This is a genomic window from Halobacterium yunchengense, from assembly GCF_037031165.1.
GTDB classification, from domain to species: domain Archaea; phylum Halobacteriota; class Halobacteria; order Halobacteriales; family Halobacteriaceae; genus Halobacterium; species Halobacterium yunchengense.
On the sequence record NZ_JAYEZL010000001.1, the window covers coordinates 223187 to 278390 of the forward strand.

Sequence of the window (55204 nt, forward strand, 5' to 3'; positions counted from 1 at the left end):
GTCGCCTTCGACTGCCACTGGACGTTCTCGGGCGGGTCGGCGAAGCGCCTCGCGAGCGCAATCGAGGACTACGACGTCTGGTGGCTGGAGGACCCCGTGCCGCCGGAGAACCTCGAGGTCCAGGAGGAGGTCACGAAGTCCACGACCACGCCCATCGCGGTCGGGGAGAACCGCTACCGCGTCACCGAGGAGCGCCGCTTGATCGAGAACCAGGCCGTCGACATCGTCGCGCCGGACCTCCCGAAGGTCGGCGGGATGCGGGAGACCCGGAAGGTCGCGGACGTCGCGAACCAGTACTACGTGCCGGTCGCGATGCACAACGTCTCCAGCCCGGTGGCGACGATGGCGAGCGCCCACGTCGGCGCCGCCATCCCGAACAGCCTCGCCGTCGAGTACCACTCCTACGAGCTCGGCTGGTGGTCGGATCTCGTCGAGGAGGACGTCATCGAGGACGGCTACATCCGGATCCCGGAGGAGCCCGGCCTCGGCGTGACCCTGGACATGGACGCCGTCGAGGCGCACATGGTCGACGGCGAAACCCTCTTCGACCCGGCGTAGCCGGGCCGTGCACGCGGCGCGCGGCGACGCGGCGTCCGACGAAGCCAGCGGGCCCGTTTGGCGAGGGAGTGCCAGCGCAGCGCAGCTCATTCTCGCGAGGGAGTGCCAGCGCAGCGACGCGGCGACGGCCCCCACAGCCGCCTCCAGTTTTATGGTGGCAGTCGTGGTACTGTTCGGTGTATGTCACCAGACGTCAGTCCGGACTACGAGCTGAGCGACGACGACGCGAACGTCCACCACGCGTGGGACAACTCACTCGAGCCCGTGCTGACGGTCGAACCGGGCGACGTCGTGCGCTTCGAGTGCCGGGACGCCGTCGACGGCCAGGTGGACATGGACTCCACGGCCGAGGACTTCGGGAACGTCAGCTTCGACCCCGTCCACCCGCTGACCGGGCCCGTGTACGTCGAGGGCGCCGAACCGGGCGACGTCCTCGAGGTCGAGTTGCTGGGCTTCGAGCACAAGGGCTGGGGGTACACCGGGTTCATGCCGGGCGAGATGGGGCTGGGGCTGCTGCCCGAGGACTTCGAGGACCCGGGCTACCACGCGTGGAACGTCGCGGACGGCGTCGCGGAGTTCGTGGACGGCATCGAGGTGCCGGTCGACCCGTTCCCGGGGACGATCGGCGTCGCGCCCGCCGAGGACGGCGAGCACGACACCCTGCCGCCGCGGGACGTCGGCGGGAACATGGACGTCAAGCACCTCACGGCGGGCGCGACCGTCTACCTGCCCGTGGAGTGCGAGGGAGCGCTGTTCTCCACGGGCGACTGCCACCTCGCGCAGGGCGACGGCGAGGTCTGCGTCACGGGCATCGAGGCGCCGATGTTCGTCACCGCGCGCTTCGACGTCCGCGAGGACAAGGCCATCGAGCAACCCGAGTTCGAGTCCGACCACCCCTACACGCCGACGGGCGCGGACGAACCGATGTACGGCACCACGGGCATCGCGCCCGACCTCATGGACGCCACGAAGGAGGCCGTCCGGCACATGATCGACCACCTCCACGACGAGCGCGGCCTGACGCGCGGCGAGGCGTACATCCTCTGTTCGACCGCCGTCGACCTCAAAGTCAGCGAGGTCGTCGACGCGCCGAACTGGACCGTGACCGCCTACCTGCCGGAGAGCGTCTTCCCGTAGTCGGCGAGACGGCGGCCACAACCCGGGGTCACTCGCCGGCCCGGTCGCGGACGACCAGCACCGGCGACACGGCGCCCTCCGCGACGCGCTCGCTGGCGTCCCCGAACAGGAGGGTGAAAAGCGACTCGCCGCCCTCGCCCATCACCACGACGTCGAACTCGCTGGACCGGCCGACGATGTCGACGACCGGCGTGTCGGTGACGCTCGTCTCGGAGCGCACGCGGTCGCGGGGGAGACCGCGGCCCGCGAGTCGGTCGCGCACGCCCGCGACCGCGGCGTCGGCGTCGAAGCCGCTGCCGGACTTCTCGATGCCCCAGACGGTCACCGCGGTGCCGTCGTCGGCGAGCAGCGTGGCGACGAGGTCCGCGATGCGGTCGGCGTCCGCGGCGCCGCGCAGCGGCACCACCACGTTCTCGACGACGCCGACCGGGTTCGGGAGGAGAATCGCCGTCGCGCCCACCTCGTCGGCGACGCGCTCGACGGTCTGTTCGCGGTCGTGCGTGAACGCCACGCGGGTCTCGACGTCCCGGCCGGCCGCGCGGAACGCCGCCGCGACGTCCCCGACGGCGGCCCGCGCACGCTCCTCGAACTGCATGCTCGCCTGCTCGGTCGGCGTCTGCTCGGGCACGACGTGGTAGCCCAGGACCACCACCTCGGCGGGCGCGAGGAACGCCGCCAGCGACTCGGAGACGGACTCGCCCTCCAGCACTGCCACCGGGACGAGCACGCGCGGCGGCTCGCGGACGGCCGTCGAGTCCCCGGCGCCGCGGTCGTCGGTCATCTACAGCACCCCCTTGAGCCGGACGTCGTCGGCGTAGTACTTGTACCACCCGGCGGCCGCGAGCATCACGGCGACGCCGACGTACCGCGAGAGCGGCTGCATGAACGCGACGAGCGCGAAGCTCGCGACCGCGCCGACGCCGGCGACCAGCCGGTGGGCCGGCACGCGGAAGTCGGGGTCGTACCACTCGGGTTCGTCGCGCCGCATCGCGAGGAGTGCGACGCACGTCAGGCCGTACATCACGAGGTGGAGGAACGACGCCACCTCCGCGAGCACCTCGACTTCGCCGAGCGCGACCAGGACGAGGACGGGACCGCCGGCCATCGCGAGCGCGACGTGTGGCGTCCCGTACGCGAGGTTCAGGCGGCTGGCGTACCGCGGCAGCAACGCGTCCTTGCTGACCGCGAACACCGCGCGGGACGTCGAGAGGATGGAGGCGTTCGCGCTGGAGACGGTGGCGAGCAACCCCGCGACCAGGACCGCGAGCGCGCCCGCGTCGCCGAAGAGCGCCCGCGCGACCTCGACGATGGCGGTCTCCCCGAACCGCGAGAGCGCCTCGCTGCCGAACGCGCTCGTCGCGACGAAGATGGTGCCCACGTACAGCACGGCGACGACGAGCACCGACCCGACCATCGCCAGCGGGAGGTTCCGACCGGGGTCTTCGATGTCGCCGGCGACGGTGGCGACCTGCGCGAACCCGAGGTACGAGGTGAACACGAGCGCGGCGGTGGTGAGCACCGGCGTCGGGCCGAACGGCATGAACTCCTCGGGCGCCGTCGACCGGCCGAACGCGCCCACCGCGTCCAGGCTGCCGTACCCGAGGAAGAACACGAGGATGGCGAGCAACAGCCCGACGACGTAGTTCTGGAGTGTCGCCGCGTTCTCCGTGCCGGCGAGGTTGAGCACGGTGAGGAACGCGCCGAACACGAGCGCCAGCGGCACCACCACTGGGACGCCGCCGACCGGGACGCCGACCTCCGCGAGGAGCGCGGCGGCGTAGTTCCCGAACCCGACGAGGTAGAACGCGGTCGCGAACACGAGCCCCAGCCAGATGCCGAGGCCGACGACGGCGCCCGGGAGCGCGCCGAGGGCTCGCGAGACGAAGTAGTAGCCGCCGCCGGACTTCGGCATCGCGGTCGCGAGCTCGGAGGCGGGCAGCGCCACCAGCAGCGCGACCACCGCGCCGATGGCGAACGAGCCGGCCGCCGCGGGGCCGGCGCGACCCGCCGCGAGTCCCGGGAACACGAAGATGCCGGCGCCGATCATCGTGCCGACGCCGATGGCGACGCCGCCGCCGAGACCGATGGACCGTTCGAGCTCGGTGCCCTCCTCGGTGACGGTGGTCTCGCCGGCGGCGTCGGTCGGCGACGCGACATGCACCGGCGACTCGCCGGCGACGTTCGCGGCGTCGGCGTCCGGGTCGCGCGCCGCTCCCATACCGGAACGGCGGCTGTCAGACAGAATAACCTACCGGCGAGGGAGCCGGCGGCGGGAGCTGTCCGGCGGGAGCGACGCGGCGTCAGTCCGCGAGCCGTGCGTCCGTGATCTCGAGGTGGCCGCGGTCGCCGGCCCAGACCGGCTCGTAGTCGAGTTCGATGGCGCGGTCCATGTGGGGGCCGTCCGTCACGAGGGTCTCGAACTCGCCGCCCTCGCCGAGGACGTGGACGCCGTACTCGTCGTTGAGCGCCTCGAGGTCCGCGAGCGCGTCGCGGTCGAGCGTGCGGCCGAGCCAGGACTCGTCGAGGCCGTAGGCCGCCACCTGCACGAGCGTGATCTCGAAGCCGGCCTCGAGCATCGCCTCGGCGAGGCTCCGGGGGTCGCGTTGCCAGAGCGGCGCGTACACCTCACAGCCCAGGCGGTCGGCCATCGCCTCGATGCGCGAGGTCTGGTACTCGCTCTCGACGGCGCCCGCGGTGACCCCCGCGAGGCCGCCGTCGAGGTCGTCGGCGAGGGCCGCGAGCGCCGCCTCCAGCGGCGCCAGTTCGGCGTCCCCCTGCGGGCCGGACGCGGAGTCCGCCGACGCCTCGAAGTCGCCGGGTTCGACGTCCACGAGCGGGATGCCGACGCTCTCCGCGGCGAGCGCGGCGAGGTCGGTCGCCGGCACGTGGTACATGTAGGAGTCGCCCGTCGGGTGGACCGTCACGAGCCGCGAGACGTCCAGTCCGTCCTCGAGCGCGCGGTAGAGCGCCCACGAGGAGTCCTTCCCGCCGGAGAACAGGCTCACCCACTGGCCGTCGGTCATACCGGGGGTAGCGCCGCGGCGTTGAAACGTCTCTCCATCTCAGGGCTCCACGAGGTCCTCGTCGACGTCCTCGAGGTCGATGCCGCTGAAGTGCGTCGCCACGCGGATGCCGACGACGCTGACGAGCACGCCGAGCACCACGAACACCGCGAGGCGCTGTTCGGGCGTGAGTGCGAACCCCCTGATGGAGACGGCGCCCACGGACGTCGCCGGGACCGTGACGGCGTCGAGGAGCGCGGCGCGCTCCAGGAAGTACGCCGAGAACCCCCGGACGACGAGGCCGACCGCGAGCACGCCGAACGGGAGGTTCAGGTACGACGTCCGCACCGCCTCGCTGCGGATGAACTCGTCGAACAGCCGGCCGGCGCTGGCCGCGAGCGCGCCCAGCGTCACCCACGGCACGCTGTAGTACGTGAACGCCATCGCCGTGAGCAGCGGCGCCGCCTCGGGCGGCTGCTCGGAGACGGCGAGCGCGCCGGCGAACACGCCGACGAGCGCGAGGCCGGCGGCGACGACGTACGTCACGATGGAGACCCGTCCCGAGTAGAGGGCGTCCCGGGCCTGCGAGGGGAGCTCCGCGAGGTAGTCGTCGACGCTCAGGCCCTTGTAGAGGAGGAACAGGCCGAGCACCGCGGTGATGGAGGCGGCGGCCACCGCGAGACTCCCCGTCACGGTCATCAGCGCCGGGAACACCAGCAGGATGATGCCGAGGGGCACGAGGACGGTCTGGCGGAGCTCCTCGTCGGCGAGGAACTGCTTCAGGAGGTAGTACGTCGACTCCAGGTCGCGGGCCTGCCGGACGACCACGCGGTCGACGGCGTCCACCTGGATGCGGCTCTCCACGATGGGGACGACGCGTTCGTCCTCCGCGCTGTCGATGACCACGACCGCCGAGTCCGGTTCGTACCGCTCGATGAGGTCGTCCAGCTGTCCGGCGAGCGACCGGTCGGCGGTCACGCTGTCGCCGCTCCCGGAGACGGCGGCGACGACCGCGTCGTCGTCCTCGTCGCGGAGGTCTCGGGTGACGCGGAGCGCCTCCAGCAGGCAGTTCACCGCGGAGTCCTCCGGGTCCGCGACCCCCATCTCCGTGACCAGCGACTGCACCGCCTCCCAGCCCGCGACCGGCGTCTGGAGGCCGGTCTTGCGGGGGACGTCGCCCGTCCGGTCGACGCAGACGACCAGCGTACGCATCTCTCGTCTCGACGGTCACGCCGCCGGGATAAAAACCCCGCGCCGGGGTCACCGGAACTGGACGGCCGTCCCGTCGCCGTCCCCGAACGCGGACGCGACGCCCGCGCCGAGCGCGTACGCCGCCCCGAGCGCCGTGCGGCGCAACCGCACCCGGAGCCCGACCGGCGGCTCGAACGCCCGCACCTCGACGTCGTGGCCGAGCTCGTCCGCGAGGTACGCCTCGACGTCCTCGCGCGTCCCGACCTCGTCGACGAGGCCGCGCTCGACCGCGTCCGCGCCCACGAACACGCGGGCCTCGGTGTCGCGGACCGCGTCCTCGGAGAGGTCGCGGCCGTCGGCGACCGTCGCGACGAACGAGTCGTAGAGGTCGTCGACGATGCCCTGGAGGTAGCGGCGCTCGTCCTCGTCGAGGTCCCGCAGCGGCGTGCCAGCGTCCTTGTACTCGCCGGCGACGAGGCGCTCGTAGTCGACGCCGAGTTTCGCCGCGAGGTCCGCGGCGTTCAGCCGCGACCCCCTGACGCCGACGGAGCCGACGAGGCTGTTCTCGCGGGCGACCACGCGGTCGCAGGCGCTGGCGATCCAGTAGCCGCCGCTCGCGCAGACGTCCGTCGCGTACGCCACCGTCGGCCCGTCGAAGTCGGCGGCCGCGCGCCGGATGTCGTCGCTGGGCACCACCTCGCCGCCGGGCGTGTTCAGCCGCACCACGAGCGCCGCCACGTTCGCGTCGGCGTCCGCGCGCTCGATCTGGTCGACGACCGCGCCGGCGGGCACCTGCTGGGGGTTCGCGGGGATCGACCGGCCGCCGTCGCGCGCGATCGGTCCGGTCACGCGGACCGCCGCGGTGTCGTACGCGCCGAACGCGGACGACGCGACGCTCGAAGCGACCTTGACCGCGAGCGCGGCCGCGGCGACTGTCAGCAGGACGCCGAGGACCGTCCGGTCGTCGGGCACGCGCACGAACAGCAGCCAGCCGACCGCCGTCCCGGCGACGGCGCCGACCGCCACGACGAGTCGTCGGCCGACCCGTTTGCCAGTCGAGTCCATACCACACGCGACGGCCGCCGGCCCGATAACTCGGGGGGTCGACGCCGCCCGCCGGCGCACACTGCAGTGGCGGCCCCGTCGCTACGCGGCCGGAAAATACGGGAGAACCCGCCGTACGGACCGACTCAGAGGTGGCCGGACTTCTGGAGCTTCCGGAGGTCCTCGGTGTCGAGGGTCTCGCCCTCCTTGAAGCGCTCGTAGATCTCCTCGGCTTCCTCGCGCGCCTCCTCCTGCTCTTTGGCGCGCTTGTCCTGTTGCTGTTCTTCCTCCTGCTTGTCGAGTTCGCGCAGGCGCTTCTGGACGCGCACGAACGCCTCGTGGTGGGCGTCGGCGGCCTCCTGGGCCTCCACGAACTTCTCGTGCATCTCGTCGGCCTCGTCGCGGATGTCGTCGGCCTCGCGGTAGGCCTCGATCATCTGGTTGTGGTGCTCCTGGGCCTTGTCCGCGAGCTCCGTCACCTTCTCGTGGTGCTCGGAGGCCTCCGCGCGGACGGACTCGGCTTCCTCGACGAGCTCCTCGAGGTTCCCGGACGCCTCGAGTTTCTCCTTTCGGTCCTGGTACTCCTCGCGTTTCTGTTCGATCTTCTCGATGAGCTCGCGCTCGTCGTCCGTGGAGAGGACCTCGGTCTGCTGTTTGAACTCGAGTTGCTCGATCTCCTCTTTGAGCTCCTCGAGGTCCTTGCCCTCGTCGAGTTCGAGGTCCTGCTTGCGCTGTTCGACCTCGTCGAACAGCTCGTTGGCCTCGGCGTTCAGCTCGTTGCGGACCTCCTTGTGCTCCTGGACGCGCTCGTTGAGCTCGTCGCGCTTCTCGCGGTGCTCCTGGGCCTCGTCGACCTTCTCGCGGGTCTTCGCGTTGAGCTCGTCGCGCTTGGAGGCCCGCGAGCTCGCGAGCTGGTTCAGCTCGTTGCGCCGGTCCCGGAACTGGCCGGCGTTCTTGATGAGCTGGCCCTTCGATCGGTCCTGGAGTTCGTCGTCAGTAATGAGTTCGTCTGCGCTCGATACGTCGATAGTTTGTTCTTCCTCAGCCATTGTTCAAACCTCGATGCCATTCCGCTGGAGCGCCCTCGACAGCCGTCGCTCGGAGTCGTCGACTTCCCGGTCGGAAGGAGAACGTCCTGTCATTCTCTCGGGCTGTGCGAGAACGCTCGCAGCGTTCTGGTGACAGGTAGTAGTCGGCCACGCCACTTAAATTTTCCGACGGCGAGAACCGTGCAAACAGTTGCCACGCCCCCGCAGACGGCGTGGTAAGCGCTCGCACGGGTTCCGCCGTCGTACATAAAGCCGGCGCGGGAGCGAGCCACCCAAGTGCGGCGACTCGCTACGCCAGCGCATGGAAGAAGTCGTCCGCGCGCACGGCCACGAGCACGTCGCCGCCGAACACGAGTCGACGCTGGAACTCACCACCGACGACTACCTCACGCCGGCCGGCGACTGCATCCTCGGCGTCGAGGCCGACCGCGCGCCCGCCGACTTCGCCGAGGACTTCGTCGCCGCCTGCCGCAGCGACGCCGCGACCATCACCCTCCACCTCGAAGCCGACGGGCACGAGGACACCGTCACCGCCTCCGGCCACCCCGACCTCGCGTTCGCGAACGACCGCAGCATGGTCGGCCGCACGAGCGACTACGTCGACGACCGCACGGTGTTCGTGAACGCGGACAAGGCCGCCGCGGACCTCGACCGCGACCTCGTCGCCGCGCTCGCCGACGGCGCCGCGCTCACCGCGACGCTGCGGGTGGACTGACCGCGTCGGCCGTCCGCTCCGGGAGCCGCGCCAGCATCGACGCCGCGAGCTCGGGCGCCATCCCGGTGCCGCGGAAGCTCATCGCCGGGTTCACGTCGACCGCGTACGGCTCGCCGCCGCTGTACACGACGTCGACGCCGAGCGCCTGCGCGCCCACCAACCGCACCAGGCGCCGCGTGGCGGCAGCGAGCCCGGGGTCGGGGCGCACCGTCTCGAGGCGCTCCTTCTCGCCGCGGAGCTTCGACGTCGCGCGCACCACGGACACGCGGACCCGGTCGCCCGTGTCGACGGCGTAGTACTTCCGGTCGACGCCGTCCGTCGGCAGCAGCGGCTGGTAGACGTCGCCGGTCCCGTTCAGCTCCGGGTCCGGCTCGAAGTGCCAGTCGACGGCCGTCTTCGCGACGTAGTCGCCGGCCGGCGGCGCGGCCGACGACGCGGGGACGCGGAAGCCGGCCGCCGCGAGCGCGCGGTAGCCGACGAACCGCGCGGCGAGCAGCAACGCCAGCGGGCCGTTCCACGTCGCCACGCCGCGGTCGCGGGCCCGGCGGAGCGCGCGGAGCGAGGCGGGGTCGGCCTTCTTGTTCGCGAGGAGGTCGAGACAGCCGACGGCGCGCTCGGACACCTCGACGCCGGGTTCGAAGAACTCGACGGCCGCCCCGCGGCAGCGCAGGCGCCCCGCGACGTCCGCGAAGACGTCGTGGTCGCGGTTACAGACGATGCCGACGGCCGGACCGGACGCGCGGTCGGTCATTGTGTCCGCCGTCGTACGACCGCCACCGCCATAACCGGCTACGACCGTTCACCGGATATTTCGACCGTAGTCAGGTTATGCGGTCGCTACTCCGGAACGACCGCCGCCCGTCGCCGGCGCACGACCCCCAGCGGGACGTCGACGCGCCGACCGAGTTCGGGCGGGACGGTGCGTGCCACAGCGCCGTTCGTCCGGTTCCGGTTCGGCTTTGGGCCGGGCGCGCGTACCGGCGGGCATGGACGACGAGCCAGCGGAGAACATCTCCGGGGGCGACGGCGACGCCGGCCGGTTCGCCGAGTTCGAACCCGGCGACGGGACGTCACGCGCGGAAGCCGTCGTCGACCGGCTCGGCGACCTGTACTGGCAGAAGACCTACGGCGTTCGGAAGACGACTTCGTCGTCTTCCGCAGCCCGTCAGAACGCGGAGCGTTCTGAGGACGGCCGGGACGCCTTCGAGTGTCTCGTCCGGACGGTGCTCAGCCAGAACACCAGCGACGTCGCCAGCCAGCCCGCCCACGACGCACTGATGGAGCGGTACGGCGGCAGCGAGGCGCGCAGCGCCGCGGACAGTTCGAGCGGGGAGCGACGCGACCCGCGAGACGGCGACGGTCTCGCGGCGGCGCTCGCGGACGCCCACCGGGACGAGCTCGCGGAGACCATCTCGTCGGCGGGACTGTACAACCAGAAGTCCGAGACCCTGGTCCGGCTCGCGGACCGCGTCTGCGAGGAGTACGGCGGCGAGGCCGGCTTCGACGAGTTCGTGCGCACCGGCGACCCCGGCGAGGTCCGGGCCGCCCTCCTGGACATGAAGGGCGTCGGCCCGAAGACCGCCGACTGCGTGCTGCTGTTCGCGGGCGGCCGCGACGGCGTCTTCCCCGTCGACACGCACGTCCACCGCATCGCGCGCCGGCTCGGTCTCGCGCCGCCGGACGCCGACCACGAGGCCGTGAGGGCGGCGCTGGAGGCCGCGGTCCCGCCGGAGAAGTGCGGGTTCGGGCACACGGCGATGATCCAGTTCGGCCGGGAGTACTGCGGCGCGCGCGAGCCCGCGTGCCTCGACGGCCCCGAGGCGTGTCCGCTGTACGAACGCTGCGACCGCGTCGGCGTCGACGAGCTCGCCGAGACCGTCGTCGACCCCGCAGAGGCCGCCGGCGAGTGAGGCCACTGTCCGGCGGTCGGCGACAGAGCGCTTCGACAACCGGCCTCCGACAGCGCGGTCGGGGCGCCGGTCAGAGGCTCCGCCAGCAGGCGTCCGCGAACGTCGCCAGCGGGACGTCGGCGTCCGAGTCGACGCTGACGAACAGGCCGGTGTGCTCGGCGTCGGCGAAGTGGAACGCCGTCAGCTGGTCGAACCGGTGCATCGTACAGTGGAGGCGGCCCGCGTCGAAGAGGCCCTCGAGGTGCTCGCGGCTGATGCCCTCGAGGACGAGGTCGCGGTGGATGGCGTCGGCGCGCGTTCCGAGACGCGCCCCGACGTCGTCCCTGACGTAGCGCAGGTCGTAGCCGTCGCGGTCGTACTCGGCGACGACGCGCAGCGCGTCACCGGCGTGCTCGTGCAGCGCGTCGACGAGTTCGTCGCCCCCCGTCATGTGTACACGTAGCGGCCGAGGGGTGTTGAAGCCTAGGGCGGCCTCGCGGGCCGAGAGCGGGGCCAACGGTCAGCCGCAGCCGTCACCCAGTCGGCCGCAGCCGTCACCCAGTCAGCCGCTGCCGTCGCCCAGTCAGCCGCTGCCGTCGCCGATGCTCTCGTTGTCCTCGTAGGAGAAGTCGTCGTCGGCGGCCGGGCCGGCCGAGAGGAACGGGAGGTGCAGCTCCCACTCCGCGACCACGGAGAACCGCGAGAACGGGTTCGAGAGGAACTCGCCGAGGTTCCCGACGCCGTCGAAGTGCAACTGGACGTCCACGACGACCACGCGCGTGTCCATCGCCCTGCCGACCGCGCTGAATCCGAAGTCGCCCGGCGAACCGAGGTTCGTGAACAGGTCGAGGTGCACCCAGAACGTAATCGACGGGTCGCCGGAGCCGACGTCGAAGCGGTGGCCGCCCTCGCCGGCGACCGGCGCCCCTGCGGGCTGTGCGGTGGCCGCGCCGACCAGGGACGTCAACACCAGCGCGACGGCGACGGCGACCCGAGCGACGTGCGTCCGGCTCACGCGTCCACGTTGCCGGACGGCGATAAAAGAGCTATCGGGTCGGTGTCCGGACCGGGGTACACGTGCGGTCGGTCACCCGAGGAGTGCGGTGCGAGCCGGCGCCGGTCAGATGAACCGGAACGTCTCGAGGTTCTTCGGCGCGAACGTCCGCATGTTGAACTCGTGGTAGAGCGCGCTGGAGAGGTCCTGGACGGAGGACTCGTCGCCGTGCACGCACAGCACCTTCTCCGGGCGCGGGTTCATCGTGCGGACGAAGTCCTCGAGGCCCTGGCGGTCGGCGTGCCCGGAGAACCCGTCGACGGTCTCCGTGTCGAGTTCGAGCTGGAGGCGTTCCGTGCGACCGCCGCCCTGGCTGTCCGGCATCGGGATCTCGTCCCAGCCGGACTGGATGCGGCGGCCCAGGGTCCCCTGGGCCTGGTAGCCGACGAAGCACATCGTCGAGTCCGGGTCCGGGCCGATGTGCTTGATCCAGGACATGATCGGGCCGCCCTCGACCATCCCCGAGGTCGAGAGGACGATGCACTGCTCGCCGTCGGCGACCTCCTTGCGTTCCTCCTCGCCGCCGTCGATGTGGTTGAACTGGGGCGCGAGGAAGGGGTTCTCGTCCTCGTGGAAGATGCGGTCGCGGAGGTCGTCCCGGAGGTACTCGGGGTACGTGGTGTGGATGGCGGTCGCCTCCCAGATCATGCCGTCGAGGTGGATGGGCATCTCGGGGATGTCGCCCTCCCGCATCGCCTCCTCGAGGACGAGCATCATCTCCTGGCTGCGGCCGACCGCGAACGCCGGGATGAGGACCTTCCCGCCGCGCTCGTAGGTCTCGTTGATGACCTCCTTGAGCTTGCGCTCGGAGTCCTCCTGGTCGGTCTGGTAGTCGTTGCGGCCGCCGTACGTGGACTCGAGGACGAGGGTCTCGACGCGCGGGAAGTCGTTGACGGCGCCGTTGAACAGCCGCGTGTCCTTGTAGTGGATGTCCCCGGAGAACGCGACGTTGTAGAGGCCGTCGCCGATGTGGAAGTGCGAGACCGCCGAGCCGAGGATGTGGCCGGCGTTGTGGAACGTGAGCTTGACGTCCGGCGCGATGTCCGTCACGTCGCCGTACTCGAGGGGGATGCAGTGCTTGATCGCCTCACGGACCATCTCGGAGTCGTACGGCGGCGTCCGCCCCTCCTTCGCGGCGACGTCGAGGTAGTCCAGGGTCAACAGCCCCATGAGGTCCCGGGTCGGTTCGGTCGTGTAGATGGGGCCGTCGTAGCCGTACTTGAACAGGAGAGGGATGAACGCGGAGTGGTCGAGGTGGGCGTGCGTGAGCACGACCGCGTCGATGGAGTTCGCGCCGGCGCCCAGCGCCTCCTGGACCTGGAGGTAGGGGACTTCGTCGTCGCTGCCGGGCTTGTCGCCGCAGTCCACGAGGATGCGCGTCTCGGGCGTCGAGAGGATGAACGAGGCGCGGCCGACCTCGCGGCAGCAGCCGAGGGTGGTGATGCGGACGTACTCGTCGTCGCTCATCTCCTGGCGGTGGATCTGTCGGCCGACCTTCTCGAGGATGTCCCGGCGGTCCTCGCGCTCGGATTTGAGGAAGTTCCGGACGTTCGACACCGTCGAGGACTCGATGGGGGGCGTGCGGACGACCTCGGGCGTCCAGCCCGCCGCCTCCGTGATCTCGCGGAGGGTCGAGCCGTGCCGGCCGATGACCATCCCGGGCTTCTCGGCCTCGATGACGACCTCGCCGGTGTCCTCGTGGAAGTCGAGGTCGGTGACGCCGGCGTCCTCGGGGATGACGTCCATGATCTTCTCGCGGGCGACGTCCGGCCGCGACAGCACCTCGGGGTCGGGGCGGACGGTGATGCGCTTGCGGAGCTTGCTCGCGAGCCGCCGCACGAGGTCGCCGTCCTGCGCGAACTGCTTCGGGTCGCGCGTGTACACGACGAGTTCCGGCCCCTCGTACTTGACGTCGGTCACCGAGATGTCCGGCGGGGTTTCGTTCGTAATCTGCGCCTGTAACTCCTCGAGTTGCTGGTCTACAGTGCTCATGGTCGGAGAGTGGAGGCTCCTGTGTCTGCGTCTCCGCGCGCACTGGCAGCACTCACTGGCCGGCGCGTGCCGGGCGGCGAGCGCTCCTGAAAACGTGGCGAGTAGTCACGCGGTGTCGTCATACCAGTAGGGAGACGGTCGTGTCGGCTCGGTTGCCGAACTGCGGGGATTAGTACAGGAGAACCCGCTTGGGCGGATTTATGCGGTTCTGGTTATAAAAGCCTTCGCAAAGTTGGTAGTCGTCGGCGCCCACCACCCCGTATGCACGTGACGCCGGCCGCCGTCGAGCGCGAGCGCGACTGGGTTCGCGCGCGCGGCGACGTGGTCGTCCCGCTCATCAACGAGGTCCGCGACTCGCTCGGCGCGGCGTTCGACGCCGACGTCGACGCCGTCTCCCGCGAGCAGTACGACGCCGCCGTCGACGAGGTGTTCGCGGACGGCGACCGCGCGGTGAACGTCGCGGCGCTCGTCGGCCTGCTGCGCGACCTGGACGTCAGCGGCGACTACCCGGGGTTCGTCGTCGACGAACTCCTCGGGCGCGAGCTCGCCGCGATGCTCGCCGGCGAGCAGCCGCTGCGCCTGCTCGCGGAGGCGACGTTCCACTACGCGGACGTGACGGCGACGGACGCGGACGGCGGCGCGGGCGCGGACGACCTGGACGCGGCGCTTGCTGCGGGCGTCCAGACGCGACTCCCGGGCTGGACGTGGACGGAGACCGAGAGCCCGTTCTCCGTGGAGTAGTCGCGCGCGACCGTCGGCCGCGGTCCGGGCGGCGCGTCCCGGCGCGGCTGGGCGCCGCGTCGTGCCGGAAACTGCACGTCCCGACAGCCGTCGCGCGGCGCGGCATCGCTGCTGCTGGGCGGCAGTCGTGGCACACTCCGGGCGGCAGTCGTGGCACACTCCGGGCGGCAGTCGTGGCACACTCCGGGCGGCAGTCGTGGCACACTCCGGGCGGCAGTCGTGGCACACTCCGGGCGGCAGCCGGTCGAAAAATCGGGGCGGGGCGGTCAGTCGGCGGTCTCTTCGCCGAACTCTATGTCCTCGTCGTCGGGGAGTTCAGGGGCGTCCGCGGGTTCGCGTGTGGCCTCGAGGGTGCGTTCGACCTCGCGCTCGCGGAGTTGTTCGCGCTTCTTCTGGCCTTGGCGTTCGCGGCCACGCTTCGTGTCACCCATACTGTGGGGGTTGCTCCCACGCCACTTAGTTCCCTCGCCGGTAACGTTATTTGTCAACACTTACCACGCACGTGGCCGGGCGCGAAGCCCGTCACAGCGCGTTCTCCACGAACTGGGAGACGACGAGGTCCTCGGCGCTCCGCAGCCGGTACTGTACCGTCGACCGCGGCACGCCGAGGTCGTCGCTGAGGTCGTCGACGGTGACCTCCCGCGGCCGCGAGTAGTACCCGCGCTCGACGGCCGTGACCAGCGCCTCCCGCTGCTCGGCGGTGAGCTCCGCGGTCACCCGCGACTCCGCGTTCCAGTTGCCCGCGCTGGAGAGCCGCGACAGCGACAGCGTCAGGCCGTCGCGGAGCTGGGCCTCGATGGTGTCGTAGAGCTCGCCGACGGGCTGCTCGTCCGGGTAGAGGACCCGCCACTGGTACTCGTCGTCGCGGCGCCGCGACTCGAAGACGACGCCGTCGCCGACGTGCTCGTGGACGTAGTGGGGGATGGAGTGGCAGTCGTGGACCTCCTCGCGGTACGTGTAGATGGTCCGGGCGGTCGGGGACTCGTCGAGGACGTGGTACTCGCGGTAGGTCTCGCAGTCCGGCAGGTCCAGACACTCGTTGCACCGCGACTCGTCGAGGAAGACGGCCTCGAAGTCCGCGAGGGCGGCCTCGGAGCCGGCGGCGTGGTCGATGCGCCACATGCGCTCCCGGGTGGTAAAGCAGACGGACGTCCACGCGGTGAGGCTGTCGTGTTCGATGAAGCAGTCCATGAGGGCGTCGCTGCCGGGCTCGAACGCGACAGTGAACTCGAACTCGCGCACGCGCCCCGGTAGGCGGTCGGCGAGTATCTAGCTTCTGCTAACTGCACCGGCTTACCGGTACCCGAACTGACGGCCCGGACGAGCGGCTCGCGGTCGGCTGTGGTCCCGTCGTTCGTCGTCTGCCAGGTGCCGGGAGGGCGCGGCGGGGGTGCGGTGTGCGTCCGCACACCTTCACGGGTTTTAAGAGCGAGTCAGGCCTCGCTTGGAGTAATGAGCGACGAACAGGAGCTCGGCATCACCGAGTCCAAGGAGCACAGCCCCGGCGAGTGGTACGCCGAGGTCGTCCAGAAGGCCGAACTCGCCGACTACGCGCCGATGGGCGGGTTCATCGTCACCAGGCCCCGGGGGTACGCCCTCTGGGAGGCCATCCAGGACAACCTCGACGCGTGGTTCAAGCAGACGGGCGTCGACAACGCGTACTTCCCGCTGTTCATCCCCGAGTCGTACCTCGAGCGCGAGAAGGACATCGTCGAGGGGTTCGACCCCGAGGTCGCGTGGGTCACCCACGGCGGCCACGAGGAACTCGAGGAGCGGCTGGCGGTCCGCCCCACGTCGGAGTCCATCATCGCGCCGTACATGGCCCAGTGGGTGCGCTCGCACCGCGACCTGCCGCTGCGCGTCAACCAGTGGAACTCCGTGGTCCGGTGGGAGGCGACGGAGACGAAGCCGTTCTTCCGCACGAAGGAGTTCCTCTGGCAGGAGGGCCACACGGCGCACGCGACCGACGAGGGCGCGTGGGCGGAGACGACGATGCGCCTCGACCAGTACCAGCGCCTCTACGAGGACGTCCTCGGGATGCCGGTGCTGCGCGGCCGGAAGCCCGACCACGACAAGTTCCCTGGCGCCGACACCACGACCACCGTCGAGGCGCTGATGCCGGACGGGAAGTCCGTGCAGGGCGGCACCAGCCACCACCTCGGACAGTCGTTCGCGGACGCCTTCGACATCACGTACGCCGACGAGGACGAGGACGAGCGCACCGCGTACACGACGTCGTGGGGGCTGTCGTGGCGCGCCATCGGCGCGCTCGTCATGAGCCACAGCGACGACCAGGGGCTCGTGCTGCCGCCGACCGTCGCGCCGAAGCAGGTCGTCGTCGTGCCCATCTGGCAGGAGGACACGCGAGACGACGTGCTCCAGTACTGCACCGAGCTCGCGGCGGAGCTGGAGGCCCAGGGCGTTCGCGTCCACCTCGACGACCGCGACGAGCGCAACCCCGGGTTCAAGTTCAACGAGTGGGAGCTGAAGGGCGTGCCGGTGCGCTTCGAGGTCGGCCCGAACGAGGTCGCGGACGGCGAGGTCACCGTCGTCCACCGGCCGGACGGCGAGGACGCCGTCGAGGACCGCAGCGACATCACGGCGGCGGTCCACGACCACCTCGACGCGGTCTACGAGAAGCTCTACGACGCGGCCGCCGAGCGGCTCGAGGAGAACGTCCGCGAGGCGTCCTCTCGCGAGGAGATCCTCGGGACCATCGGCCAGCACGGCGGCTACGTGAAGGCGCCGTGGTGCGGCGACGAGGCCTGCGAGGCCGAGGTCAAAGAGCAGGTGCACGCGGAGATCGTGCTGGTGCCGCTTGCGGAGGACTCGGCGGCGCGTGCGGCCTCCGAGTTCGAGGACGCCGACCACGTCCCCGAACCCGACCACGACGGCGAGGAGTGCGCCATCTGCGGGGACGACGCCGAGCAGACCGCGTTCTTCGCGAAGTCGTACTGACTCGCGGAGCGTTCTCCGCGGCGACCCGGACGTTCATCATCGTTTCCGACGATTCCGTCCGCTCGGAGCCGCCGAGACGGCCGAGAACGGCGCCTGAGTGATTGAATCTCCTTAGTTGTGACTAGATTCCCCTTAGTGATTCAGGAGTAGCGTTTTACCTCGGTGTGGTATCGCCTGGCACATGAGCCAGTCCGACTGCGACGACCACGGCCTCCTCGCGGACCCGACCGAGGAGCGGTCGAACTGCGGGGTCGGCGTCGTCGTCGACCTCGACGGCGGACGGTCCCACCGCGTCCTCGCGGACGCGCTCGAACTCCTGGAGAACCTCGAACACCGCGGCACGACGGGCGCCGAGGAGGACACCGGCGACGGCGCCGGCGCGCTCGTCCAGACGCCCCGCGGCTTCCTCGCGGACCTCTTCGACGACCTGCCCGAGCGGTACGCCGTCGGATCGTTCTTCCTGCCGCAAGACGCCGCGGAGCGCCAGCGAGTGGTCGAGACCGTCGAGGACGCGCTCGCCGACTGGGGCCTCGACGTGCACGCGTGGCGCGACGTCCCCACGGACAACAGCGACCTCGGCGAGACCGCACTCGATTCAGAACCGCACGTCGCGCAGGCGGTCGTCCACCCCGACGGCTGCGAGGACTTCCCGAAGGCGCTGTACGTCGGCCGGCAGGCCGCCGAGGCCGCCGTCGACCACGAGCGCTTCTACGTCTGCTCGCTCGACGAGGACACCGTCGTCTACAAGGGCCTGCTGAAGGGCGAGCAGGTCGCGGACTACTACCCCGAGCTCACCGACGAGCGCGTCGAGACCGGGTTCGCGCTCGTCCACGCGCGGTTCTCCACGAACACGCTCGGCGCGTGGCACCTCGCACACCCCTACCGGAACGTGATCCACAACGGCGAGTTCAACACCATCCAGGGGAACGTCAACTGGATGCGCGCCCGCGAGGCCGACCTCGAGGCCGAGGGCTTCACCGACGAGGAACTCGAGACCGTGCTGCCGGTCATCGACGACCCCGAGCAGTCCGACACCGCCAGCGTCGACAACGCGCTCGAACTCCTCGTGCAGACGGGCCGGTCGCTCCCCCACGCGCTCCGCATGCTCGTGCCGGAGGCCTGGCAGGGCGACGACGACATGCCGGACGCCCGCCAGGAGTTCTACGACTTCCACGCGAGCCTCGTCGAGCCCTGGGACGGGCCCGCGCTGGTCGTCGGGACGGACGGCGACCGCGTCTGCGGCGTGCTCGACCGCAACGGCCTGCGGCCGTGCCGCTACGAGCGCCGCACGGACGGCACGCTCGTGATGGCGTCCGAGCAGGGCGCCCTCGAGGGCGACGTCAGCGAGGTCGCCGAGCGCGGCCGCCTCCAGCCCGGCCAGCTGTTCCTCGCCGAACCGGGCGTGGGCGTCGTCGACGACGCCGACGTCTTCGCGGACCTCACGGACGACCGGTACGGCGAGTGGGTCGCCGACGAACAGCTCCGCCCGGAGACCCGCGAGGACGTCCTGCCGAGCGACCCGACCGACGACCTCCGCGCAGCGCAGGCGATGTTCGGCTACACGGAGGACGAGCTGAACGAGCTGGTCGCGCCGATGGTCCAGGGCGGCAAGGACCCGGTCGGGTCGATGGGCGACGACGCGCCGCTGCCCGGCGTCTCGGCGTTCGACCACCCGCTGGCGTCGTACTTCCGGCAGCTGTTCGCGCAGGTCACCAACCCGCCCATCGACTACCTCCGCGAGGACCTCGTGACCAGCCTGGAGACGCGGCTCGGCCGCCAGCGGAACCTCCTCGGCGAGTCCCGCGAGCACGCTCGCCAGGTCGTCCTCGACAGCCCCGTGCTCGCGGACAGCGACCTCGACGCGGTGCGCGAGGCCGGCCCGCCGACCGAGACCGTCGACCTCTCGTTCGACCCGGACGGCGACCTCGAAGCGGCCGTCGAGCGCGTACAGCGGGCGGCCGTCGACGCCGTCGAGGACGGCGCGGAGGTCCTCGTGCTCTCCCAGCGCGCGGCCGGCGAGGACGCGCTGCCGGTGCCGAGCCTGCTGGCGACCGGCGCAGTCCACCACCACCTCGTGCGCGAGGGCCTCCGGGCGCGCGTCGGCCTCGTCGTCGAGGCCGGCGACGTCCGCACCGTCCACCAGCTCGCCGCGACCGTCGGGTACGGCGCGGGCGCGGTGAACCCCTACCTCGCCGTCGAGTCCGCGCGCGACATCGTCGCCGGGCCGGACGGCGCAGACCCGGAGGAGGCCGTGGAGACGTACCTGCACGCCCTCGAGGACGGCCTGCTGAAGGTGATGTCGAAGATGGGCATCTCCACGGTGGCGTCCTACCAGGGCGCCCAGATCTTCGAGGCCGTGGGGCTGGACTCGTCGGTCGTCGACCGGTTCTTCGCCGGGACGCCGAACCGCACCGAGGGCGTCGGTCTGCCCGAACTGGAGGCGGACGTGCGCGCGCGCCACGACGCCGGGTTCGGCGGCGGCGAGGCGACCGTCGAGCGCGTCGGCGAGTTCGAGAACCGGACGTCCGGGCGGTTCCACCAGTGGAACCCGACGACCGTCCACAGCCTCCAGGAGGCGGTGGACAACGGCGACTACGGGGCCTTCGAGGAGTACGCCGGCCACGTCGACGACCAGACCGAACAGCTCCAGACGCTGCGCGGCCTCCTCGAGATCGACGCCGGGGACCGCGAGTCCGTCCCCCTCGAGGACGTCGAGCCCGCCGCCGACGTCGTCGAGCGGTTCTCGACGGCGGCGATGAGCCTCGGCAGCCTGAGTCCGGAGGCCCACGAGACGAACGCGGCGGCCGCGAACGGGCTCGGCGCGAAGGCGAACACGGGCGAGGGCGGCGAGCCGCCCGAGCGCTTCGGCACCGCGACGGAGTGTGCCATCAAGCAGGTCGCGTCGGGGCGGTTCGGCGTGACGTCCACGTACCTCTCCGCCGCGGACGACCTCCAGATCAAGATGGCCCAGGGCTCGAAGCCCGGGGAGGGCGGTCACCTCCCGGGGAAGAAGGTCAACGAGATGATCGCGGACGTCCGGTGTTCGACGCCGGGCGTCGGCCTCATCAGCCCGCCGCCCCAGCACGACATCTACAGCATCGAGGACCTCAAGCAGCTCGTCCACGACCTGCGCGCGGCGAACCCCGACGCCCGCGTGCACGTGAAACTCGTCTCGGAGGCGGGCATCGGCACGGTCGCGGCGGGCTGCGCGAAGGCGGGCGCGGACTGCGTGCACATCTCCGGGCACTCCGGCGGCACGGGCGCGAGCCCGAAGACGTCCATCAAGCACGCCGGCCTGCCGTGGGAGCTCGGGCTCGCGGAGGCGAACCAGCTGCTCTGCGAGACGGGGCTCCGGGACCGCGTGACCCTGCGCGTGGACGGCGGGCTGAAGACCGGCCGGGACGTCGCCGTCGGCGCGCTCCTGGGCGCCGAGGAGTTCGCGTTCGGCACCGCGTCGCTGGTCTCCGCGGGCTGCGTGATGGCGCGCATCTGCCAGACGAACAACTGCCCCACCGGCGTCGCCACCCAGGACCCGGAGCTCCGCGAGCGTTTCCGCGGGACGCCCGACCAGGTCGCGAACTACCTCACGTTCGTCGCCGAGGGGCTGCGCGAGGTCGCCGCGGAGCTCGGCTACGAGACCGTCGACGAGCTCGTCGGCCGCGTCGAACACCTCGCGGCGGCGGACACCGACCACCCAAGGGGCCGCCACCTCGACCTCTCGCGCGTGCTCGCCGAGCCCGGCGGCGACGTCCGCCGGCGCGTCCGCGGCCAGGACGACGCCGACGTGGCCCTCGACGAGTCCGTGCTCGCGGACGCCGCGCCGGCCGTCGAGGACGGCGAGCGGGTGTCGCTGTCCCGCGAGGTGACGACCCGGGACCGGTCCGTCGGCGCGCGCGTCTCCCACGCCGTCTCCAGCGAGCACGGCGTCGAGGGGCTGCCCGAGGACACCCTCCACGTCGACCTCGACGGGAGCGCCGGCCAGTCGTTCGGCGCGTTCCTCGCGCCCGGCGTGACCCTCTCTCTCACCGGCGCCGCCAACGACTACGTCGGGAAGGGCCTCTCGGGCGGCACCCTGGCGGTGCGGACGCCGCCGGAGGCGGGCTTCGACCCGACCGAGAACACGGTCGTCGGGAACGTCGCGCTGTACGGCGCGACCGACGGCGAGTGCTACGTGAACGGCGTCGCCGGCGAGCGCTTCGCCGTCCGGAACTCGGGCGCGCACGCAGTCGTGGAGGGCGTCGGCGACCACGGCTGCGAGTACATGACCGGCGGCATCGTCGTCGTGCTCGGGGACGTCGGCCGGAACTTCGCCGCGGGGATGAGCGGCGGCGTGGCGTACGTCCACGACCCCGACGGCGACTTCGAGGAGGACTGCAACACGGGGATGGTCGACGTCTCACAGGACCTCTCGGAGCGCGACGAAGCAGCCATTCGTCGCCTCGTGGAGAACCACGCGGCCCGCACCGGCAGCGACCGCGCGGCCGCGATGCTCGAGGACTGGGACGCCGCGGTCTCGGCGTTCGCGGTCGTGATGCCGGACGCGTACCGCGCCGCCATCGACGAGCGCCCGGAGGCGGACGCGCGCCGGTCGCTCCCCGAACGCGTCCGGCGCGCGGAGTCCGCGGCCGGCAGCGCGGACTGACCGCGAGAGCCCGGGCCACTCAAACGACCGTTTGAGTCCTCGCCACACCCTTCCCGTCGGCCGTCCTCGGTGCGCGTATGCGACGTCGACGCTACCTCGCCTCGGTCGCCGGTCTCGCCGCCGCCGGCGGCTGTCTCGGCCCGCTGTCCGCCGCGATGCCGGGCGACGGCGACGGCGGGCCGGCCCTCCCCGCGGACTGTCCGTCGTTCGCGGCGGACGCGGCGACGGTCTGCGTCGGCGACGACGCCGCGGCGACGTTCGCGCGCAGCGACGCGACCGTCGACGCCGGCGGCTCGTTCACGGCGACGCTGACGAACCGGGACGCCGACGCGGTCGGCCTGAACCCGTACGCGTGGACCGTCTACCGGCGGGACGGCGACGGCTGGACGCAGGTCGCGCCGGACGCGTTCGTCGAGCCCTGGCAGACGCTCGCCGGCGGCGAGTCCCGGACCTGGCACGTCCGCGTCGGGGACGCGAACGCGACGAGCGCCAGCGACGACGACGTCCACGTCGGGCCGCTGGACCTCGACCGCGGCGAGCACGCGTTCGTCGTGCTCGCGGCCGTCGACGGCGACCGCACGGAGTTCGTCGCGCCGTTCGCCGTCACGTGAGGCCGGCGGCGCCGCGGGCGTCGAACACGCACGCCTTTTGTCGCGGCCGCGCAACGCTCGGGTATGGATTCCGCGCTCGTCGTCGGCGGCACGCGGTTCGTCGGCCGCCACCTCGTCGAGGAACTGCTCGCGAACGACTACCGCGTGACCACGTTCAACCGCGGGAAACACGACGACCCGTTCGCCGGGGACGACCGCGTCCACCACGTGCAGGGCGACCGCACGGACCGGAAGGCCCTCCTCACCGCGAAGCGAGAGGTCGAGCCGGACGCGGTCTTCGACTGCGTGGCCTACCAGCCGCGGGACGTGGAGGCGGCGACGAACGTCTTCGGCGGCGTCGACGCCTACGTGTACGTCTCCAGCGGCGCCGCGTACGGCGCCGAGGACGTGCCCAAGCGCGAGGACGAGACCGAACTGGAGTCCTGTACGGCCGAGCAGGCGACCGACGACTCGCCGGCGACGTACGGCGCGCGGAAGGCCGCGGGCGACCGCATCGTCTTCGAGGCCGCCGAGCGCGGCGTGAACGCGATGAGCGTGCGTCCGCCGGTCGTCTACGGCCCCCACGACTACACGGAGCGCCTCGCGTACTGGGTCCACCGGGTCGCCGAGTACGACCAGGTCGTCGTCCCGGGCGACGGCACGAACCTCTGGCAGCGCGCCTACGTCGAGGACGTCGCGCGGGGCCTCCGCCTCGTCGCCGAGGAGGGGACGCCCGGGGAGGCGTACAACGTCGGCGACCGGAACGCGGTGACCCTGGACCGCATGCTCGACCTCGTCGCGGACGCGCTGGACACCTCGGTCGACCGCGCGTACACGAGTCCGCGAGAGCTCTCTATCGCAGACCTCGAGCCAGCGGACTTCCCGCTGTACCGCGAGTACCCCCACCTGCTGGACACCGCGAAGGTCGCCGACCTCGGCTACGAGTCGACGCCGCTCGAGGAGGCGATGCAGAAGACCGTCGACGCGCACCGCGAGCACGGCCGCACGGGCGAGGACGAAGGGCCGAGCCGCGAGGACGAGCAGCGCCTGCTGGACGTGCTCGGTACGGTCTGAGACGCAGTCTCTAGGCTCCCGAACTGTTTTCACGGGCGTCCCCGAAGACCCGGTAGAGCTGACCGATGACCCGGCTTCTCCGCGACTGACGGCGCCAATCGCCCCCGCGCCGTCGCAGACTCCGCGTACCGCGTTCGACCAGCAGCAGCCACACCACCGATGGAGATACGAGAAGCCACACCGGACGACGCACAGACCGTGAACGAGGAACTGCTCGAGCCCGGGTTCCGGGAGACCGCGGCCGTCGACCCCGAGTTCTCGGAACTCGACGAGGCGGGCGTCGCGGACGCCGGCATCGACCGCTGGCTGGACGACGCGGACCGCGTCATCTTCGTCGCCGAGCGGGACAGCGAACTCGCGGGTCACATCGCCGGCATCCGCAACGACAGCCCACCCATCTACGCGAGGGGACCGTACACGCACGTCGACGGCCTCTACGTGAAACCCGACTATCGCCGCGAGGGGGTCGCCTCCGCGCTGTTCGAGCGCATCGAGGCGTGGGCGCGCGAGCGGGACTGCGAGTACCTCGGCGTCTCCGCGCACGTCGACAACGAGGCCGCCGTCGCGATGTACGACGACGCCTTCGAGCGGAAGTACCTGAGCTACCGGCGGCCCGTCGGGGACGAGTAGACTTTTACTCGCGCCCCGGCGACGTACCCCCATGTTCGAGAAGTCGACGTGGATCCGCCTCCCGCGGAACGTCGTGGTCGGCCACGACGTGCTCGGCCAGGCGCGGGAGGTGGTCGTTGACACCCACCTCACGGGGCCGCCGCTCGTGGTGACGAGTCCGACGCCGAAGGACGTCGCCGCCGACCGCATCGTCGCGCAGTTCGCGGACGCCGGCGAGGACGCCCAGCTCGTGGTCGTCGAGGAGGCGACGTTCGACGCCGTCGAGGACGTCCTCGAGGCCGCGCGCGAGCTCGACGCCGGCTACCTCGTCGGCGTCGGCGGCGGCAAACCCATCGACATCGCGAAGATGGCCAGCGACCACCTGAACGTCGGGTTCGTGAGCGTGCCGACGGCCGCGAGCCACGACGGCATCGTCTCCGGTCGCGGCTCCGTGCCGGAGGGCGACAGCCGTCACTCCGTCGCCGCGGCGCCGCCGGTCGCGGTGGTCGCGGACACGGGCGTCATCGCGGACGCGCCCTGGGAGCTGACGACCGCCGGCTGCGCGGACATCATCTCGAACTACACCGCGGTGAAGGACTGGCGGCTCGCGAAGCGCCTGCAGAACGTCTCCTACAGCGAGTACGCGGGCGCGCTCAGCCAGATGACCGCGGAGATGCTCGTGGACAACGCCGGCTCCATCAAGCCCGAACTCGAGGAGTCCGCGTGGGTGGTCGTGAAGGCGCTGGTCTCCTCGGGCGTCGCGATGTCCATCGCGGGGTCGTCGCGGCCCGCCTCGGGCAGCGAGCACCTCATCAGCCACCAGCTCGACCGCATCGCGCCCGGGAAGGCCCTGCACGGCCACCAGGTCGGCGTCGGCTCCATCCTCGCGGAGTACCTCCACTCCGGCGAGCAGGGCGAGTGGCGCGCCGTCCGGGACGCGCTCGCGGCGCTGGACGCGCCGACGACCGCCGAGGAGCTCGGCGTCACCGACGAGGAACTGCTCGAGGCGATGACCTCGGCCCACGAGATCCGGGACCGGTACACCATCCTCGGCTCCGGCATCAGCGAGGACGCCGCCCGCGAGGCGGCGACGACGACCGGCGTCGTCTAGTTCTCGGCGTCCGGGGCGCCGGCCGTCGACGCGACGACGCGGCGGTCCAGCGTCCACAGCGCGAGGCCGCCGACGGACGCCTGCACGAGCAGCATGCCGCCGCGGTTGAGGACGAGCGCGGAGCCGAGGCCGACGAGCGGGTGCGGCGTGAGCGCGACGAGCAGCCCGCCGAGCGCGGCGTCGACGGGCCCGAGGCCCGCCGGCACCGGGACGGCGCGCGCGAACCCGGAGACGGTGACGGCGACCATGGCGACGGCCGGAGACACGACGACGCCGACCGCGAGCAGGCTGGCGTACAGGGCGACGACCCAGCACGCCCAGGTGGCGTGGGCGGCGAGCAGGACGCTCGCGAACCGCCCGCGGTCGGCGGCGAGGGCGCCCAGCGCCGCGAAGAACTCGTCGATGCCGTCCCGCGCGTCCGCCGCCGACACCGGTCCGTCGTAGTTCGGGGCGACGCGCGCGAGCACCGGGTGCGCGGCCTCCGTGACGCGGGAGACGGCGGCAGCGACCGGGCCGCGGTACGCGCTCAGCGCCGCCACGGCGGCGACCGCCGCGCCGAGCGCGACGACGAACAGGGCGACGGACTCGACGACGCCGGCCGGGTCGCGGCCGGCGACGCTCACGCCCGCGAGCCCGAGCGCGCCGACGACCGCGGAGGCCGCCATCACGACGAACTCCCAGGTGGTGACGCCGGCGAGCGCCTCGCTGACGCCGACGTCCCCGTGCCGGCTGACGGTGTAGGCGACGAAGCCGCCGCCGCCGACGTTGCCAGCGGGCACGAGGTTGCGGACGACGGCGGCGCCGAGGAACGCGCGGCGTGCCAGCGACGCGCGCTCGCTGTGGGCGTCGAATCCGAGCGCGAGCCGGGTGCCCTCGGCGCCGGCGAACAGCGCGAGCGCCGCGCCGACCGGCGCGAGCGCGAACAGCCGGAGGTCCGCGTCCCGGAGGTTCCGGAGGACGCCGTCCCAGTCGACGCCGTAGCGGAGGGCGGCGACGACCAGGGCGGCGGCGAGGACGCGGAACGCGACGCGGCGGCGGTCGACCTGCACGGGCCTACGTCTCCGCGCGCGACGAAAAGTGCCGGGGGTCCCGCAGGCGCTCGACGCGCCGGCCGACGGCGGGGTGGAGGGACACCGCGGCGACGACCAGCGAGCGGTCGGTCGGGACGAGGCCGCGGTCGGCGAGCGTCGCGAGCGCGCGCTCCATCGCCGCGGCGCCCACGTGCCGGGCGGCGTACGCGTCCGCGTCGAACTCCGTCCACCGGACGAGCGGGCCGGCCGCGAGCAGCAGCGCGCCCGAGAGGACGGCGGCGAGCAGGACGCCGTCGAGCACGCCGGTCGCCGCGAGGAACAGCGGCGCGAGCGCGAGGCCGGACGCGAGCAGGCGGCCGGCGACGTGGCGGCGGTGGTGGTGGCCGGCCTCGTGGGCGACGACGGCGGCCACGGCGTCGTCGTCGAGCGTGCGGAACAGCGCGTCCGTGACGAAGACGTAGCGGTACCCGGGGAGGAGGCCGGTGGCGACGGCGTTCGCGACGGGGTGGCGGTCGGTCTCGACGACGCGCACGCGGAGGCCGTCGGCGCACGCGGGCACGGCGGCGGCCTCGCCGGGGGCGGGGTCGCGGACTGGCCCGAAGTGGGCAGCGAGCGGCGGGAGGACCGCGACGACGAGCGCGGCGGCCGCGGCGACGGCGGCGAGCCCGGGGAGGCCGGGCGGCGCGGCGAGCCACGCGGCGACGACGACGAACGCGGGCGCGAGGACGACCGCCGCGAGCAGGAGGAACCGCCGCGTGGTCGCGGCGTACCGGGTGTCGGCGCCGGTGACGGCCGCCCACGCGGGCCGCGTCCCGAGGTGGACGGCGAGCGCGGGCAGGACGCCGCCGACGAGGACGGTGCCGCCGAGCGCGACGAGCACGCCGACGGCGTCGGGCCCCGGCGCGGCCGCGGCGACGGCGTCGTCGAGCCGCGAGTCCGTGGCCGCGAAGACGCCGGCGACGGAGACGACCGCCTGGAGGGCGCGGTTGGCGCGTCGCACGCGCGCCGCGGCGGTGACGCGGTCGGCGGCGCGGCGCGCGCCGACGCCGACCGCCCTGCTCGCCGCGTACGCGAGCGCGGGTAGCGAGAGGAGGACGACTGCGTGTATCACGGTGCGCGGAGGTTCGCGCGGCGGCACCAAAGCCCCGGTGGTCGCCGCGAGCGTCCGCCACCCGCGGGCGTACCTGCGGCCCGCGAGTGCGTCCGCGCGGACGGGCGGTCAGACGTGCTCGTCGAGGAAGTCGACGACCGCGCGGTAGGCCTCGATCTGGTTCTCGAGCTTGCTGAAGCCGTGGCCCTCGTCCTCGAAGACGAGCGTCTCGACGGGCACGTGCTCGCTGGCCACGTCCGCGATCTGTTCGGCCTCCGAGAGGGGGACTCGCGGGTCGTTCGCGCCGTGGAGCACCATGAGGGGCGCGCGGATCTCGTCGGCGTGGTTGATGGGGCTGATGGACTCGAGGAACTCGCGGTCCGCGGCGAGGCTGCCGTACTCGGCCTCGCGGTGGGCGCGCCGCCAGTCGCCCGTGTTCTCGAGGAACGTCACGAAGTTCGCGATGCCGACGACGTCGACGCCGGCCGCCCACAGGTCGGGGTACTCGGTGAGCGACGCCAGCACCATGAAGCCGCCGTAGGACCCGCCGTAGGCGACGACGCGGTCCGTATCGACGTCGTCCCGGGCGGCCAGCCAGTCGACGCCCGCCTTCCCGTCCCGCACGGCGTCCATGCGCTTGTGGACGTCGTCGAGTTCCATGTACGCGGTGCCGTAGCCCGAGGAGCCGCGGACGTTCGGCTCGAAGACCGCGTAGCCGTTGTTCGCGAAGTACTGGCGGAGCGCCGCGAAGTACGGGCGGCGCTGGGCGGCGGGGCCGCCGTGGAAGTCGACGACGACGGGGTGGGGGCCGTCGCCCTCGGGGAGGGTGAGGAAGGCGGGGACCTCGAGGCCGTCGAAGCTCTCGTAGCGGACGAGGTCGGGGTCGCGGAACGTCGACGGCGGGATGCCGGCCGTCGAGGCGTCCGTCCAGCGCTCGCTCGCGCCGGAGTCGACGTCGACCACGTAGACGTTCTTGTTCACGGTGGGCGCGGAGACGGCGACGGCGACGCGGTCGGCGTCCGCGTCGAAGCTCAGCCCGAAGACGACGCCGTCCGGCAGGTCGGGCGTGGGGTAGGGGTCGAGGCGGGCCGGGTCGCCGCCGGCGTCGGCGACCGAGAGTTCGCTGTAGCCGTCGACGTTCCGCACGTACGCCACGGCGGCGGCGTCGTGGTCGGCGACGACGCCGGAGACCGGCCAGTCGCCGCCGTCGACGACCTGCTCGAGGTCGCCGGTGTCGGCGTCGAGCACCGCGAGGTACGCGACGTCCGCGCCGCGGTCCGTGCAGACGTAGACGCCGTCGCCGTCGGGCGTCCACGCCACCGACGAGAACCGGACCGCGTCGTCGAACGGCGTGAGGTGCGCGACGTCGCCGGTGTCGACGTCGACCGCGTAGAGGTCGTGGTCGGAGCTGGAGTGGCTGTCGTGGAGCAGGAGGCGGTCGTCGCCGGGGCTCCAGCCCGCCACCGACACGCGCTCGAAGTCCTCGCCCGTCGCGACCAGCTCGGCGTCCGCGCCGTCGGCGTCCCGGTCCTGGACGTAGACGTCGAAGACGCCCTCGCTGCGGCGGTTCGCCGCGTACGCGACGCGGTCGCCGTCGTGGCTCCAGCCGCCGAACTGGTGTTTCGCGTCCGGGAACGCCGTCAGCGCGACGTCCTCGCTGCCGTCCGCGGCGAGCCGGCGGAGCTGCCAGAACTCGTCGCCGCCGGCGTCGGTCCCGTAGACGAGCTCGTCCCGCGTCGGCGAGAACGACGCGAACGCCACGCGCTCGTCGCGGAACGTGAGCTGGCGGGGCCACGACCGGGGTTCGTCGAGGCGCCAGACCTGGCTGGTGCCCGTGGCGTCCAGCAGGAACGCGAGTTCGCCGGACGGGCCGAACGACGGCGCGCCCGCGTTCCGGACGTTCAGGTACCGCTCGATGTCGTAGGCCATGCCGGCCCTCCGCCCGCACCGCGGTTAGCCCTTCGGGTGGCGGCACGCGCGTTCCGGGACCGCACGCGTTCGGCAGTCTGGCTCGCGTTCGGCAGTCTGGCGCGAACGGAACCGTTTTTATCCGCGTGTTCCGTGGCGGCGTGTATGCGCGTGGCGTTCGTCTCGGAGACGACCGCCCACCACGTCGACGCCGACGACGTCGACCGCCTCCACTCGCTGGCCGACGCCCTCGTGGAGCGCGGACACGACGTCCACGTCCTGTGTGCGCAGTGGTGGGAGGGGCAGCCGGACTCGTTCGAGCACGACGACGTGACCTACCACGCCGTCGCGGACGAGCGCGGCCAGCGGTGGTTCGCCGCGAGGGCCGCCCTCCTGCTCCGGCGGCTCGCGCCCGACGTCGTCCACGCCACCAGCCGGACGCCCGGCCACGTCTACGGCGCGCGCTGGGGCGGCGTGCTCGCCGGCGCGCCCGTCGTCTGCGAGTGGTACGACCAGCACGACGCCGCGGACGGCCTCAGGGGGCGGGCGTACCGGTACGCGGCGCGGAAGCCGAGCGTCGTCGTCGCGCCCTCCCGCACGGTGAAGACGAGCGTCCGCGAGTGCGGCGCGAACGGCGGCGACGTCCGCGTCATCCCGACCGGCATCGACTTCGAGGCGATCAGGCGCGCCGTCCCGGGCGACGGCGGCGACATCGTCTTCAGCCGCCGCCTCGACGCGGACGCGAACCTCGAGTCGCTGTTCCTCGCGCTCGCGGAGTTCCGCGAGTACGACTGGAACTGCACCGTCGTCGGCGACGGCCCCGAGCGCGAGAGCTACGAGCGGCAGGCCCGGGACCTCCGCATCGCCGACCGCGTCGACTTCGCCGGCGAGATGAGCGTCGACGAGCGCGCCGCGGTGTTCAAGAACGCCCACGTCTACGTCCACACGGCCGAGCGGACGTCGTTCGCGCTCGACCTGCTGCGCGCGCTCGCCTGCGGCTGCGTCGGCATCGTGGAGTACCACGCCCAGTCGAGCGCACACGAGCTCGTCGAGCAGTACGACCGCGGCTTCCGCGCGACCAACGACGAGGAGATCACGGAGTGCCTGGCCGCGGCCGGCGGCCTCGAGCGGAAGGCCGTCGACGAGACGTTCGCCGACTACGACCGCGAGCGCTTCCTCGACCAGTACCTCGACGTCTACCGGGACGCCCAGGAGCACGCCGGCCTGCTCTGAGCGGGCGGCCCGGCGACACTCAGCCGGACGCCGCGAGGCAATCGGCCACCGCTCACACCGACGCCGTCAGCCCGCCGTCGACGCGCAGGTTCTGGCCGGTGACGTAGCTCGCCTCGTCGGAGAGCAGGTACGCGACGGCGTCCGCGATCTCGTCGGCGCGGGCCGCGCGGCCCATCGGGATGCGCTCGCGGGTCTCGTCGTCGACGTCCCAGGTGTCCACGAACCCTGGCTGGACGGAGTTCATGCGCACGCCCTCGCCGGCGTACTGGTCGGCGAACAGCTTCGTGAAGCTGCCGAGACCGGCGCGCAGCACCGACGACACGGGGAACGCCGCGGAGGGCTCGAACGCGGAGAACGTCGAGACGTTCACGAACGCGCCGCCGTCGTCCTGCTCGACCATCACGGGCGTCGCGAGGCGCGCCATCCGGATCACGTTCAACAGCACGAGGTCCATCCCCTCGTACCAGTCCTCGTCGCTGACGTCGAGGAGGTCGCCCGACGCCGGGTGGCCGGTGTTGTTCACGACGGCGTCGACGCGGCCGTAGCGCTCGACGGTCGTCTCCACGAGCGCCGCGAGGTCCTCCGGGTCGGTCACGGAGCCCTCGAAGCCGTCGCCGCCGACGTCCTCGGCGACGGCGACGGCGCTCCCCGACGGCGACAGCAGGACCGGCACGTAGCCGTCCGCCTCGAGTCGCCGCGCGCACGCCTCGCCGATGCCGCTGCCCGCCGCCGTCACGATGGCCACTCGCTGGTCGGTCACGTGTGACTGCCAGCACTTGCGCGAGCGTAAGTGTACCGCAGGCGGAGCCGACCGCTACGCGTCGCGGTCGGTCCCGTCGTCGGTGGCCTCGGCGACGCGGACGGCGGCGGCGTTCTCCGCGACGTCGTGGACGCGCACGACGTCCGCGCCGCGCTCCACCGCGAGCGTGGTGCCGGCGACGGTGGCGTAGCCGCCGTCGTCCGGGTAGCGGTCGACCGCGCCGAACATCGACTTGTGGCTGTGGCCGACGAGCACCGGACAGCCGAGCGCGTGGAGTTCGTCGACGCGGTCCAGCAGTTCGAAGTTCTCCGCGGCGGTCTTCCCGAACCCGAGTCCGGGGTCGACGACGATCTTCTCCCGCGGGAGACCGGCTTTCTCCGCGAGCAGCACGCGCTCGGTGAGTTCGTCGAGCACGTCCTCGACGACGTCGTCGTAGTGGACGTCCTCGTCGGGGTCGACCGGAGCGTTGACGGAGTGCATCACGACCAGCGGGACGTCGTGTTCGGCGGCGACGAACCGCATCTCGGGGTCCTCGAGGCCCGTGACGTCGTTGAGGACGTCCGCGCCCGCCTCCAGGGCCGCGCGCGCGACCGCGGCCTTCCGCGTGTCCACCGAGACCATCGCGTCGAGGTCGCTGACGCGCTCGACGACCGGGACGACACGGTCGATCTCGTCCTCGACGGGGACGGGGTCGGCGCCGGGCCGCGTCGACTCGCCGCCGACGTCGACGATGTCGGCCCCGGCCGCCACCATCTCCTCGGCGCGCGCGACGGCGTCCTCGACGGCCTCGTACTCGCCGCCGTCGTGGAAGCTGTCGGGCGTGACGTTCAGGATGCCCATGACCGCGGTGCCGTCCTCCCAGGGGTAGCCGTGGGTCGCCGGCTCGGTCTGGATGCCGAGGGTCTCGCGGAGTTCCTCGGCGAACACGGCGAGCCCGTACGGCTGGCCGTCGAGCTTCTCGCAGAGGCGCTTGAACTGCGCGAGCGTCCCCATCAGCACCGCGTCCAGGTACCCCCGCGTCTGGGAGTTCAGCCCGGACAGCGAGCACTCGCCGCCGAGGCTCAACAGCTCCTCTTTGAGGTACTGCGCCTGGCGCTTCTGGACGCGCGTCTTCACGACGCGGTGGACTCCCTTCCCGCGCATCCGCCAGACGCCGGGCGGCGTGACGTGCGCGCCCTCCAGCACGTCCCGGGCGTCCGCGAGGTCGTCGACGTCCTTCCGGACGTTCGCGCGCGTCCAGCGCTTCCGGGCCTCGGCGACCGCGAACAGCGACCCCGTGACGAGCACGAGGTCGTCGGCGTCGGCCGCGGCGAGCGCGTCCTCGACCGCCGACTCGACGGACCGCGTGACGGTGGCGTCCGCGCCCGCCTCGCCGAAGACGGTGGCGAGGACCTCGGCGTCCTCCGCGCGGTCGCTGTCCGGTTCGCACGCCCACACGCGGTCGGCCGGGAGCGCGGCGGCCATCCCCCGGTGGTCCTTGTCGTGCATCGCGCCGAACACGACGTGGAGGTCGTCGTAGTCGAACTCGGCGAGCGTGGCCGCGAGCGCGTCGCACGCCCCGGGGTTGTGCGCGCCGTCGAGCACCGTGAGGGGGTCGGTGTTCATCACCTCGAAGCGCCCCGGCCAGTACGCCTTCCGCAGGCCCCTGGCGAGCGTCTCCTCGTCGACGGCCGCGACCTGGCGGGCGAGCGCGGCGGCGACCCCGGCGTTCTCCGCCTGGAACGCGCCGAGCAGCGGAATCCGGGCGTCGACCGCCCAGCCGTCGCCCGACAGCGACACCGCCGCCTCCGTGTGGTTCGTGCGGCCCTCGTAGGCGACGCGGACGTCGCGGTCGGCGCCGGTGCCGACGGTCACGACGCCGCCGGCCTGCTCGCGGACGGCCGCGAGCGCGTCGCCCGCCGTCGCCGTCACGAGCGGCGCGTCCGCCGGCGCGACGTGGGCCTTGTCGCGGGCGATCTCCGCGACGGTGTCGCCGAGCACGCCCGTGTGCTCGAGGGTCACCGACGTCACCGCGCTCGCGACGGGGTCGACGACGCTCGTCGCGTCGAACTTCCCGCCGATGCCGACCTCGAGGACGGCGACGTCGACGTCCCGGCGGCCGAACTCCCAGAGCGCCATCGCGGTCACCACCTCGAAGAACGTCGGAGCGTCGCCGTCCGCGGCGCGCTCGTTCACGCGCGGCCGCACCGCCTCGACGAAATCCGTCAGCGCGTCCTTCGAGAGCTTCCGGCCGTCCACGGTGACGCGCTCCCGGACGTCGTCGAGGTGCGGCGACGTGTACAGGCCGACCTCGAGGCCGGCCTCCCGGAGCACCGCCGCGAGCTGGCGCGCCGTCGACCCCTTCCCGTTCGACCCCGCGACCTGCACGTACCGCGGGCCCTCGTGGGGGTCGCCGAGCGCCGCCAGCAGGTCCGCCGTCGAGTCCGTCCCGGGCTTCGGGCGGTAGCGGCGGAGGTCCAGCAGGAAGTTCGCCGCCTCGTCGTAGCGCATACGTGCACCGAGCGGGGGCCGCCGCTTTAGACTGTCGGACCCGACAGCGGCGCCGCCCGGACGCGAGCGGCCGGTCGCCGCCGCGCGGGGAGTGCGCGGGACGGCACCGGGATACGTCAAATCCGCGTTTGTCCGTTGCCAACCGATTTGCCCCCGGGCGGTGACCGACGACCATGGAACGACGACAGTTCCTCGCGTCCGCGTCCGCCGCAGTCCCGCTCGCCCTGGCGGGCTGTCTCGGCGGGCAGGACGACGACCCCTCCACGACGACCGAACCGGACGACACGACCGGCGAACCGACGACCCGGCCGACGACCGAGCAGCCGACCGAGGACGGCCCGCTGTCGGTGGGCGAGACCGCGTCCCTGTCGGGCGACCGGGCGCTGGGCGTCGAGGGCGTCGACGCGTCCGCGTTCGTCCTGACGCGCGGCAGCGGCGCGGACGCCGTCCACGCCGTCGAGGGCGAGCGCTACGTCCGCGTGACGTTCGCGCCAGACGGCGTCGACGACTACGAGTCGTTCGTCGCCGAGCACTGCACGCTCACGGTCGACGACGAGACGTTCGACGACCCCGTCTTCCCCATCGGCGGCGGACAGGTGCAGTTCGAGGCGGCGTACTCGGTCCCGGCCGACCTGACGCCGTACACGGCGAGCGTCGACGTCGACACCGGCGACGCCGCCGCCACGTGGGCGTTCGACGCGCGCGACGTGGAGGCCGTCACACAGAGCGTCGACTACGAGGTCGGCGACCTGTCCGCGCCCGACTCGGTGCCCGCCGGCGAGAGCTTCACCGCGGAGCTCCCCGTCGACAACGGCGGCGACGAAATCGAGTTCCACGCGGCCGTGCGGGGCACCGCGAACGCGCCGCTGCGGGTCTCGGAGACGCTGCCCGGCGGCGAGGAGACGACCGTCGAGGTCGACGCGACCGCGCCGGAGCGGTCCGGCGACGACGACCAGACCGGCGTCGAGGTCGGCTTCGAGGTCGCCGTGGACTTCGGCCACGGGGAGCGCTCGGCGACCGTCGACTACGAGTGACAACGGTTCCCAAAAACGGCCGTTTGTGCCTCCCGAACTGATTTGATATGTCGGGGGCAACGAACGGGTGGAGCGCCACCGGCCCTCCAGCGTCCCCACGCGGTGCCGCCCCCACGGAACCCAACCAGTCTGTCGATCCCCGCTGGCGCTCCACGCGACTCCCCCTCCCCGTTCCCCATCCCCCCACCCGCCCGATTCACTGGCAGCGACAGGTCCGACCGCGGACACGCGCGGCGGAAGCACCGACAGTCAGCAGCCGACCGCGGACACGCGCGGCGGAAGCGCCCACAGTCAGCAGCCGACCGCGAACGCCCGCGGCGGAAGCGCCGGCTACCAAAGACCGACCGCGAACACGGCCCGGTATGGCAGAGGAGACCACGAGCGCCGAGTCCGTCTCGCGCGCCGTCGCCGCCGACCGGCCGAACGAGCTCGCCAGCGACCTCCGCGAGGGCGACGTCGACGTCCGCGTCGGCAACAAGGAGATCACGCTGTCGCCGCCGGACAGCGTCAACTACCGGGTCCGCGTCGTCGAGAAGTCCGCGCTGTTCCGCGGCCGCCGCGAGACCGTCCAGGTCACGCTCGACTGGCGACCGGAGTGACAGCCCAGAGCCCGGTCCCTCGCGTGCGCGACGCCGCGACTGCCGGAATGCCGTTGCTAGCACGACGCCGCGACTGCCGGGACGCCGCCGGCGTCAGTCGTGCCGGAACGTCCGGTGGCCGGTGAACACCATCGCCACGCCGTGCTCGTCGGCGGCCGCGACGACGTCGTCGTCGTTGACGGAGCCACCGGGCTGGATGACCGCGTCGACGCCCGCCTCCGCGGCCGCCTCGACGCCGTCCGGGAACGGGAAGAACGCGTCCGACGCCATCACGGCGCCCTCGGCGTCCTTCCCCTCGGCGTCCCGGTCGGCCTTCTTCGCGGCGAGTTCGACGGCGTCCACTCGTGACACCTGGCCGACGCCCAGGCCGACGGTCTCCGTGCCGTCCGCGAACACGATGCCGTTGGACTTCACGTGCTTGAGGACGCGCCACGCGAACAGCATCGTCTCCACCTCGTCGTCGGTGGGCGCGCGCTCCGTGACGACCTCGAGGTCCTCGCGCTCGGGCGCCCACAGGTCGCGCTCCTGGACGAGGCGACCGCCGACCAGCGGCTTCTCGGTCGTCCGCTCGGTCGCCTCGCCGAGCGGGCCGACCGCGAGCACGCGGAGGTTGTCCTCCCCGGTGAGGACGTCGAGGGCGCCGTCGGTGTAGCCGGGCGCGACGACGACCTCCTTGAACGAGTCCGCGACGCGCTCGGCGGTCTCGGCGTCGCACTCGCGGTTCAGCGCCACGATGCCGCCGAAGGCGCTCTTCGCGTCCGTCGACAGCGCGTCGCTGTACGCCTCGGCGAGCGTGTCGGCGGTCGCCGCGCCCGCCGGGTTCGTGTGCTTGATGACCGCGGCCGCTGGCTCGTCGAACTCCTTGACGAGGTTCAGCGCGGCATCGGCGTCGTTGTAGTTGTTGTACGACAGCGCCTTCGCGCCCTCGTTCAGCTGGTCGGCGCCGACGACGCTGGCCTCCGCGCAGGTGTCGTCGCGGTACACCGCGGCGTCCTGGTGGGGGTTCTCGCCGTACCGCAGGGCGTCCGCGCGGTCGGCGCTCGCGAGGTAGCGCGCGGGCAGGTCGCCGCCGTCGTCGGCGTCGACGGTCACGCCGTCCGCCGTCACCTCGAGGTCGCCGGCCGCGAACCACCGGATGGCTCGCGGGTACGCCTCGAACTCCGCGTCGTAGAGCACGCGCTCTTTGAGAGCCTGGCGGTCGTCGTCGGCGTAGACGGGAACCGGCTCCTGGGTGACGACGGGGCCGGCGTCGACGTCGCCCTCGCGGACGCTGCCGTCCTCGGCGACGGCGTTCGTCACGACGTGGACGGTGCAGCCGCTGACGGCGACGCCGGCGTCCAGCACCTGCTCGTGGGCGTCCGCGCCCGGGAACGCCGGCAGGAGGCTGGGGTGGACGTTCAGCGTCAGCGGCGCCGCGTCGAGGAACGCCTCCGAGAGCACGCGCATGTAGCCGTCGAGGCAGACGAGGTCGACGTCGTAGCCGTCGAGGGCGTCGACGACGCGGCGCTCGTGGTCGCGTCGGGTCTCGCCGCCGCGGCGCTCCACGACCTCCGTGGGGACGCCGCGGTCGGCGGCGGCGTCGAGGACGGGCGCGTCCGCGTGGTTCGACAGCACGACGGCGAGTTCGGCGCCGCCGGGCTGTCGGTCGTCGACGTGCAGGAGGTTCCGGCCGCGGTTGCTGGCGAGGCCGGCGATGCGAGTCATGGTTCACCGGGCGGCCGCCGACGGCAAAGTGATTTCGGTCCGACGCCGAGAAGTATGCACGAACGACGATAGAAAATCGCCGCTGTCGGCGCGAGTCGCCGACTTGTATGCACTTCCGTGGATGCTCGCGACCGGCAGGCTTTTGCCGCGAGCGCGGCGACACCGACGCATGACAGACTCCGACGCGCTGTACGCCGTCACGCCGCTGGACGGCCGGTACGCCGGCCGCACCGCGCCGCTGCGCGAGTACGCCAGCGAGGCAGCGCTGATGCGCGCTCGCGTCCGCGTGGAGGTCGAGTACCTGCTCGCGCTCGCGGACCTCGACGCCGTGCCGCTGTCCCTCGCCGCCGACGAGCGCGAGGCCCTGCGCGACGCCCACGAGTCCTTCGACGCCGAGGACGCCGACCTCGTCAAGCGCATCGAGACCGAGGGCGCCCGCGGCTACGACGCCACCAACCACGACGTGAAGGCCGTCGAGTACTTCGTCCGCGAGCACGCGCCCGAGCGCGCCCACCCCTGGATCCACTTCGCGCTCACCAGCGAGGACGTCAACAACCTCGCGCACCGCCTGCTCGTCGGGGCCGCCGTCGAGGACGTCCTGCTGCCCGCGCTCGGCGACGTCCGGGACGCGCTCGTCGAGTTCGCCCACGAGTACGCCGACCTCCCGATGCTCGCGCGCACCCACGGCCAGCCCGCCACGCCGACGACGTTCGGCAAGGAGATGGCCGTCTACGCCGCGCGCCTCGGCCGCGCCACCGCGCGCGTCGACGCCGCGACCGACGACCTCGCGGGCAAGCTCGCCGGCGCCTCCGGCACGTGGGCAGCCCACCACGCCGCCTTCCCCGAGGTCGACTGGCGGGCGTTCTCCCGGGAGTTCGTCGAATCGCTCGACCTCGCGTACGTCGAACCGACCACGCAGGTCAACCCCAGCGACGACCTCGGCGCGCTGTTCGACGCGCTCCGCGGCGCGAACGGCGTGCTCCGCGACCTCGCGGTGGACGCGTGGCTGTACGTCTCCCAGCGGTACCTCGGCCAGCAGGCCGCGAAGTCCGAGACCGGGTCCTCGACGATGCCGCACAAGGTCAACCCCATCGACTTCGAGAACGCCGAGGGCAACCTCGCGAAGGCCGCCAGCGACCTCTCCTTCCTCTCGGAGTACCTCTCGACCAGCCGCCTCCAGCGGGACCTCTCGGACTCCACGGTCAAGCGGAACGTCGGCGCCGCGCTCGCGTACTGCCTGCTCGCGTACTCGAAACTCGACGACGGCCTCGGGAAGGTCGCCCCGAACGAGGCCGTGATGCGCGAGGACCTGCGCGCGAACCCCGAGGTCGTCGGCGAAGCCGTCCAGACCATCCTCCGCCGCGAGGGCCACGGCGACGCCTACGAGCGCGTGAAAGCCCTCACGCGCGGCGAGCGCGTCACCCTCGAGGACTTCCGGGACCTGTTCGCGAGCCTCGACGTCGACGAGGCAGTCCGCGAGGAACTGCTCGCGCTCACGCCCGAGTCCTACACGGGCGTCGGCGGCGACCTCGCGCGCGACGCCTGACCGCCCGCCGCGCGGCGCCACGGGGCGGGCGGACTCCTCAAGACATTTACCGCACCGGCACGCAGACCGGCGTATGTCCCCGCCCGACGAAGCCACCGAGGACGGTTGCCCGAAGTGCGGCCACGACGAGGTCGAGGTCGGCTCCATCTCCACGACCGGCTCCGGCCTCTCGAAGATGTTCGACATCCAGACGAACAACTTCCAGACGGTCACCTGCACGAGCTGCGGCTACACGGAGCTGTACGCCGACGTCGCGGACCGCGGCGCCGACCTCGCCGACGTCTTCTTCGGGTAGCGCCGCCGGCCGACCGTCGGCTCTCTCGAGGGGCATTCCCGGCCGACCGTCGGCTCTCTCGAGGGACATTCCCGGCCGACCGTCGGCGGTCGGGCGAGTAGCACTTTTGGGGGAGCGCGCCGACGCTCCGCCGTGTCCCGCCGTCCGCTCGCGCTCGCGGTCGCCGTCGCCGGCGCGCTCGGCGTCGTCGCCGCGCCGACACCGACTGGGCTCTCAGCGGCCGGCGCGGCCGCGCTCGCGACCGGCTGGTTCGCCGCCGTCTGCTGGGTGACGGGCGCGCTCCCGCTGTCGGTCACCGCGCTGCTCGTCCCCGTCTGGCTCGTCGGCCTCGGCGTCTACCCGCGGCTCGCGCCCGCGCTCTCCGGGTTCGCCGACCCCGTCGTCGCGCTGTTCCTCGCGACGTTCGTGCTCGCCGCCGCGCTCCAGCGCGAGTCCCTCGACGAGCGCCTCGCGCTCCGCGTCGTCGCCGCCGCCGGCACCGACCCGCGGCGGCTCGTCCTCGGCGTCATGGTCGCCGCCGCCGCGCTCTCGATGCTCGTCTCGAACACCGCCACCGCCGCGATGCTGCTGCCGGTCGCCGCCGGCGTCGTGCGCGCGGTCCGCCCGGACGAACCCGAGGACTCGAACCTCCACGTCGCCGCGCTGCTCGGCGTCGCCTACGGCGCGAGCGTCGGCGGCGTCGGCACGCTCGTCGGCACGCCCGCCAACGCCATCGTCGTCGCGCAGCTCGACCGCGGGCTCGGCGTCTCGGTCTCCTTCCTGGAGTGGATGCTCGTCGGCGTGCCCGTGGTCGTCGTCTCCGTGCCCATCGTCTGGCTGGTGCTCGTGGCGCTCTACCCGCCGGACCCAGCGGAGGGGCCGACCGGCGACCCGGACGCGCTCCGCCGCGACCTCGACCCCGTCACGCCGACGGGGCGACGCGTCGCGGCCGTGTTCGCCGGGACCGCCGCGCTCTGGGTGCTCGGCGGCCTCGGCTTCCTCTTCGAGTGGCTGCCCGCCGGCGTCCACGAGCGGCTGTTCGGCTCCGGCGACCTCGACGGCCTGCTGTCGTTCGCGCTCGTCGGCCTGCTCGCGGTCGGCGTGCTCGTCGCCGTCGGCGCCGTCGACGAGGACGACGTCGGCCGCATCGACTGGCCGACACTCCTGCTGTTCGGCGGCGGGCTGTCCCTGGCGGGGGCGTTCACCGACACCGGCGCGACGACGTGGCTCGCGCGCACCGTCCTCGACCCCGTCGCGGGACTGCCGCTGCTCGCCGTCGTCGCCGGCGTCGTCGCGCTCACCGTCCTGCTCTCCGAGCTCGCCTCGAACACCGCGACCGCGGCCATCCTCGTGCCGGTGCTCGTGGAGTTCGGGCGCGCCGACGGCACCGGCGTCACGCTCGCCGTCGCGTGCGGCGTCGCGGCCAGCTTCGGGTTCGCGCTCCCCGTCGCGACGCCGCCGAACGCCATCGCGTACGGCACCGGCGCGGTGACCCGCGACCAGATGCTGCGAGCGGGCGTCGTCCTCGACGTCCTCATGGGCGTCGCCGCGACGCTGCTGGTCGTCGTCCTCGCCGGCCTCCTCTAGGCGACGCCGACACGCCGACGGAGAACCCTACACCAGCGCGCCGACGGCGGCCGTCAGGACCTCGGCGGCGCGCTCGACGTCCGAGCGGCGGACGTACTCGCGCTGGCTGTGCGCGACCGGCCCGTCGCCGTCCGCGAGCACGCCCGGCCCGAACACGACCGTCGGCGCGTCAGCGGCGAAGTACGACGCCTCCGTGGCGGCACCGAACGGCCGCGGACCGCCTGCGCCCGCCTCCACGAGCGCCGCGACGACGGCGCTGTCCGGGGGCGTCTCGAAGGCTTCGAGGAACGGCGTCCTGCGGTCGGCCGGCCGCACCGCGGCGTCGACGCCGTCGTACTCGCGGACGGCGTCGGCGACGTGCGCGGCGAACGCCTCGAAGAACTCCGTCTGCGTCTCCGGCGGGACGGTCCGCCGGTCGAAGGTCACGGTGCACGCGTCGGGCACCCGGTTCGCCGCGCCGCCGCCCTCGACGACCGTGGGCGTCAGCGTCGCCGGCCCGAGTTCGGGGTGGTCCGGCGGCCCGTGCGCGGCGTCGAACGTGCGGACCGCTCCGAGCACGCCCTCCGCGGCCGCGACGGCGTTCGCGCCCGACCCCGGGTCGGCGGCGTGCGCGCCCTCGCCGGTGAGCTCGACGGCGCCCTGGAACCGCCCCCGCGCGCTCGTGCACGCCGCGAGGTCCGTCGGCTCGCCCACGACGTAAGCGTCCGCGTCCAGGTCGAGCGCGTGGGCGCCCAGCGACTCCGTCTCCTCGTCCGGCGTCACCGCCAGCGTCACGCGGCCCTCGGTGGGCTCGACCGCGAGGAACGCCGCGAGCAGCGCCGCGAGCGGCCCCTTCGCGTCGCAGGCGCCCCGGCCCTCGACGACGTCGCCGTCCCGCGAGAAGTCGACGTGGGGCGGTACCGTGTCGAGGTGCGTGTTCAACACGACGTGCGGGCCGCCACCGGCCTCGGTGCCGCGGGACGCGAGGACGTTCCCGGCGTCGTCGACAGTCGGCTCGCGGCCGTTCGCGCGGAGCTCCGCGCAGAGCAGGTCGCGCACCTCGGCGACGTCCTCGTGGGAGGGCGTGCGGACGGCGCGCTCGTGGAAGGCCAGGAGGTCGAAGTCCTCAGGCATCGAGGTGGCGCGTGGGGGCGGCCTCGGCCTCGCCGCCGAGCTCCTGCTCGGTCGGCCCCGAGAGCGTCGCGCGGCCCCCGGAGAGGTCGACGACGAGTTCGCCGCCCGGCGGCCGCACCGCCACCGCGCCGCCGTCGTACAGGCCGAGCCGGTCCGCGACCGCGGCGACCGCGACCGCGCCCGTGCCGCAGGACTGGGTCTCGCCCTCGACGCCGCGCTCGAACGTCCGCTGGCGGAACCCGCCGTCGTCGGCCCGCGACGCGAACGTCGCGTTCGCGCCCTGGGGGAACGCCTCGTGGTGGCGGACGGCGGGCGCGTCGCCGTCCACGTCCACGTCGTCGACGTCGTCGACGAACGCGACGGCGTGGGGGACGCCCGTGTCGACGGCGGTGACCGCGAAGCCGGCGACGGACTCCTCGACCATCGGGGCGTCGCGGCTGACGGGGACGTCCGCCGGGTCGAACGACGGCACGCCCATCTCCACGGTGACGTCGGTGCCGTCGAGGTCGGCGCGCCGCGTGCCGGCCTGCGTGTCCAGCATCACGCTGTCCGCGCCCGTCCGCTCGGCGACCCAGCGCGCCGCACACCGCGCGCCGTTCCCGCACATGTCCGCCGTCGAGCCGTCGGGCTGGCGGAGCGTCATCACCGCGCGCGGCGGCGTGAACGCCGCCTCCAGCGCGAGGAACAGCACGCCGTCGACGCCCAGGCGGGCGCAGAGGCGCTCGGCGAACGCCGCCCGGTCGGGGACGTAGTTCGCCGCGTCGACGATTGCGAAGTCGTTGCCGGTGCCGTGGTATCGGTCGTAGGGAATCATTGGTCTGCGGGGCCGCCGTGCTCGTGTGCCGCCAGGTCCGCCAGCGACTCGCGCTCCCGCGCGAGTTCGTCGCCGCCGTCCGCGAGCGCGACCACCGCCGGCCGCGGCCGCGAGTTGTACTGGGACGCCATCTCGATGCCGTACGCGCCCGCGTTCCCGACCGCGAGCACGTCGCCGCGCTCCGGGCGCGGCAGCCGCCGGTCCGCCGCGAGCACGTCCGTGCTCTCGCAGATCGGGCCGACGACGGTCACGTCGCGCTGCGGGCGGTCGCCGGCGTCCCGCGCGAGCGACCGCACCTCGTGGTGGGCGTCGTACAGCGCCGGCCGGAGCAGCGTCGTCATTCCCGCGTCGACGCCCGCGAGCGTCGGGCCGGCCGTCCGCTTGACCGTGTTCACTGCCGTCAGGAGCACGCCCGCGTCCGCGACGAGGAACCGGCCCGGTTCCACCACCAGGTCGGCGTCCACGCCCGCGAGCGCGTCCCGGGTCGCGTCCGCCAGCGCGCCCAGGTCCAGCGGCGCCTCCGCCGGCCGGTACGGGACGCCGAAGCCGCCGCCGACGTCCACGAACTCCAGGTCGACGGGCGCCTCGCGGGCGACCGCGGCGAGCCGCTCGACGACCTCGCGGTGCGCGGCGACGTCCGCCGCAGTGAGCATCCCGCTGCCCGCGTGGGCGTGAATCCCGACGACGTCGAAGCCGCGCGCGGCCGCGTCCCGGAGCGCGGCGGCCGCGCGGTCGCGTGGAATCCCGAACTTCGCGTCCGCGCCGGTCGCGACGTCCTCGCTGTGGCCGGCGCCCACGCGCGGGTGGACGCGGACGGCCAGCCGGCCGTCGAAGCCGCGGTCGGCGAGCCGGTCGACGGTGTCGGTCGCGCCCGCCACGACCGTCGCCGCCGGCGCCGCGTCGAGCACGTACTCGAGGTCGCGGGCCGGCGGGTTGACGGCGGTGTAGTGGATCGCGGACGGCTCGAAGCCCGCCTCGAGCGCGCGGGACACCTCGCCGGCGGACGCGCACTCCGCGCCGGCGCCCGCCTCGCGGAGCGTCTCGAGGACGCGTTGCCCCGCGTTCGCCTTCACCGCGTAGTGGACGCGGGCGTCCGGGAACGCGTCGGCGAGCCGGTCGTAGTTCTCCCGGACGCGGTCGAGGTCCTGGACGTACAGCGGCGTGCCGTACTCGTCGGCGAGTTCGCGGAGGGAGGGCGCCGACCAGTCGGCGAGCCGCCGCACCGCCGGGACCTCGACCGCCGTCACGACCGCAACACCTCCTCGCGCTGGGTCGCGTCCAGGGTCTCGGCCTCGAGGTCCATCGCGACCACGGCGGGCTTGTACGCGCCGCCCTCGAAGAGGTCGTGGTCGCCGACGGACGACTCGACGTACCGCGCGAACGCGCGGCGCTCCGGCGGCAGTTCGCCGTACAGGACCTCCTCCTCGACGAGGTCGTAGACGGGAATCCGGGGCGTCAGGAGGGTGTTCTCGCCGACGACGGAGTCCTCGCCGACGACGAACCCCGAGGTGACCCGACAGCCCGCGCCCAGGGAGACGCCGTCCTCGACCACCACGGGCGCGTCCTCGACGGGTTCGAGCACGCCGCCGAGCAGTGTGTTCGCGCCGAGCTTCACGTCCTCGCCGACCTGCGCACAGGAGCCGACCGTGTCACAGGAGTCGACGAGCGTGCCGTCGCCGACGTACGCGCCGACGTTCACGAACGCCGGCGACATCACGATGCAGTCCGACCCCAGGTGGGCGCCGCGTCGGAGGACGGTGCCGTCGGGCGTGTTCCGCGTGCCGCGCGCAGCGAGGTCGGTCGTGTCCCGGAGCGGCAGGACGTCGTGGTACGCGACGCCGCCGTACTCGCGGCGCTCCGTCTCCCGGAGCGCGAAGTTCAGGAGGACGCCCCGCTTCACCCACTCGACGGCCGTCCACTCGCCGTCCGTCTTTTCGGCGGCCCTGACGTCGCCCGCCTCCAGGGCGTCCAGGAACGCGTCGAGGGTGTCGGCGTCGTCCGCGGTCGCCGTCTCGACGGACAGCTCCCCGTCCTCGTGTCGCTGCCACAGCGCTCGGACGTCGGCTTCCAGGCTCATAGCTCGGAGGCCACCTCCTCGAACCGGTAGAAGTCCGCTGGCTGGGCGGCGAGCCACGCGGCCGCGTCCAGCGCGCCCGCCGCGAACACGCCGCGGTCGCCGGCGCGGTGGGTCAGCTCCAGGGCCTCGTCGTTGCCCGCGAGCAGTACCTCGTGCTCGCCGGTCACGTCGCCAGCCCGGCGCGCGTGCACGCCGATCTCGCCCTCGCTGCGGGGCTGGTCGCCCTCCCGACCGTGTACGCGGTCCGACTCGCCGCCGCGGGCGCCCTCGATGCGGTCGAGTAACACGTTCGCGGTGCCGCTCGGCGCGTCCCGCTTGCCGTCGTGGTGGGTCTCCGTGACCTCCACGTCGTACTCGGGGAGCGAGCCGACCGCCGCCTCGACGGCGTCGAGGAGCGCCTGGACGCCCCGCGAGAAGTTCGCGCCCAGCAGGACGGCCGCGTCGTCGGCGGCCCCGCGCAGCGCCGCCAGCTGGTCGTCGTCGAACCCGGTGGTGCCGACGACGACCGGCACGCCGGCGGCAGTGGACGCGTTCACGTATCCCACGCTGGCTTCGGGGACGGTAAAGTCCACGACCGCGTCAGGATTTTCGTCGGCCACCAGGGAGTCGAAGTCCGCGGCCGCGTCGAGTCCACTCCCGGCCGCCGGGTCCCGCGTCGTCGCGAACGCCACCTCGACGCCGCGCGCGGCCGCCGCGTCGCGGACCTCGCGGCCCATCCGGCCGGTCGCCCCCGTCACCCCGACTCTCATACGGGCACCTCCCGTTCGTCGAGGGCCGCGAGCGCCTCGCGGAGCCGCTGCCGGGTCGTCTCGCTGGGCTGCGTGAGCGGCGAGCGGTAGTGCGCCTGCCCCTCGCCGCGGAGCTCCTGGGCCGCCTTCACCGGAATCGGGTTCGTCTCCGCGAACAGCGCGCGGTTCAGCTCGCCGAGCTCGTGGTGGCGCTGTCTGGCCGCCTCGTAGTCGCCGTCCAGGGCCGACCACACGAGGTCGCAGACGCGCTCCGGTTCGACGTTCGCGGTGACGCTGATGGCGCCCGTGCCGCCCACCGAGAGGATCGGCAGCGTCAGCCCGTCGTCGCCGGACAGCACGGCGAACTCCTCGCCGCGCGTGCGCTCGACGACCTCGCCGATGCGGCCGAGGTCGCCGCTGGCCGCCTTGTACCCGACGACGTTCTCGTGGCTGGCCAGCGCCGCCGCCGTCTCGACGGCGACGTTCCGGCCGGTCCGCGACGGGACGTTGTACAGGATCTGGGGGGCGTCGACCTCGTCGGCGATCGCGCGGTAGTGGGCCTCCATCCCCTCCGGTTCGGGCTTGTTGTAGTACGGCGAGATGAGCAACAGCGCGTCCGCGCCGGCCTCGACGGAGCGCTCGGAGAGCGCCAGCGCCTCGTGGGTCGAGTTGCTGCCGGAGCCCGCGATGACGGGGACGTCGTCGCCGGCCGCCTCGACGACGGCCTCCACCACCTCGATGTGCTCGTCGTGCGTGAGGGTCGCGCTCTCGCCGGTCGAACCCACCGGCACGAGGCCGTCGACGCCCGCGTCGACGAGGCGGTTCGCGTGTGTCTGCAGTCGGTCGAAGTCGATGCTGCCGTCGGCCGCGAACGGCGTCGTCATCGCCGGGAAGACGCCGTTCACGAGTGTCGTGTAGTCCATGTGGTTCGGGTCGGGTCGCGTGTGGTGAGCGGGCCGTGCGTCGTTCGGCGGCCCGTCACGGGGGTGCTACGCCCGCAGCGAGCCGTACGTGGCGGCTGTGCTGCGTTTGCGTTTGCCCGAGAAGGAGACGGCGCGCTCGGCGGCCGCGAACCGCGTGCCGAGCGCGCCACTCATACGCGACACTGTCGCCGGCCGCTCGTAAAGCGTTGTCGCCGGCCGCAAGGTCTGCCAGCACCCGGGGAGCCGGTCCGCCGCGGCCGCCAGCCGCCGGAGACAGCCCCGTCGCTGCCGCCGCCGCGAGCGCACCGAGAGGTTTTTCCGGCGGTCCGCCGCACGTCAGCCTGATGCTGGTCCTCGGCGACGCGCACGCGGCCACGCCCGACCGCCGCCGGTCCCTGTTCGCGGCGTACCGCGCCGCCGACGCCGAGACCGCACTCCAGGCCGGCGACCTCATGTTCTACGACCTCCCGATTCCGACGTACTTCATCGCCGGCAACAACGAGGACTTCGACGTCGTCGAGGCGCTCCGCCACGGCCGCGTCGCCAGCAGCGACGTCGCGAACGCCGTCCTCCTCCACAGCACCGTCGAGACCGTCGAGGGGCTGCGCGTCGCCGGGCTCTCCGGGAACTACGCGCCCACGCAGTTCGAGAAGTCCCGCGACCGGCTGTACGACGACCGGCGGCGGCACTTCGTCCGCGAGGACGTCGAGCGCGCGAAACGACTGGCCGACGTCGACGTCTTCCTCGCGCACGAGGCCCCCCACGGCCTCCCCGTCACCGAGGAGTACGACGTCGGCTGCACGCACGTCGACGACGTCCTCGACGCCCTCGAACCCGACCTCTGCCTCGTCGGCCACCACCACGAACACGCCGAGAGCGAGTACGGGCCGACGCGCGTCGTCTCCCTCGCGCCCGCCTGGGAGTCCTACTACGAACTCGACCCGGAGACGCTCGCGCTGTCCCGCCACGACACGCCGACGGCGTGACCCGGGCGGCGGTACGTCCGACGCCGTATCGCCAGCGGCCCCTGATCGACCTGACACCGTATCGCCAGCGGCCCCGGCCCCCGGTCGACCCGACGCCGTCGGGCGGCGCGACCGCCGTCGCTGCGTCGTCGCGTACTTCTTTACCGCGGCACCGCCAACGGCCAGTATGGCTCCGATCCACGCGGGACAGCGCGTCGCCGTCCTCGCCGACGCGCAGAACCTCTACCACTCCGCGCAGAGCGTCTACTCGCGGAACATCGACTACTCGTCGCTGCTCGAGAAGGCGGTCCAGGACCGCGAACTCACGCGGGCCATCGCCTACGTCATCCGCGCCGAGGCCGAGGCCGAGGAGAGCTTCTTCGACGCCCTCCGGGACATCGGCTTCGAGACGAAGATCAAGGACATCAAGACGTTCGGCGACGGCTCCAAGAAGGCCGACTGGGACGTCGGGATGAGCCTCGACGCGGTGACGCTCGCCGACCACGTCGACACCGTGGTGCTCTGCACTGGCGACGGCGACTTCTCCCGGCTCTGCAACCACCTCCGCCACGAGGGCGTGCGCGTCGAAGTGATGGCGTTCGGGGCGTCTGCCGCCGACGACCTCGTCGACGTCGCCGACGCGTTCGTCGACCTCAGCGAGCGAGAAGAGACGTTCCTGCTCTAGACCATCCGGCCGTCGCTGCCCGTGCTCCCCATCAGCAGGGAGCCCGCGGCGAGTCCGGTCGTCGCCAGGCCGGCGACGACCAGTAGGACCGTCGACCCGGACGGGTCGAAGCTACTCCACACGAGCAGCGCGGCGCTCACCGCGAGCAACACGAGGGCCACGCCGACTTTCGTCGTGTCGTTCATACTCGCGGGTAACTCCCAGGCGTACATAAGCACACCTACTTCCGGTCGCTCGCGCGGCGCGCCGCCCGCCGCGGACCCGAAGCCGCTTTACCGCCGCCGGCCGTCCGTCGACGCATGCAGGACGCGGACCTGGAGTCGCTGCGCACCGTCGCGGACTACCAGTTCGGCGAGGGCGCCGGCGCCGCGCTGTTCCCGCCGGCGGAGCACGTCGAGGTGCGGCGGTCCAGCACCGGCCGCCCGCGACAGGTCGCGCGAGAGGACGGCCGGCGACTCGTCTCCGTCGCCCAGAACGGCCGGTTCACGCTCGGCGTCGCGGGCGGCCGCCGGCTCGTCGACGGGCTCGCACACCCGGCCGCGCGCGTGGTGGTCGGCGACGACAGCGAGCCGTTCGTCCGCGACGGCAAGAACGCGTTCGCGAAGTTCGTGCGGACGGTCGACCCCGACGTCCGCGCCGGCGACGAGGTCGCGGTCGTCCACGAGCGCGGCGACGTGCTCGCGGTCGGCCGCGCGGAACTGGACGCCGGGTCGATGCTGGACTTCGACACCGGGATGGCGGTGATGGTCCGCGAGGGCGCCGACGCCGAGTGACGGCGGCCTCGAGCGCGCTGCACTCTGCGGGTTCGCCACCCTTTTTACGGCGAAACGCGTCTCTCCGCGCATGTTCGGCGGAGGCGGCATGAACCCACGGAAGATGGAACAGATGATGAAACAGATGGGGATCGACGTCGAGGAGATCGACGCCACCGAGGTCGTCATCAGGCGCGCCGACGGCGACGAGCTCGTGTTCAGCGACCCGGACGTCACGAAGATGGACGCCCGCGGCCAGGAGACCTACCAGATCATCGGCGAGCCGGAGGCGCGCGAGAGCGCCGGCGCCGTCGAGAGCGGCGACGTCGACGAGGCCGAGGCCGGGGACGACGGGGGCAGCGGCGGCATCCCGGACGAGGACGTCGAGCTCGTCGTGCAGCGCACCGGCGCGAGCGAGGACGCGGCCCGGGAGGCGCTCGCGGACACCGACGGCGACCTCGCGGCGGCCATCGCGCAACTGGAGTGATACTGCTCGTCCGCGGCGACCGGGAGTTCCTCGTCGAACCGGGCGAGGAAGTCCACACGGACCTCGGCGTCGTCGAGGTCCCGGACGCCGTCGAACCCGGCGACACCGTGGAGTCCCACATCGGCGAGCCGTTCACGATCCGGGAGCTCCGCGGGCCGGACCTGTTCAACCACCTCGAACGCACGGGCGCGCCGATGATGCCGAAGGACGTCGGCCTCGTCGTCGGGCACACGGGCGCCTGCGCCGGGGACCGCGTGCTCGACGCCGGCACGGGCACGGGCGTGCTCGCCGCGTACCTCGGCCGCCTGGGCGCCGACGTGGTGACGTACGAGTGCGACCCCGAGTTCGCGGACGTCGCGCGCGAGAACATGCGGCTCGCCGGCGTGGCGGACGCCGTCGACGTCCGGACGGGCGACGTCACCGACCACGTCGACGACCTCTCCGGGTTCGACGTGGTGACGCTGGACACGGAGAACGCGCCGGCGGTCGTGGAGCGGGTCGACGACGTCCTTCTCGCGGGCGGCTACGTCGCCGTCTACTCGCCGTTCGTGGAGAACGCCCGCGCCGCCCACCGGGCCGCCGAGGACGCGGGGCTGTCCGGCGTGGAGACCCTCGAGACCATCCAGCGCGAGATGGACCTCGACGAGCGGGGGTCGCGGCCGTCGACAGCGGGCGTCGGCCACACGGGCTACCTCCTGTTCGCGCGCAAGCCCTGACGCCGGGAGTGGGTGTCCCGCCTCGTGAGGGGCTGTCCGGCGGCTCCTGTTCGGGGACGGCTCGCCGCCTCGCCGCGTCCGCCGTCCCGCCTGCCGTCAGGTCACGGCCCGGGCTGGTCGCGTCCCGGTATTTGAACCTGCGGGCGAAAGGGGGCCGTCAGTTGTCGTCTTCGCGCCAGCGGTGCTCGCACTCCGTGCAGATGAAAAACCGCGTCTCGGACTCGTCGGCGGACCGGATCTGCTGCATGTACCAGTGCGCGCGGTCGTTGCCGCAGTTCGGACAGTGGACCTCCGTGGTGGGGAGGCCCTTGTCCTCGGCGTCGCTGACGTCGACGATCTCCGTGTCCTCCTGGCCCTCCGTGACGACGTAGCTGGCGTCCGGGTCCTTCGGCTGCTTGTTCCCGCAGCTGTCGCAGACCCAGAGGCCGTCCGCTGCTTTCATCATCGAGCCGCACTCGTCGCAGAACTCCATACCGGTAGCAGACGACCCCGGCAGTTAAGCGCCCGGTTTCAGCCCTCTCCCTCCGACTGTCCGGGTTCACCGACGGCCTCCGTCGGGAGGTTGTTGTAGACCGCGGCTTCGAGGTCGTCGGCGCTGACGAAGACGTCCTCGGTGATGCGGCCGAGCACGTCCCCGAACCGCTCCTCGCCGTCCGCGTACTGGAGGACGGTGTCCTCGAACGCGACGGCCACGTCCTCCCTGGTGACTGGATAGTCGAGCGCGTCGAACTCTGCGCGGACGTCGTTGAGTTTGAGCTGCCGGTCCATGGGATGGTGTAGCACTGTGAGGCCCGTAATTGTTCCCCCGCTCGCGGGCGCCCGGCACGCGCGGCGAGTCACTCGAAGTCCGGGTCGCGGTCCTCGAGGAACGCCCGCATGCCCTCCCGCTGGTCGTGGCTGCCGAACAGGCCCGCCCACGTCCGGCGCTCGAAGTCGAGGCCGGCGTCCAGGGAGGTCTCGTAGCTCTGGTTGATTGCCTCCTTCGCGGCCGCGAGGGCGGTCGCGGGCTTCGCGGCGAGGTCGGCGGCGAGGTCGGCGACGTACTCGTCGAGTTCGTCGTGGGCGACGACGTCGCCGACGAGGCCCTCCTCGTAGGCGTCCGTGGCGTCGAGGCGGTCGCCGAAGTAGATCAGGCGGCGCGCGGTCTCGTCGTCGACGAGGCGGGGCAGCCGCTGGGTGGCGCCCCAGCCGGGGATGATGCCGAGGTCGATCTCGGTCTGCCCGAGGACGGCCTGCTCGCTGGCGACGCGGAGGTCGCAGGCGAGCGCGAGTTCGAGGCCGCCGCCGAACGCGTACCCGTTGATCTTCGCGACGGCGGGCGCCGGGAACGCCTCGACGGCGGCCGCGAGGTCGTGGCCGAGTGCGGCGTACTCGTGGGCCGCCTGGGGGTCCATGTCCTGCATGTGGGCGATGTCCGCGCCGGCGACGAACGCGTCGTCGCCGGCGCCGGTGAGCACGAGCACGCGCGCGTCCTCGTCGGCGGCCGCCTCGACGGCGTCCCGGAGCGCGCGCAGGGTCGGGACGTTCAGCGCGTTCAGCCGGTCCGGCCGGTCGACGGTGACCGTCGCGACGCCGTCGCCGTCGACCGAGAGCTGGGCTGTGTCTGCCATGTGCCCCGGGACGGCGAGCGTCGCCAAAACCTTCGGGGTTCGCGGCGGGGCGGCCCCGGGGCCGTGGGCTTCGCAAACCCGAAATAGGTCGCCGCAGTAGGAGCCCCCATGACCCTCTCCGAGGCGGACCGCGAGCGGCTGGCGGACCTCGTGGAACTCCAGCCGACGAAGAACAGCGTGCTGCAGGACCGCTGGGGGATGGACAGCGGCAGCGAGGTCCACCAGTACCTGGAGTCGACGCTGCGGGACTACTACTACCGCGACGAGAACAGCCTGATCCGCGCGACGGCGGAGGCCGCCGAACTCGTCGGCGAGGGCGGGGAGGGAGACGAGGCCCCCGCCGTCCACATGTCCGACGCGGAGCGGCAGGTGTTCGCGGTCATCGCCGGTCCCGGCGAGCGCGCCGAGAGCGTCGTGTCCGTCCTCCACGCCGTCCGCGACGAGTTCGACGCGCCGGACCTGGAGGCGGCTGACGTGCGGCGCGCGCTCCAGACGCTCAAGCGCAAGGGCATCGTCGAGGTCGAACACCGCACGGTCCCGACGTACCGGCTCGCCGTCGCCCGCGAGGACGTGAACCTCGAGGACCCCAGCGGGGACGGCGAGCACGCGGCCGCCAGCGAAGCCTGACAGTCGGAGTTCTTTTCCCGACCCCTCACGCGGAGCGGAGCCGGTAGAGGCCGCCACCGGCGTCGCCGCTGCCGAGCACGTACAGTTCACCGTCGTGGCGCTGGAAGGAGAACGCCTGCGAGAGCCGCCCGGCGTCCTCGTCGGCGACCGGGAGTACGCTCGTCGGCCACTCGCCCGAGTCCCGGGGTTCCGCCACGAACAGGCGGCCGTTCGCCCGGAGGTCGCCGAAGACGAACGCGCCGCGCAGCCCCGGTACCGCCGAGCCGCGGTAGACGTTCCCCGTGATGACGGAGACGCCGCTGACGGCCGCGTCCTCGTGGGGGTACTCGACGACCGGGTCGCGGAGCGGTTCGCCGCCCCGCACGTCGTCGGGCGTGCCGTCGGGACAGTCCTCGGCGCCGAAGCAGTGGGTTCCCTCCCGGACGTTCCAGCCGTAGTTCCCGCCGGCCCGCACCACGTTGACTTCCTCGTAGCGGTTCTGGCCGACGTCGCCAGCGTAGAGGTCCGCGCCGTCGAACGCGAGCCGCCACGGGTTCCGGAACCCCCACGCGTAGTGCTCGTCGAGGCCCTCGCTGCCGACGAGCGGATTGTCGTTCGGGACGGTGTAGCGGTCACCGCCGCGCTCGTCCCCCACGTCGATGCGGAGCACGCTCCCGAGGAGGTTCCCGATGACGTCCTGGCCGTTGCCGCCGTCGACAGCGTCGTACCAGTCGTCGACGTGGCCGCGGCCCTGGTCGTTGGCGGCGCCGCCGTCGCCGACGCCGACGTAGAGGGAGCCCTCCGGCCCGAAGACGAGCGACCCGGCGTTGTGGTTCGACTGCGGCTGTGGAATCGTCAGGACGGTGCGCTCGGAGTCCGGGTCGGCGGTCAGGCCGTCGTCGCCGACCCGGAACTCCGCGAGCACGAACGTGTGGCTGTACTCGTCAGGCGTCCCCCGCCTGCTGGGCGCCGAGTACCGCACGAACAGCCGGCGGTTCTCGGCGAAGTCGGGGTGGAGCGCGAGTCCGAGCAGCCCCATCTCGTAGCCGGTGACGACGCCGTCGCGGACGTCGAGCAGGGGCGTCGAGCGCAGGTCGCCGTCCGCGAGCACGCGCACGACGCCGCGCTGTTCGGCGACGTACTGGACGTCGCCCTCGGAGGCGAACGCGGCGTCGACCGGCGTGTCCAGGCCGTCCGCGAGCGCGTCGAGGCCGACCGCGTCGGGCCGGTCGTTGGACTGCGTGGCCGACGCCGTCGATGCCTGGGTCGTCGTCGCGTCGCCGCCGTCCGGGGGCGCCGTGGTCGCGTCCCCGGTTCCGTCGTCGGTCCCGTCGCCGGTACAGCCGGCGAGGCCTGCGGCGACGCCGGTCGCAGCGGCGAGGTACTGGCGGCGGTGCATCGCTCCCTAGGACGCGCGCTCGCCGTAAAAACCACCGGCCGGACGGAGACCCACCGCACCCGTGGGCGGGTTATCGTTCTCGCCGCCGTCGCTCGTCGAGGACGCGCCGAATCGCCGCACCGGGGCCGCCCTCTATCGGCCACTCCTTCTGCCGCCACGCCGGCGGCTCTGGCTCGTAGTCCTGGCACGACCCCGAGCACTCCGCGGCGGTCTGCTCGCGGCCCTTCGCCGCGCAGTGCGGCACGTAGCCGTGGGCAGCGCGCCGCACGGCGAAGTGCCGGCAGTCCGGCCGCATCGTCTCGAGGTACGACCGCCAGCCGCGCTCGTACGCGCGCTCGGCGATCTCCAGGCGCTTCCGGCGCTTCCAGTCGGCGTCGACGTACTCGAAGCTCGCGGGCGACCGGTCGAACTCGCTGTCGGACGGCCGGCCGGTGATGCGCGTCCCCGTCGCCGTCGGGTCGAGTCGCCGCGGGTGCCACTCGACGGACGCCTCGCTGCCGTCGAACGCGAGGATGCCGGCCTCGACGGGCATCTCGTGGAGGAGCGCGCGCTGCACGCCGCCCGCGTCGTCGGGCTCGGTCGCGAGCCACACCTCGTCGGCGAGCCCGAGGGCGACGTCGCGTTCCAGCTGGTCGGCGAGCGCGTCCGCCGCCGACGCGTCCAGGTCGGGCTTGTTCTCGACGGCGACGACGCGCTCGACCCAGTCGGGGTACGGCCACTTCCGGCGGACCTCGATCCGGTTGCCGTTCCGCCGCGTCTCCAGGACGCCGCGGTCGGCGGCGCGGTGGACGGCCTCGCGGACGTACCGCCACGGGTAGCCCGGGTGGGGGAGCGCGTCCCGGTAGAACTGCCAGTCCGCGGGCGCGTGCCGGACGACGTGCAGGAGGTCGGAGTCGAGGCGCTCCGCGCCGAAGTTCGCGCGCCGAGCGAGCGCGTCGGGGTCGACCTCGACGACGACCGTGTCCCAGCGGCGCCGCTTCGTCCCGAGCTGGCGCGCGACGACGCACGGGCGGTCCTCGCCCTCCGGGTGCCAGGCGGCCTCCGCCCACGCGCAGACCCGCAGCTCGAAGGCGAACTCGGAGTCGCCGGCGGACGGAGCGTCGGGCCCGCCGTCGGTGTCGGCGTCGGCGTCGCTCACGGGGGAGAGGCGGCCGCCGAGCTACCTACGTTTTTCGGCGTCCGAGCGCCGACCGCGGGACGGTCAGGCCTCGAGCTCCTGGTCGAGGAACTCGTGGGCGTCCTCGAGGATCTCGCGGGGACCGTCCTGCGTGATGGTGTTGATCGCCTGCTCGTAGTCCCGCCACTGCAGGTCGGAGTGCTCGTTGGACAGCTCCGCGCTTGCCTCGAAGCTCTTCGCGATGAAGAGGTGGACCGTCTTGTGGATGCGGTCGCCGTTCGCCTCGAACACGTAGTCGTAGTCGTCGCGGAAGCCGTCGACGAGGCGGAAGTCCTCGATGCCGGCCTCCTCCTGTACCTCTCGGATCGCCGTTTGCTGGAGCTCTTCGTCCCCCTCCACGCCGCCCTTCGGGAACTCCCAGTCCCCGGGACGGCTCTTCAGGAGGAGGTATTCGCGCCGCTCGCGCGTGTCCCGGAAGAGGATCGCGCCGGCGCTGGTCGCTTCGACCGTCATTGACAAGGAGTAGTAGACCGCCGGTTAAGAGAATGTCGGAGTGGGTGAACGGCTGACACGCGCCGGGACGGGGAACACACGCTTTTT

Annotated in this window: 54 protein-coding genes (1 of these 54 only partly in view); 23 read left to right on the forward strand and 31 right to left on the reverse strand. The window is 72.7% G+C overall.

Features of this window, described 5'->3' with window-relative positions:
- On the forward strand, positions 1-558 hold the final stretch of the coding sequence (locus U5911_RS01070; protein ID WP_336034538.1) for a mandelate racemase/muconate lactonizing enzyme family protein. It extends 681 nt beyond the left edge of the window; 558 of the gene's 1239 nt are visible here — the last part of the coding sequence; its start codon lies off the left edge, out of view; the stop codon is at positions 556-558.
- A gap of 180 nt (positions 559-738) precedes the next feature.
- Complete coding sequence (locus U5911_RS01075; RefSeq protein WP_336034539.1) at positions 739-1695, forward strand: acetamidase/formamidase family protein; 957 nt, start codon at positions 739-741, stop codon at positions 1693-1695.
- Positions 1696-1723: 28 nt separating this feature from the next.
- Here U5911_RS01075 and U5911_RS01080 read toward each other — a convergent pair whose 3' ends face one another.
- The 6 genes from U5911_RS01080 to U5911_RS01105 form a co-directional block, all read right to left on the reverse strand.
- Positions 1724-2476 carry a universal stress protein gene (locus U5911_RS01080; RefSeq protein ID WP_336034540.1) on the reverse strand — a complete coding sequence of 251 codons (753 nt, stop codon included), beginning with the start codon at positions 2474-2476 and terminating at the stop codon, positions 1724-1726.
- Entirely contained in the window at positions 2477-3913 is a 1437-nt protein-coding gene (locus tag U5911_RS01085; protein ID WP_336034542.1) for an APC family permease, read from the reverse strand.
- A gap of 82 nt (positions 3914-3995) precedes the next feature.
- A complete protein-coding gene (locus U5911_RS01090; RefSeq protein WP_336034544.1) occupies positions 3996-4718 on the reverse strand; it encodes a diphthine--ammonia ligase in 723 nt (240 codons plus the stop codon).
- A 39-nt stretch (positions 4719-4757) separates the two neighbouring features.
- A complete protein-coding gene (locus tag U5911_RS01095; RefSeq protein ID WP_336034545.1) occupies positions 4758-5909 on the reverse strand; it encodes a DUF373 family protein in 1152 nt (383 codons plus the stop codon).
- Positions 5910-5957: 48 nt separating this feature from the next.
- Positions 5958-6953: a signal peptide peptidase SppA gene (gene sppA / locus U5911_RS01100; protein ID WP_336034547.1), complete on the reverse strand. Its 996-nt coding sequence runs from the start codon at positions 6951-6953 to the stop codon at positions 5958-5960.
- Positions 6954-7078: 125 nt separating this feature from the next.
- A complete protein-coding gene (locus tag U5911_RS01105) occupies positions 7079-7981 on the reverse strand; it encodes a coiled-coil protein (RefSeq protein WP_336034549.1) in 903 nt (300 codons plus the stop codon).
- 301 nt (positions 7982-8282) lie between these two features.
- Here U5911_RS01105 and U5911_RS01110 point away from each other — a divergent pair, with 301 nt between their 5' ends.
- Positions 8283-8696, forward strand: a complete 414-nt coding sequence (locus U5911_RS01110) for a DUF371 domain-containing protein (protein ID WP_336034550.1) — start codon at positions 8283-8285, stop codon at positions 8694-8696.
- On the opposite strand, the gene U5911_RS01115 is transcribed toward U5911_RS01110, so the two are convergent.
- The gene (locus U5911_RS01115) at positions 8671-9447 is read right to left on the reverse strand and encodes a hypothetical protein (protein WP_336034552.1); all 777 of its coding nucleotides are present in this window, start codon (positions 9445-9447) and stop codon (positions 8671-8673) included. The genes U5911_RS01110 and U5911_RS01115 overlap by 26 nt on opposite strands.
- A 235-nt stretch (positions 9448-9682) precedes the next feature.
- On the opposite strand from U5911_RS01115, the gene U5911_RS01120 reads away from it, so the two are divergent.
- Positions 9683-10606, forward strand: a complete 924-nt coding sequence (locus U5911_RS01120) for an endonuclease III domain-containing protein (protein ID WP_336034554.1) — start codon at positions 9683-9685, stop codon at positions 10604-10606.
- A gap of 70 nt (positions 10607-10676) precedes the next feature.
- Here the strand turns inward: U5911_RS01120 and U5911_RS01125 are convergent, their stop codons facing one another.
- The 3 genes from U5911_RS01125 to U5911_RS01135 all read right to left on the reverse strand — a co-directional run bounded on the left by U5911_RS01125 (position 10677) and on the right by U5911_RS01135 (position 13631).
- On the reverse strand, positions 10677-11036 hold the full coding sequence (locus U5911_RS01125) for a DUF7522 family protein (protein ID WP_336034555.1): 360 nt from the start codon (positions 11034-11036) through the stop codon (positions 10677-10679).
- Positions 11037-11168: 132 nt separating this feature from the next.
- Complete coding sequence (locus tag U5911_RS01130; protein WP_336034557.1) at positions 11169-11600, reverse strand: DUF7332 family protein; 432 nt, start codon at positions 11598-11600, stop codon at positions 11169-11171.
- A gap of 105 nt (positions 11601-11705) precedes the next feature.
- Entirely contained in the window at positions 11706-13631 is a 1926-nt protein-coding gene (locus U5911_RS01135) for a beta-CASP ribonuclease aCPSF1 (protein WP_336034559.1), read from the reverse strand.
- A gap of 261 nt (positions 13632-13892) precedes the next feature.
- On the opposite strand from U5911_RS01135, the gene U5911_RS01140 reads away from it, so the two are divergent.
- Positions 13893-14372, forward strand: coding sequence for a DUF7984 family protein (locus U5911_RS01140; protein ID WP_336034561.1), 480 nt, complete (start codon positions 13893-13895; stop codon positions 14370-14372).
- Between the two features lie 266 nt (positions 14373-14638).
- Here the strand turns inward: U5911_RS01140 and U5911_RS01145 are convergent, their stop codons facing one another.
- Positions 14639-14803, reverse strand: coding sequence for a hypothetical protein (locus U5911_RS01145; RefSeq protein ID WP_336034562.1), 165 nt, complete (start codon positions 14801-14803; stop codon positions 14639-14641).
- 91 nt (positions 14804-14894) lie between these two features.
- The gene (locus U5911_RS01150) at positions 14895-15614 is read right to left on the reverse strand and encodes a helix-turn-helix domain-containing protein (RefSeq protein ID WP_336034563.1); all 720 of its coding nucleotides are present in this window, start codon (positions 15612-15614) and stop codon (positions 14895-14897) included.
- 210 nt (positions 15615-15824) lie between these two features.
- Here U5911_RS01150 and proS point away from each other — a divergent pair, with 210 nt between their 5' ends.
- The 6 genes from proS to U5911_RS01180 all read left to right on the forward strand — a co-directional run bounded on the left by proS (position 15825) and on the right by U5911_RS01180 (position 25356).
- Positions 15825-17330: a proline--tRNA ligase gene (gene proS, locus U5911_RS01155; RefSeq protein ID WP_336034565.1), complete on the forward strand. Its 1506-nt coding sequence runs from the start codon at positions 15825-15827 to the stop codon at positions 17328-17330.
- 181 nt (positions 17331-17511) lie between these two features.
- Positions 17512-21972: a glutamate synthase large subunit gene (gltB, locus tag U5911_RS01160; protein WP_336034567.1), complete on the forward strand. Its 4461-nt coding sequence runs from the start codon at positions 17512-17514 to the stop codon at positions 21970-21972.
- Between the two features lie 77 nt (positions 21973-22049).
- On the forward strand, positions 22050-22583 hold the full coding sequence (locus U5911_RS01165; RefSeq protein WP_336034569.1) for a hypothetical protein: 534 nt from the start codon (positions 22050-22052) through the stop codon (positions 22581-22583).
- 63 nt (positions 22584-22646) lie between these two features.
- Positions 22647-23636, forward strand: a complete 990-nt coding sequence (locus U5911_RS01170) for an NAD-dependent epimerase/dehydratase family protein (RefSeq protein ID WP_336034571.1) — start codon at positions 22647-22649, stop codon at positions 23634-23636.
- Positions 23637-23795: 159 nt separating this feature from the next.
- Entirely contained in the window at positions 23796-24266 is a 471-nt protein-coding gene (locus U5911_RS01175) for a GNAT family N-acetyltransferase (protein WP_336034573.1), read from the forward strand.
- Between the two features lie 31 nt (positions 24267-24297).
- Positions 24298-25356 carry an NAD(P)-dependent glycerol-1-phosphate dehydrogenase gene (locus U5911_RS01180; protein WP_336034574.1) on the forward strand — a complete coding sequence of 353 codons (1059 nt, stop codon included), beginning with the start codon at positions 24298-24300 and terminating at the stop codon, positions 25354-25356.
- On the opposite strand, the gene U5911_RS01185 is transcribed toward U5911_RS01180, so the two are convergent.
- The 3 genes from U5911_RS01185 to U5911_RS01195 form a co-directional block, all read right to left on the reverse strand.
- Complete coding sequence (locus U5911_RS01185) at positions 25353-26405, reverse strand: lysylphosphatidylglycerol synthase domain-containing protein (RefSeq protein ID WP_336034575.1); 1053 nt, start codon at positions 26403-26405, stop codon at positions 25353-25355. The two genes, U5911_RS01180 and U5911_RS01185, sit on opposite strands and share 4 nt — an antisense overlap.
- A 4-nt stretch (positions 26406-26409) precedes the next feature.
- Complete coding sequence (locus tag U5911_RS01190; RefSeq protein ID WP_336034576.1) at positions 26410-27498, reverse strand: M48 family metallopeptidase; 1089 nt, start codon at positions 27496-27498, stop codon at positions 26410-26412.
- Positions 27499-27606: 108 nt separating this feature from the next.
- Complete coding sequence (locus U5911_RS01195; protein ID WP_336034578.1) at positions 27607-29406, reverse strand: S9 family peptidase; 1800 nt, start codon at positions 29404-29406, stop codon at positions 27607-27609.
- A gap of 144 nt (positions 29407-29550) precedes the next feature.
- Here U5911_RS01195 and U5911_RS01200 point away from each other — a divergent pair, with 144 nt between their 5' ends.
- Positions 29551-30618, forward strand: a complete 1068-nt coding sequence (locus tag U5911_RS01200; RefSeq protein ID WP_336034580.1) for a glycosyltransferase — start codon at positions 29551-29553, stop codon at positions 30616-30618.
- Positions 30619-30670: 52 nt separating this feature from the next.
- On the opposite strand, the gene U5911_RS01205 is transcribed toward U5911_RS01200, so the two are convergent.
- Positions 30671-31378: an SDR family oxidoreductase gene (locus tag U5911_RS01205; protein ID WP_336034582.1), complete on the reverse strand. Its 708-nt coding sequence runs from the start codon at positions 31376-31378 to the stop codon at positions 30671-30673.
- Between the two features lie 54 nt (positions 31379-31432).
- Positions 31433-33868, reverse strand: a complete 2436-nt coding sequence (gene folP, locus U5911_RS01210) for a dihydropteroate synthase (RefSeq protein ID WP_336034584.1) — start codon at positions 33866-33868, stop codon at positions 31433-31435.
- Between the two features lie 173 nt (positions 33869-34041).
- Between folP and U5911_RS01215 the strand changes: the two genes are divergently transcribed.
- Positions 34042-34902 carry a hypothetical protein gene (locus U5911_RS01215; RefSeq protein ID WP_336034585.1) on the forward strand — a complete coding sequence of 287 codons (861 nt, stop codon included), beginning with the start codon at positions 34042-34044 and terminating at the stop codon, positions 34900-34902.
- A gap of 362 nt (positions 34903-35264) precedes the next feature.
- Entirely contained in the window at positions 35265-35501 is a 237-nt protein-coding gene (locus tag U5911_RS01220) for an amphi-Trp domain-containing protein (protein WP_336034586.1), read from the forward strand.
- A 93-nt stretch (positions 35502-35594) separates the two neighbouring features.
- On the opposite strand, the gene purH is transcribed toward U5911_RS01220, so the two are convergent.
- A complete protein-coding gene (gene purH, locus U5911_RS01225) occupies positions 35595-37205 on the reverse strand; it encodes a bifunctional phosphoribosylaminoimidazolecarboxamide formyltransferase/IMP cyclohydrolase (RefSeq protein WP_336034587.1) in 1611 nt (536 codons plus the stop codon).
- Between the two features lie 169 nt (positions 37206-37374).
- On the opposite strand from purH, the gene purB reads away from it, so the two are divergent.
- The 3 genes from purB (at position 37375) to U5911_RS01240 (ending at position 40612) form a co-directional block, all read left to right on the forward strand.
- Positions 37375-38751: an adenylosuccinate lyase gene (purB, locus tag U5911_RS01230; RefSeq protein ID WP_336034589.1), complete on the forward strand. Its 1377-nt coding sequence runs from the start codon at positions 37375-37377 to the stop codon at positions 38749-38751.
- A 73-nt stretch (positions 38752-38824) separates the two neighbouring features.
- Positions 38825-39046: a zinc ribbon domain-containing protein gene (locus U5911_RS01235; protein WP_336034591.1), complete on the forward strand. Its 222-nt coding sequence runs from the start codon at positions 38825-38827 to the stop codon at positions 39044-39046.
- Positions 39047-39178: 132 nt separating this feature from the next.
- Positions 39179-40612 (forward strand): SLC13 family permease, encoded by a 1434-nt coding sequence (locus U5911_RS01240; RefSeq protein WP_336034593.1) that lies wholly within the window; start codon positions 39179-39181, stop codon positions 40610-40612.
- A 27-nt stretch (positions 40613-40639) separates the two neighbouring features.
- Here U5911_RS01240 and U5911_RS01245 read toward each other — a convergent pair whose 3' ends face one another.
- The 6 genes from U5911_RS01245 to dapA are packed head-to-tail and all read right to left on the reverse strand — an operon-like array spanning position 40640 to position 46267.
- The gene (locus U5911_RS01245) at positions 40640-41725 is read right to left on the reverse strand and encodes a M20/M25/M40 family metallo-hydrolase (RefSeq protein ID WP_336034595.1); all 1086 of its coding nucleotides are present in this window, start codon (positions 41723-41725) and stop codon (positions 40640-40642) included.
- Positions 41718-42539, reverse strand: coding sequence for a diaminopimelate epimerase (gene dapF, locus U5911_RS01250; RefSeq protein ID WP_336034597.1), 822 nt, complete (start codon positions 42537-42539; stop codon positions 41718-41720). The genes U5911_RS01245 and dapF overlap by 8 nt, the downstream gene beginning before the upstream one ends.
- Positions 42536-43786 (reverse strand): diaminopimelate decarboxylase, encoded by a 1251-nt coding sequence (gene lysA, locus U5911_RS01255; protein WP_336034599.1) that lies wholly within the window; start codon positions 43784-43786, stop codon positions 42536-42538. The genes dapF and lysA overlap by 4 nt, the downstream gene beginning before the upstream one ends.
- Positions 43783-44616 (reverse strand): 2,3,4,5-tetrahydropyridine-2,6-dicarboxylate N-succinyltransferase, encoded by an 834-nt coding sequence (locus U5911_RS01260; protein ID WP_336034601.1) that lies wholly within the window; start codon positions 44614-44616, stop codon positions 43783-43785. The genes lysA and U5911_RS01260 overlap by 4 nt, the downstream gene beginning before the upstream one ends.
- The gene (gene dapB / locus U5911_RS01265; protein WP_336034603.1) at positions 44613-45365 is read right to left on the reverse strand and encodes a 4-hydroxy-tetrahydrodipicolinate reductase; all 753 of its coding nucleotides are present in this window, start codon (positions 45363-45365) and stop codon (positions 44613-44615) included. Before dapB ends, U5911_RS01260 begins: the two co-directional genes overlap by 4 nt.
- Positions 45362-46267: a 4-hydroxy-tetrahydrodipicolinate synthase gene (gene dapA / locus U5911_RS01270; RefSeq protein ID WP_336034604.1), complete on the reverse strand. Its 906-nt coding sequence runs from the start codon at positions 46265-46267 to the stop codon at positions 45362-45364. The genes dapB and dapA overlap by 4 nt, the downstream gene beginning before the upstream one ends.
- A 344-nt stretch (positions 46268-46611) precedes the next feature.
- On the opposite strand from dapA, the gene U5911_RS01275 reads away from it, so the two are divergent.
- Both U5911_RS01275 and U5911_RS01280 read left to right on the forward strand, forming a co-directional pair.
- Positions 46612-47253: a metallophosphoesterase family protein gene (locus U5911_RS01275; RefSeq protein WP_336034605.1), complete on the forward strand. Its 642-nt coding sequence runs from the start codon at positions 46612-46614 to the stop codon at positions 47251-47253.
- A gap of 166 nt (positions 47254-47419) precedes the next feature.
- The gene (locus U5911_RS01280) at positions 47420-47917 is read left to right on the forward strand and encodes a LabA-like NYN domain-containing protein (RefSeq protein ID WP_336034607.1); all 498 of its coding nucleotides are present in this window, start codon (positions 47420-47422) and stop codon (positions 47915-47917) included.
- Here the strand turns inward: U5911_RS01280 and U5911_RS01285 are convergent.
- A complete protein-coding gene (locus tag U5911_RS01285) occupies positions 47914-48102 on the reverse strand; it encodes a hypothetical protein (protein WP_336034608.1) in 189 nt (62 codons plus the stop codon). The two genes, U5911_RS01280 and U5911_RS01285, sit on opposite strands and share 4 nt — an antisense overlap.
- Positions 48103-48216: 114 nt before the next feature.
- On the opposite strand from U5911_RS01285, the gene U5911_RS01290 reads away from it, so the two are divergent.
- The 3 genes from U5911_RS01290 (at position 48217) to U5911_RS01300 (ending at position 49872) form a co-directional block, all read left to right on the forward strand.
- Complete coding sequence (locus tag U5911_RS01290; RefSeq protein ID WP_336034609.1) at positions 48217-48690, forward strand: PUA domain-containing protein; 474 nt, start codon at positions 48217-48219, stop codon at positions 48688-48690.
- Positions 48691-48760: 70 nt separating this feature from the next.
- Positions 48761-49156: a nascent polypeptide-associated complex protein gene (locus tag U5911_RS01295; RefSeq protein WP_336034611.1), complete on the forward strand. Its 396-nt coding sequence runs from the start codon at positions 48761-48763 to the stop codon at positions 49154-49156.
- Positions 49153-49872, forward strand: coding sequence for a methyltransferase domain-containing protein (locus U5911_RS01300; RefSeq protein WP_418771486.1), 720 nt, complete (start codon positions 49153-49155; stop codon positions 49870-49872). The genes U5911_RS01295 and U5911_RS01300 overlap by 4 nt, the downstream gene beginning before the upstream one ends.
- A gap of 157 nt (positions 49873-50029) precedes the next feature.
- On the opposite strand, the gene U5911_RS01305 is transcribed toward U5911_RS01300, so the two are convergent.
- From U5911_RS01305 to U5911_RS01315, 3 genes are all read right to left on the reverse strand, one after another.
- The gene (locus U5911_RS01305; RefSeq protein WP_336034613.1) at positions 50030-50344 is read right to left on the reverse strand and encodes a transcription factor S; all 315 of its coding nucleotides are present in this window, start codon (positions 50342-50344) and stop codon (positions 50030-50032) included.
- A 38-nt stretch (positions 50345-50382) separates the two neighbouring features.
- Entirely contained in the window at positions 50383-50640 is a 258-nt protein-coding gene (locus tag U5911_RS01310) for a DUF5789 family protein (RefSeq protein ID WP_336034614.1), read from the reverse strand.
- Between the two features lie 68 nt (positions 50641-50708).
- Positions 50709-51482, reverse strand: a complete 774-nt coding sequence (locus U5911_RS01315; RefSeq protein ID WP_336034616.1) for an enoyl-CoA hydratase/isomerase family protein — start codon at positions 51480-51482, stop codon at positions 50709-50711.
- Positions 51483-51590: 108 nt separating this feature from the next.
- Here U5911_RS01315 and U5911_RS01320 point away from each other — a divergent pair, with 108 nt between their 5' ends.
- Positions 51591-52109 (forward strand): DUF5797 family protein, encoded by a 519-nt coding sequence (locus U5911_RS01320; RefSeq protein WP_336034618.1) that lies wholly within the window; start codon positions 51591-51593, stop codon positions 52107-52109.
- Between the two features lie 25 nt (positions 52110-52134).
- On the opposite strand, the gene U5911_RS01325 is transcribed toward U5911_RS01320, so the two are convergent.
- The 3 genes from U5911_RS01325 to U5911_RS01335 all read right to left on the reverse strand — a co-directional run bounded on the left by U5911_RS01325 (position 52135) and on the right by U5911_RS01335 (position 55117).
- Positions 52135-53487: a PQQ-dependent sugar dehydrogenase gene (locus U5911_RS01325; RefSeq protein WP_336034619.1), complete on the reverse strand. Its 1353-nt coding sequence runs from the start codon at positions 53485-53487 to the stop codon at positions 52135-52137.
- 70 nt (positions 53488-53557) lie between these two features.
- The gene (locus U5911_RS01330; protein WP_336034621.1) at positions 53558-54625 is read right to left on the reverse strand and encodes a DUF5787 family protein; all 1068 of its coding nucleotides are present in this window, start codon (positions 54623-54625) and stop codon (positions 53558-53560) included.
- 63 nt (positions 54626-54688) lie between these two features.
- Positions 54689-55117, reverse strand: a complete 429-nt coding sequence (locus U5911_RS01335) for a bis(5'-nucleosyl)-tetraphosphatase (RefSeq protein WP_336034622.1) — start codon at positions 55115-55117, stop codon at positions 54689-54691.
- Between the last annotated feature and the right edge of the window lie 87 nt (positions 55118-55204).

Excerpts from the sequence above, each read along its gene's own strand:
- U5911_RS01075 (WP_336034539.1), top strand. The coding sequence starts at position 739 with ATGTCACCAGACGTCAGTCCGGACTACGAGCTGAGCGACGACGACGCG.
- U5911_RS01080 (WP_336034540.1), bottom strand. The coding sequence starts at position 2,476 with ATGACCGACGACCGCGGCGCCGGGGACTCGACGGCCGTCCGCGAGCCG.
- U5911_RS01085 (WP_336034542.1), bottom strand. The coding sequence starts at position 3,913 with ATGGGAGCGGCGCGCGACCCGGACGCCGACGCCGCGAACGTCGCCGGC.
- U5911_RS01090 (WP_336034544.1), bottom strand. The coding sequence starts at position 4,718 with ATGACCGACGGCCAGTGGGTGAGCCTGTTCTCCGGCGGGAAGGACTCC.
- U5911_RS01095 (WP_336034545.1), bottom strand. The coding sequence starts at position 5,909 with ATGCGTACGCTGGTCGTCTGCGTCGACCGGACGGGCGACGTCCCCCGC.
- sppA (WP_336034547.1), bottom strand. The coding sequence starts at position 6,953 with ATGGACTCGACTGGCAAACGGGTCGGCCGACGACTCGTCGTGGCGGTC.
- U5911_RS01105 (WP_336034549.1), bottom strand. The coding sequence starts at position 7,981 with ATGGCTGAGGAAGAACAAACTATCGACGTATCGAGCGCAGACGAACTC.
- U5911_RS01110 (WP_336034550.1), top strand. The coding sequence starts at position 8,283 with ATGGAAGAAGTCGTCCGCGCGCACGGCCACGAGCACGTCGCCGCCGAA.
- U5911_RS01115 (WP_336034552.1), bottom strand. The coding sequence starts at position 9,447 with ATGACCGACCGCGCGTCCGGTCCGGCCGTCGGCATCGTCTGTAACCGC.
- U5911_RS01120 (WP_336034554.1), top strand. The coding sequence starts at position 9,683 with ATGGACGACGAGCCAGCGGAGAACATCTCCGGGGGCGACGGCGACGCC.
- U5911_RS01125 (WP_336034555.1), bottom strand. The coding sequence starts at position 11,036 with ATGACGGGGGGCGACGAACTCGTCGACGCGCTGCACGAGCACGCCGGT.
- U5911_RS01135 (WP_336034559.1), bottom strand. The coding sequence starts at position 13,631 with ATGAGCACTGTAGACCAGCAACTCGAGGAGTTACAGGCGCAGATTACG.
- U5911_RS01140 (WP_336034561.1), top strand. The coding sequence starts at position 13,893 with ATGCACGTGACGCCGGCCGCCGTCGAGCGCGAGCGCGACTGGGTTCGC.
- U5911_RS01145 (WP_336034562.1), bottom strand. The coding sequence starts at position 14,803 with ATGGGTGACACGAAGCGTGGCCGCGAACGCCAAGGCCAGAAGAAGCGC.
- proS (WP_336034565.1), top strand. The coding sequence starts at position 15,825 with ATGAGCGACGAACAGGAGCTCGGCATCACCGAGTCCAAGGAGCACAGC.
- gltB (WP_336034567.1), top strand. The coding sequence starts at position 17,512 with ATGAGCCAGTCCGACTGCGACGACCACGGCCTCCTCGCGGACCCGACC.
- U5911_RS01165 (WP_336034569.1), top strand. The coding sequence starts at position 22,050 with ATGCGACGTCGACGCTACCTCGCCTCGGTCGCCGGTCTCGCCGCCGCC.
- U5911_RS01170 (WP_336034571.1), top strand. The coding sequence starts at position 22,647 with ATGGATTCCGCGCTCGTCGTCGGCGGCACGCGGTTCGTCGGCCGCCAC.
- U5911_RS01175 (WP_336034573.1), top strand. The coding sequence starts at position 23,796 with ATGGAGATACGAGAAGCCACACCGGACGACGCACAGACCGTGAACGAG.
- U5911_RS01180 (WP_336034574.1), top strand. The coding sequence starts at position 24,298 with ATGTTCGAGAAGTCGACGTGGATCCGCCTCCCGCGGAACGTCGTGGTC.
- U5911_RS01195 (WP_336034578.1), bottom strand. The coding sequence starts at position 29,406 with ATGGCCTACGACATCGAGCGGTACCTGAACGTCCGGAACGCGGGCGCG.
- U5911_RS01200 (WP_336034580.1), top strand. The coding sequence starts at position 29,551 with ATGCGCGTGGCGTTCGTCTCGGAGACGACCGCCCACCACGTCGACGCC.
- folP (WP_336034584.1), bottom strand. The coding sequence starts at position 33,868 with ATGCGCTACGACGAGGCGGCGAACTTCCTGCTGGACCTCCGCCGCTAC.
- U5911_RS01215 (WP_336034585.1), top strand. The coding sequence starts at position 34,042 with ATGGAACGACGACAGTTCCTCGCGTCCGCGTCCGCCGCAGTCCCGCTC.
- U5911_RS01220 (WP_336034586.1), top strand. The coding sequence starts at position 35,265 with ATGGCAGAGGAGACCACGAGCGCCGAGTCCGTCTCGCGCGCCGTCGCC.
- purH (WP_336034587.1), bottom strand. The coding sequence starts at position 37,205 with ATGACTCGCATCGCCGGCCTCGCCAGCAACCGCGGCCGGAACCTCCTG.
- purB (WP_336034589.1), top strand. The coding sequence starts at position 37,375 with ATGACAGACTCCGACGCGCTGTACGCCGTCACGCCGCTGGACGGCCGG.
- U5911_RS01235 (WP_336034591.1), top strand. The coding sequence starts at position 38,825 with ATGTCCCCGCCCGACGAAGCCACCGAGGACGGTTGCCCGAAGTGCGGC.
- U5911_RS01245 (WP_336034595.1), bottom strand. The coding sequence starts at position 41,725 with ATGCCTGAGGACTTCGACCTCCTGGCCTTCCACGAGCGCGCCGTCCGC.
- dapF (WP_336034597.1), bottom strand. The coding sequence starts at position 42,539 with ATGATTCCCTACGACCGATACCACGGCACCGGCAACGACTTCGCAATC.
- U5911_RS01260 (WP_336034601.1), bottom strand. The coding sequence starts at position 44,616 with ATGAGCCTGGAAGCCGACGTCCGAGCGCTGTGGCAGCGACACGAGGAC.
- dapB (WP_336034603.1), bottom strand. The coding sequence starts at position 45,365 with ATGAGAGTCGGGGTGACGGGGGCGACCGGCCGGATGGGCCGCGAGGTC.
- dapA (WP_336034604.1), bottom strand. The coding sequence starts at position 46,267 with ATGGACTACACGACACTCGTGAACGGCGTCTTCCCGGCGATGACGACG.
- U5911_RS01275 (WP_336034605.1), top strand. The coding sequence starts at position 46,612 with ATGCTGGTCCTCGGCGACGCGCACGCGGCCACGCCCGACCGCCGCCGG.
- U5911_RS01280 (WP_336034607.1), top strand. The coding sequence starts at position 47,420 with ATGGCTCCGATCCACGCGGGACAGCGCGTCGCCGTCCTCGCCGACGCG.
- U5911_RS01285 (WP_336034608.1), bottom strand. The coding sequence starts at position 48,102 with ATGAACGACACGACGAAAGTCGGCGTGGCCCTCGTGTTGCTCGCGGTG.
- U5911_RS01290 (WP_336034609.1), top strand. The coding sequence starts at position 48,217 with ATGCAGGACGCGGACCTGGAGTCGCTGCGCACCGTCGCGGACTACCAG.
- U5911_RS01295 (WP_336034611.1), top strand. The coding sequence starts at position 48,761 with ATGTTCGGCGGAGGCGGCATGAACCCACGGAAGATGGAACAGATGATG.
- U5911_RS01305 (WP_336034613.1), bottom strand. The coding sequence starts at position 50,344 with ATGGAGTTCTGCGACGAGTGCGGCTCGATGATGAAAGCAGCGGACGGC.
- U5911_RS01310 (WP_336034614.1), bottom strand. The coding sequence starts at position 50,640 with ATGGACCGGCAGCTCAAACTCAACGACGTCCGCGCAGAGTTCGACGCG.
- U5911_RS01315 (WP_336034616.1), bottom strand. The coding sequence starts at position 51,482 with ATGGCAGACACAGCCCAGCTCTCGGTCGACGGCGACGGCGTCGCGACG.
- U5911_RS01320 (WP_336034618.1), top strand. The coding sequence starts at position 51,591 with ATGACCCTCTCCGAGGCGGACCGCGAGCGGCTGGCGGACCTCGTGGAA.
- U5911_RS01325 (WP_336034619.1), bottom strand. The coding sequence starts at position 53,487 with ATGCACCGCCGCCAGTACCTCGCCGCTGCGACCGGCGTCGCCGCAGGC.
- U5911_RS01335 (WP_336034622.1), bottom strand. The coding sequence starts at position 55,117 with ATGACGGTCGAAGCGACCAGCGCCGGCGCGATCCTCTTCCGGGACACG.